This window comes from Flavobacterium sp. N502540, assembly GCF_025947365.1.
Taxonomy (GTDB): Bacteria; Bacteroidota; Bacteroidia; order Flavobacteriales; family Flavobacteriaceae; genus Flavobacterium.
On sequence record NZ_CP110012.1, the window covers coordinates 922,742 to 980,412 of the forward strand.

57 protein-coding genes (2 of these 57 running past the window's edge) are annotated in these 57,671 nt (G+C 32.3%); 1 reads left to right on the forward strand and 56 read right to left on the reverse strand.

Translation table 11 applies throughout. From position 1 onward, the window contains the following. From OLM58_RS04155 to OLM58_RS04400, 50 genes are all read right to left on the reverse strand, one after another. Positions 1–154: the 5' portion of a glycosyltransferase gene (locus OLM58_RS04155; RefSeq protein WP_264531318.1), read on the reverse strand. Its footprint begins 833 nt before the window's first position; the window shows 154 of its 987 coding nt (coding positions 1–154); the start codon lies at positions 152–154; the stop codon falls past the left edge of the window. Between the two features lie 2 nt (positions 155–156). After that, positions 157–804 carry a NeuD/PglB/VioB family sugar acetyltransferase gene (locus OLM58_RS04160; RefSeq protein WP_264531319.1) on the reverse strand — a complete coding sequence of 216 codons (648 nt, stop codon included), beginning with the start codon at positions 802–804 and terminating at the stop codon, positions 157–159. After that, on the reverse strand, positions 798–1,874 hold the full coding sequence (locus OLM58_RS04165; RefSeq protein ID WP_264531320.1) for a DegT/DnrJ/EryC1/StrS family aminotransferase: 1,077 nt from the start codon (positions 1,872–1,874) through the stop codon (positions 798–800). Before OLM58_RS04165 ends, OLM58_RS04160 begins: the two co-directional genes overlap by 7 nt. Further along, positions 1,874–2,644, reverse strand: a complete 771-nt coding sequence (locus OLM58_RS04170) for an FkbM family methyltransferase (RefSeq protein ID WP_264531321.1) — start codon at positions 2,642–2,644, stop codon at positions 1,874–1,876. Before OLM58_RS04170 ends, OLM58_RS04165 begins: the two co-directional genes overlap by 1 nt. A gap of 7 nt (positions 2,645–2,651) precedes the next feature. Then, positions 2,652–3,941: a polysaccharide ABC transporter ATP-binding protein gene (locus tag OLM58_RS04175; protein WP_264531322.1), complete on the reverse strand. Its 1,290-nt coding sequence runs from the start codon at positions 3,939–3,941 to the stop codon at positions 2,652–2,654. A 3-nt stretch (positions 3,942–3,944) separates the two neighbouring features. Continuing rightward, a complete protein-coding gene (locus OLM58_RS04180; RefSeq protein ID WP_264531323.1) occupies positions 3,945–4,808 on the reverse strand; it encodes an ABC transporter permease in 864 nt (287 codons plus the stop codon). A gap of 210 nt (positions 4,809–5,018) precedes the next feature. Further along, complete coding sequence (locus OLM58_RS04185; protein WP_264531324.1) at positions 5,019–6,989, reverse strand: polysaccharide biosynthesis protein; 1,971 nt, start codon at positions 6,987–6,989, stop codon at positions 5,019–5,021. A gap of 85 nt (positions 6,990–7,074) precedes the next feature. Then, positions 7,075–7,959: a glucose-1-phosphate thymidylyltransferase RfbA gene (gene rfbA, locus OLM58_RS04190; protein ID WP_264531325.1), complete on the reverse strand. Its 885-nt coding sequence runs from the start codon at positions 7,957–7,959 to the stop codon at positions 7,075–7,077. Between the two features lie 71 nt (positions 7,960–8,030). Continuing rightward, the gene (rfbD, locus tag OLM58_RS04195; RefSeq protein WP_264531326.1) at positions 8,031–8,876 is read right to left on the reverse strand and encodes a dTDP-4-dehydrorhamnose reductase; all 846 of its coding nucleotides are present in this window, start codon (positions 8,874–8,876) and stop codon (positions 8,031–8,033) included. Next, complete coding sequence (gene rfbC, locus OLM58_RS04200; RefSeq protein WP_264531327.1) at positions 8,876–9,424, reverse strand: dTDP-4-dehydrorhamnose 3,5-epimerase; 549 nt, start codon at positions 9,422–9,424, stop codon at positions 8,876–8,878. The genes rfbD and rfbC overlap by 1 nt, the downstream gene beginning before the upstream one ends. A gap of 25 nt (positions 9,425–9,449) precedes the next feature. Further along, a complete protein-coding gene (locus OLM58_RS04205) occupies positions 9,450–10,592 on the reverse strand; it encodes a DegT/DnrJ/EryC1/StrS family aminotransferase (RefSeq protein ID WP_264531328.1) in 1,143 nt (380 codons plus the stop codon). Continuing rightward, positions 10,585–11,010: an FdtA/QdtA family cupin domain-containing protein gene (locus tag OLM58_RS04210; protein WP_264531329.1), complete on the reverse strand. Its 426-nt coding sequence runs from the start codon at positions 11,008–11,010 to the stop codon at positions 10,585–10,587. Before OLM58_RS04210 ends, OLM58_RS04205 begins: the two co-directional genes overlap by 8 nt. Continuing rightward, a complete protein-coding gene (locus tag OLM58_RS04215; RefSeq protein WP_264531330.1) occupies positions 11,007–11,972 on the reverse strand; it encodes an MraY family glycosyltransferase in 966 nt (321 codons plus the stop codon). The genes OLM58_RS04210 and OLM58_RS04215 overlap by 4 nt, the downstream gene beginning before the upstream one ends. Beyond that, positions 11,972–12,871, reverse strand: coding sequence for an NAD-dependent epimerase/dehydratase family protein (locus OLM58_RS04220; protein ID WP_264531331.1), 900 nt, complete (start codon positions 12,869–12,871; stop codon positions 11,972–11,974). The genes OLM58_RS04215 and OLM58_RS04220 overlap by 1 nt, the downstream gene beginning before the upstream one ends. A 16-nt stretch (positions 12,872–12,887) precedes the next feature. Continuing rightward, complete coding sequence (locus tag OLM58_RS04225) at positions 12,888–14,042, reverse strand: glycosyltransferase (RefSeq protein ID WP_264531332.1); 1,155 nt, start codon at positions 14,040–14,042, stop codon at positions 12,888–12,890. Between the two features lie 20 nt (positions 14,043–14,062). Continuing rightward, complete coding sequence (locus OLM58_RS04230) at positions 14,063–14,932, reverse strand: glycosyltransferase family 2 protein (RefSeq protein WP_264531333.1); 870 nt, start codon at positions 14,930–14,932, stop codon at positions 14,063–14,065. A gap of 7 nt (positions 14,933–14,939) precedes the next feature. Further along, complete coding sequence (locus OLM58_RS04235; RefSeq protein ID WP_264531334.1) at positions 14,940–15,833, reverse strand: glycosyltransferase family 2 protein; 894 nt, start codon at positions 15,831–15,833, stop codon at positions 14,940–14,942. Between the two features lie 29 nt (positions 15,834–15,862). Continuing rightward, entirely contained in the window at positions 15,863–16,984 is a 1,122-nt protein-coding gene (locus tag OLM58_RS04240) for a hypothetical protein (protein ID WP_264531335.1), read from the reverse strand. Between the two features lie 32 nt (positions 16,985–17,016). After that, complete coding sequence (locus OLM58_RS04245) at positions 17,017–18,000, reverse strand: UDP-glucuronic acid decarboxylase family protein (RefSeq protein WP_264531336.1); 984 nt, start codon at positions 17,998–18,000, stop codon at positions 17,017–17,019. Between the two features lie 49 nt (positions 18,001–18,049). Further along, positions 18,050–19,009: a glycosyltransferase gene (locus OLM58_RS04250; protein WP_264531337.1), complete on the reverse strand. Its 960-nt coding sequence runs from the start codon at positions 19,007–19,009 to the stop codon at positions 18,050–18,052. After that, entirely contained in the window at positions 19,002–20,150 is a 1,149-nt protein-coding gene (locus tag OLM58_RS04255) for an NAD-dependent epimerase/dehydratase family protein (protein WP_264531338.1), read from the reverse strand. The genes OLM58_RS04250 and OLM58_RS04255 overlap by 8 nt, the downstream gene beginning before the upstream one ends. Beyond that, complete coding sequence (locus OLM58_RS04260; RefSeq protein ID WP_319802363.1) at positions 20,135–20,710, reverse strand: acyltransferase; 576 nt, start codon at positions 20,708–20,710, stop codon at positions 20,135–20,137. The genes OLM58_RS04255 and OLM58_RS04260 overlap by 16 nt, the downstream gene beginning before the upstream one ends. Continuing rightward, positions 20,700–21,332: a CatB-related O-acetyltransferase gene (locus tag OLM58_RS04265; protein ID WP_264531339.1), complete on the reverse strand. Its 633-nt coding sequence runs from the start codon at positions 21,330–21,332 to the stop codon at positions 20,700–20,702. Before OLM58_RS04265 ends, OLM58_RS04260 begins: the two co-directional genes overlap by 11 nt. A gap of 50 nt (positions 21,333–21,382) precedes the next feature. Further along, positions 21,383–22,552 carry a hypothetical protein gene (locus OLM58_RS04270; RefSeq protein WP_264531340.1) on the reverse strand — a complete coding sequence of 390 codons (1,170 nt, stop codon included), beginning with the start codon at positions 22,550–22,552 and terminating at the stop codon, positions 21,383–21,385. Further along, complete coding sequence (locus OLM58_RS04275) at positions 22,542–24,089, reverse strand: polysaccharide biosynthesis protein (RefSeq protein ID WP_264531341.1); 1,548 nt, start codon at positions 24,087–24,089, stop codon at positions 22,542–22,544. The genes OLM58_RS04270 and OLM58_RS04275 overlap by 11 nt, the downstream gene beginning before the upstream one ends. A 5-nt stretch (positions 24,090–24,094) precedes the next feature. Then, on the reverse strand, positions 24,095–24,649 hold the full coding sequence (locus OLM58_RS04280) for an acyltransferase (RefSeq protein ID WP_264531342.1): 555 nt from the start codon (positions 24,647–24,649) through the stop codon (positions 24,095–24,097). Next, complete coding sequence (locus tag OLM58_RS04285) at positions 24,636–25,415, reverse strand: HisA/HisF-related TIM barrel protein (RefSeq protein ID WP_264531343.1); 780 nt, start codon at positions 25,413–25,415, stop codon at positions 24,636–24,638. Before OLM58_RS04285 ends, OLM58_RS04280 begins: the two co-directional genes overlap by 14 nt. After that, complete coding sequence (hisH, locus tag OLM58_RS04290; protein WP_264531344.1) at positions 25,415–26,026, reverse strand: imidazole glycerol phosphate synthase subunit HisH; 612 nt, start codon at positions 26,024–26,026, stop codon at positions 25,415–25,417. The genes OLM58_RS04285 and hisH overlap by 1 nt, the downstream gene beginning before the upstream one ends. Continuing rightward, positions 26,023–27,168, reverse strand: a complete 1,146-nt coding sequence (locus tag OLM58_RS04295) for an N-acetyl sugar amidotransferase (RefSeq protein ID WP_264531345.1) — start codon at positions 27,166–27,168, stop codon at positions 26,023–26,025. The genes hisH and OLM58_RS04295 overlap by 4 nt, the downstream gene beginning before the upstream one ends. Before the next feature lie 29 nt (positions 27,169–27,197). Next, on the reverse strand, positions 27,198–27,941 hold the full coding sequence (locus OLM58_RS04300; RefSeq protein WP_264531346.1) for an oxidoreductase: 744 nt from the start codon (positions 27,939–27,941) through the stop codon (positions 27,198–27,200). Continuing rightward, the gene (locus tag OLM58_RS04305; protein ID WP_264531347.1) at positions 27,934–28,857 is read right to left on the reverse strand and encodes a Gfo/Idh/MocA family protein; all 924 of its coding nucleotides are present in this window, start codon (positions 28,855–28,857) and stop codon (positions 27,934–27,936) included. The genes OLM58_RS04300 and OLM58_RS04305 overlap by 8 nt, the downstream gene beginning before the upstream one ends. Continuing rightward, the gene (locus tag OLM58_RS04310; protein WP_264531348.1) at positions 28,854–29,576 is read right to left on the reverse strand and encodes an acylneuraminate cytidylyltransferase family protein; all 723 of its coding nucleotides are present in this window, start codon (positions 29,574–29,576) and stop codon (positions 28,854–28,856) included. Before OLM58_RS04310 ends, OLM58_RS04305 begins: the two co-directional genes overlap by 4 nt. A gap of 1 nt (position 29,577) precedes the next feature. Next, positions 29,578–30,624: a nucleotidyltransferase family protein gene (locus OLM58_RS04315; protein WP_264531349.1), complete on the reverse strand. Its 1,047-nt coding sequence runs from the start codon at positions 30,622–30,624 to the stop codon at positions 29,578–29,580. Then, entirely contained in the window at positions 30,621–31,724 is a 1,104-nt protein-coding gene (gene neuC, locus OLM58_RS04320) for a UDP-N-acetylglucosamine 2-epimerase (protein ID WP_264531350.1), read from the reverse strand. The genes OLM58_RS04315 and neuC overlap by 4 nt, the downstream gene beginning before the upstream one ends. Then, positions 31,721–32,743: an N-acetylneuraminate synthase gene (gene neuB / locus OLM58_RS04325; RefSeq protein ID WP_264531351.1), complete on the reverse strand. Its 1,023-nt coding sequence runs from the start codon at positions 32,741–32,743 to the stop codon at positions 31,721–31,723. The genes neuC and neuB overlap by 4 nt, the downstream gene beginning before the upstream one ends. Before the next feature lie 2 nt (positions 32,744–32,745). Continuing rightward, positions 32,746–33,369 carry an acetyltransferase gene (locus OLM58_RS04330; RefSeq protein WP_264531352.1) on the reverse strand — a complete coding sequence of 208 codons (624 nt, stop codon included), beginning with the start codon at positions 33,367–33,369 and terminating at the stop codon, positions 32,746–32,748. After that, entirely contained in the window at positions 33,359–34,501 is a 1,143-nt protein-coding gene (locus OLM58_RS04335) for a LegC family aminotransferase (RefSeq protein WP_264531353.1), read from the reverse strand. The genes OLM58_RS04330 and OLM58_RS04335 overlap by 11 nt, the downstream gene beginning before the upstream one ends. 2 nt (positions 34,502–34,503) lie before the next feature. After that, a complete protein-coding gene (locus OLM58_RS04340; protein ID WP_264531354.1) occupies positions 34,504–35,691 on the reverse strand; it encodes a UDP-N-acetylglucosamine 4,6-dehydratase in 1,188 nt (395 codons plus the stop codon). A gap of 11 nt (positions 35,692–35,702) precedes the next feature. Beyond that, the gene (locus OLM58_RS04345) at positions 35,703–36,776 is read right to left on the reverse strand and encodes a Wzz/FepE/Etk N-terminal domain-containing protein (protein WP_264531355.1); all 1,074 of its coding nucleotides are present in this window, start codon (positions 36,774–36,776) and stop codon (positions 35,703–35,705) included. A gap of 8 nt (positions 36,777–36,784) precedes the next feature. Continuing rightward, positions 36,785–39,304: an SLBB domain-containing protein gene (locus tag OLM58_RS04350; protein WP_264531356.1), complete on the reverse strand. Its 2,520-nt coding sequence runs from the start codon at positions 39,302–39,304 to the stop codon at positions 36,785–36,787. A 49-nt stretch (positions 39,305–39,353) separates the two neighbouring features. After that, a complete protein-coding gene (rfbB, locus tag OLM58_RS04355) occupies positions 39,354–40,400 on the reverse strand; it encodes a dTDP-glucose 4,6-dehydratase (RefSeq protein ID WP_264531357.1) in 1,047 nt (348 codons plus the stop codon). Between the two features lie 12 nt (positions 40,401–40,412). Beyond that, positions 40,413–41,420 (reverse strand): mannose-1-phosphate guanylyltransferase, encoded by a 1,008-nt coding sequence (locus OLM58_RS04360; RefSeq protein ID WP_264531358.1) that lies wholly within the window; start codon positions 41,418–41,420, stop codon positions 40,413–40,415. Between the two features lie 28 nt (positions 41,421–41,448). After that, on the reverse strand, positions 41,449–42,762 hold the full coding sequence (locus OLM58_RS04365; RefSeq protein WP_264531359.1) for a nucleotide sugar dehydrogenase: 1,314 nt from the start codon (positions 42,760–42,762) through the stop codon (positions 41,449–41,451). A gap of 268 nt (positions 42,763–43,030) precedes the next feature. Next, positions 43,031–43,495 (reverse strand): UpxY family transcription antiterminator, encoded by a 465-nt coding sequence (locus OLM58_RS04370; protein ID WP_264531360.1) that lies wholly within the window; start codon positions 43,493–43,495, stop codon positions 43,031–43,033. A gap of 44 nt (positions 43,496–43,539) precedes the next feature. After that, complete coding sequence (locus OLM58_RS04375; RefSeq protein ID WP_264531361.1) at positions 43,540–44,931, reverse strand: UDP-glucose 6-dehydrogenase; 1,392 nt, start codon at positions 44,929–44,931, stop codon at positions 43,540–43,542. Between the two features lie 31 nt (positions 44,932–44,962). Then, positions 44,963–45,946 carry an SDR family oxidoreductase gene (locus tag OLM58_RS04380; RefSeq protein WP_264531362.1) on the reverse strand — a complete coding sequence of 328 codons (984 nt, stop codon included), beginning with the start codon at positions 45,944–45,946 and terminating at the stop codon, positions 44,963–44,965. A 10-nt stretch (positions 45,947–45,956) separates the two neighbouring features. Continuing rightward, entirely contained in the window at positions 45,957–48,398 is a 2,442-nt protein-coding gene (locus OLM58_RS04385; RefSeq protein WP_264531363.1) for a polysaccharide biosynthesis tyrosine autokinase, read from the reverse strand. 15 nt (positions 48,399–48,413) lie between these two features. Next, positions 48,414–49,208 (reverse strand): polysaccharide biosynthesis/export family protein, encoded by a 795-nt coding sequence (locus OLM58_RS04390; protein ID WP_264531364.1) that lies wholly within the window; start codon positions 49,206–49,208, stop codon positions 48,414–48,416. A gap of 70 nt (positions 49,209–49,278) precedes the next feature. Next, positions 49,279–49,899: a recombination mediator RecR gene (gene recR / locus OLM58_RS04395; protein ID WP_264531365.1), complete on the reverse strand. Its 621-nt coding sequence runs from the start codon at positions 49,897–49,899 to the stop codon at positions 49,279–49,281. 85 nt (positions 49,900–49,984) lie between these two features. Further along, the gene (locus tag OLM58_RS04400) at positions 49,985–50,350 is read right to left on the reverse strand and encodes a CoA-binding protein (protein WP_264531366.1); all 366 of its coding nucleotides are present in this window, start codon (positions 50,348–50,350) and stop codon (positions 49,985–49,987) included. Between the two features lie 153 nt (positions 50,351–50,503). Between OLM58_RS04400 and OLM58_RS04405 the strand changes: the two genes are divergently transcribed. Continuing rightward, complete coding sequence (locus tag OLM58_RS04405; RefSeq protein ID WP_173967247.1) at positions 50,504–51,133, forward strand: MarC family protein; 630 nt, start codon at positions 50,504–50,506, stop codon at positions 51,131–51,133. Between the two features lie 77 nt (positions 51,134–51,210). Here OLM58_RS04405 and ctlX read toward each other — a convergent pair whose 3' ends face one another. From ctlX to rplQ, 6 genes are all read right to left on the reverse strand, one after another. Beyond that, positions 51,211–52,146 carry a citrulline utilization hydrolase CtlX gene (ctlX, locus tag OLM58_RS04410; protein WP_264531367.1) on the reverse strand — a complete coding sequence of 312 codons (936 nt, stop codon included), beginning with the start codon at positions 52,144–52,146 and terminating at the stop codon, positions 51,211–51,213. 72 nt (positions 52,147–52,218) lie between these two features. After that, positions 52,219–53,133: a dimethylarginine dimethylaminohydrolase family protein gene (locus OLM58_RS04415; protein WP_264531368.1), complete on the reverse strand. Its 915-nt coding sequence runs from the start codon at positions 53,131–53,133 to the stop codon at positions 52,219–52,221. A 66-nt stretch (positions 53,134–53,199) separates the two neighbouring features. Next, complete coding sequence (locus tag OLM58_RS04420; RefSeq protein ID WP_017495004.1) at positions 53,200–54,477, reverse strand: citrate synthase; 1,278 nt, start codon at positions 54,475–54,477, stop codon at positions 53,200–53,202. Positions 54,478–54,634: 157 nt separating this feature from the next. Continuing rightward, positions 54,635–55,927 (reverse strand): phosphopyruvate hydratase, encoded by a 1,293-nt coding sequence (gene eno, locus OLM58_RS04425; protein ID WP_017495005.1) that lies wholly within the window; start codon positions 55,925–55,927, stop codon positions 54,635–54,637. A gap of 102 nt (positions 55,928–56,029) precedes the next feature. Continuing rightward, positions 56,030–57,148, reverse strand: coding sequence for a glutamine-hydrolyzing carbamoyl-phosphate synthase small subunit (carA, locus tag OLM58_RS04430; protein WP_017495006.1), 1,119 nt, complete (start codon positions 57,146–57,148; stop codon positions 56,030–56,032). 251 nt (positions 57,149–57,399) lie between these two features. Next, positions 57,400–57,671, reverse strand: the 3' portion of a protein-coding gene (gene rplQ / locus OLM58_RS04435) for a 50S ribosomal protein L17 (RefSeq protein WP_202701683.1). Its footprint extends 217 nt past the window's final position; 272 of the gene's 489 nt are visible here — the last part of the coding sequence; its start codon lies beyond the right edge, outside the window; it ends in the stop codon at positions 57,400–57,402.

Below are 57,671 nucleotides of genomic sequence, written 5' to 3' on the forward strand. Positions count from 1 at the left end.
CTAAATCTGTTTTATCAGGGGAACAGTCATTAGCGATAATCAGCTCAACTTCAAAATCACATTCCTGCATTAAAACTCCCTCTATAGCCTGAAGAATAAACTTCTCATGGCCATAAGTAATCATACAAACACTTACTTTTAAATTTCGATTCATTATTAAAATCGCAATTCCTCCAGTTCTTTAATAATTTTACCTGGTATTCCAACAATTAGACAATTATCAGGAACGTCTTTAGTAACAACGGTACCAGCGCCAACAACAACATTTTTACCTATTCTGACTTTAGGCAAAACAGTTGCATTAGTTCCCAAAACAGTATAGTCACCAAGGACACAATTTCCGGATATATTCACTCCTGGGGATAATTCTACAAATTCACCTATAATACAATCATGACCTATTGTACAATTTAAATTAATTAGAGAACCTTTTTTAACAATAACATCAGCTGTGATTACAGTTCCGGTCATGATATTGGCCCCTACTCCAATTTCATTACCAAAATTACCGATAACAGCAAGAGGGCTTATTGTAGAAGTAAAAACACCACCTAGCGCAACAAATTTATCATGAAGCTGTTTTCTTAATACTGGATTACCAATTCCTATTGTAAACCTGTTATCTATCGTCGTAAAATATGTCGTTGCATCGTGAAGAGTTTTTAAAACAGGAAATTTATTAAATAAAAATCCATTTATATCATTATTCGCATCATCATAAAACACCAAGTTATCCGTTTGCTTTAATTGATGCACTACCTCCAGAACTTCTTTCGCAAAACCTTTAGCTCCTATAATTAACATAAACTGGTATTAATAATTGAAACAATTTTTTCTAACTCCGTTAATTGTAGACCAACATACAATGGCAAACACATTATACGAGACGCTACACTTTCAGAAACAGGCATCTTAGCACTATTAACATACTCAATAGTATTTAAAGATGGGTAAAAATATCGTCGTGGAAAAATTTCATTGTCATTTAAGTTTTTTTGAGTCTTAAGTAATTGTCCTTCATTCTCAAAAATTAAGGGATAATAACTATAATTCCAATCTGTATTCTCTCTAATCTTAATAGAATATACTTTAGTAAAATCCAGATTATCGTTATAAAAATGGACTAGATTTTTTCTCTCTCTAATTATTTGATCCATATAAGGAAAAATGGCCAATCCCATAGCAGCCTGCAGTTCCGATATTTTACCATTAATTCCTAAACCATGAAATGCTAATGGTCCATTATGTCCAAAATTATGAGAGTAAAATAATTTATGCCTTAAATCTAAATCATTAGCAAACATAGCTCCACCTTCTCCTGTATGAAATAACTTGGTCGCATGAAAGCTACAAGTACTAATATCTCCATAATTAAAAATAGACTTGTTATTAAACTGCATACCAAAACAATGTGCCGCGTCATAAATAACCTTCAAATTATACTTTTTTGCAATAGATTCGATAGCGATAACATTGCATGGATTACCAAAAACATGAGTCGCTAATATTGCTGTCGTTTTTGATGTAATAGCCTCCTCTATCTTCGTTTCATCAATGGTTAAATATTCTGAATGAATATCTACAAAAACTGGCGTACAACTTTCCCAAACTATTGATGCCGTTGTTGCTACATAACTAAATGGTGTGGTTATAATTTCACCTCTATCTCCTAACAACTTCAACGCAATTTGTAGGGGTACAGTTCCATTGTTAGTAATTATAATATTTGAAACTTCCAGATATTCTTTCAATTTTTCTTCAAGTTCCAACACGAGTTCACCTCTATTGGTTAGCCATTCATTATCCCAAGCGCGCTGAATTTGTTTTGTATATTCTGGTAAGGGAGGTAGAAAAGTTTTGGTTACTGCAATCATTATATGATAATTTGGGAATCGATAAAACCATTCTTATTAACAAATACTAATTCCACGAGCCACAAAACTTGTTTTTCGAAGGGTCGGTTTAAATCAGTAATTTCAAATAACCGATAACCTTTTTCATCCATGAAATTGATTAATGTCAAAAAGCTGTTATCAAATATCTTATTTACTACTCCAGCCTCCACCATAAATATTTCAGTTTTCCCAAAAAAATCACTTGCTCCTTTCAATACTTCGATATCCAAACCTTCTGCATCGATTTTAATAATATCCGGGACAGGAATTTCGCTTTTAGATAGTAACTCATTTAAAGTTACTACCGGAATTTCCAATTGCTCTAATCCTGCTTCTACCGCTTCTTCTTTAGTATATCTGAAAGAACAGCTATCATCCCGATCCAAAATTGTAAAAAGAAAAGATCCACTTTTCGCTCCAGCGCCAACAGGGTAAAACTGAACTTTAGGATTTGTTTCTAAAATATCGCTTACCGATTCTTTAAGCCAGTTTTGTGGCTCAACTAAAGTGTAATATGCATCAGGGAAATATTGTAGGACCTCCCTTGTCCACGTTCCATGATTTGCACCAATATCAACAATATGCTTTGGTTGAAAATTGAACCTCTTTAAATTATTATAAAAATTGGACAATAATAAATTTTTACTATTTATATCAATTTTAGCAGGGTTAACTGCATTTACTCTAGTCAAAGTATAACCTAAACTTCTAAGAAATAATTTAAGTGTGTTTTTTATTTTTCTCTTCATTTAACTTTTAATTATTTTGAATTGTCCATTCAAATTTAGGTTTTATAAATCCTGGTTCTTTACCCATCCATGAGCCAATAGATCGCTCTCCTTCCTGAACAATAAATGACATAATATCTTTTTCAACAAATAGGGTCGTTTTCGAATTCTCTATTATGTAAATGGATAAATAATATGTTCCGATATTTAAAAATCCTTCAGGAAAAGTGCATTTTATATTATTCAAACCACTACTCAATTTCAAATTATTATTTGCGTGAGAAAAAGTAAAAAGTGGTTCGCCCATTTCATTATTTAGAACATAAGTAAGATGTAATTTTTTCGAATTGCCTTTAAGAGAGAATAGTGTATTAATCTCTATTTTTTGATACTCGTCTAAAGGGGTATCTGTGTCTTTACCTAATGAATTTAAACTTATTTCATGTAACGTAAATTCATCTCTATCATATTCTGACGAAAAAGCTTTTTTATTCAAGGATTGAAAATCTTTACTTAAATAATAACTAACCGCATCTTCTACAGCTCCCTGCATTGCTACTTTCCCATTAACTAAAACTAATCCCTTTGTACACAAACTCTTTACTGCCGCCATATTATGACTTACAAATAAAACAGTTCTGCCTTCTCCCTTAGATATATCCTGCATCTTACCGATCGCTTTTTTCTGAAACTCGGCATCTCCAACTGCTAAAACTTCATCAATAACCAATATTTCAGGTTCTAAAAAAGCAGCTACCGCAAAAGCCAATCGAACGGTCATTCCGGAACTGTATCTCTTTACTGGTGTATCAATGTAACGTTCACAACCTGAAAATTCTATAATTTCATCAAGTTTTGAGGTAATTTCCTTTTTGGTCATTCCAAGAATGGCACCATTCAGGAAGATATTTTCTCTACCGGTCATTTCTCCGTTAAAACCTGTACCAACCTCTAATAAAGATGCTATTCGTCCACGATATTTAATACTTCCGGTAGTTGGGGCTGTCACTTTTGAAAGGATTTTTAGCAAAGTAGATTTTCCTGCTCCATTTTTGCCAATAATTCCGAGAACTTCTCCTCGTTCCACTTCAAAATTAATGTCTTGCAGTGCCCAAACATAATCTGAGCTCCCCTTGGTAGAGCGATCATTTGTATCCCCAATTTTTAAATAGGGATTTTCTTTACCTCTTATTTTGTGCCACCAACGATTAATGTCATGACTCAAGGTTCCGGTACCTACTTCTCCTAAACGATATTGTTTAGAAATGTTTTCGGCCTTTAATATTATATCTTTTTCCAATTCTGAATGGTAAATCATTAATTAAACAGTATCTATAAAACTTTTCTCTGTTTTATTAAAAACCAGAAGTCCGATAAAAAATATTGTTATAGTTACAATTAAAGTATAAGTCAATCCCAAAACCGAAATATTACCTACATTCAATAACATGAAACGGGCAGTTTCGATAATATAAGCTAATGGATTATATACAACAAGCCAGCCATAAGCCGGTAATTTATCTTTAATAAGTTCCATAGGATACATTACTGCTGACAAATACATCAATAATTGTATACCAAAACCAATTAAATGACTAAAGTCGCGATATTTTGTTACCATCGCTGAGATAAGCATTCCCAGACCTAATCCTAAAATCCCCATTATGATTATTAAAACAGGAAAAAATAAAACAAGACTGTTTAGACTTAAATCTGCTCCTTGAAAATAGTAGAAAATATAGAATCCAATAAAAATAAAAAATTGTATTCCGAACTTTACAAGATTTGAAATTACAACGGACAGAGGAGTAATGATCCTCGGAAAATATACTTTTCCAAAAATCGCGGCATTAGCCTTAAAAGTGTCTGATGTCCCAGTCAGGCAGGCAGTAAAATAATTCCAAACTGTTATTCCCGCCAGATTAAATAAAAATGGAGGAACAGTTCCTGTCTCAATTCCGGCAACATTATTGAATATTATTGTAAAAGTTACGGAGGTAAACAATGGCTGAATCAGATACCAAAGCGGACCTAAAACAGTTTGTTTATAAACCGTAATTACGTCACGTTTTACGAAAAGAAATAATAAGTCACGATACTGCCAAACTTCTTTTAAGTTTAACGAAAAGAACTTATTTTTAGGTGTTATTTCAAACAACCAATCATTGGGGCTATTGTTGTTCATTTTATTATTTTATCAGGAACAATCTACAACTATATCATTGATAAAGCTATTCCTTAAAATTTATTCATTTTTTTAACTGCAAATAATTACTCCAGTTTTTAATTAATAGGATTTTTATGCGCTAAAAATCATTTTAAAAGCAAAAAAGGTGCTTTCTAAAGAAACACCTTTTATATTATAGAATCAAAACTTAATTCAAACATTGCGAAATTACTTATCCAGAACTTCAAAAGTAGAATTCATACTTTTAAATTCAGGAACAATTTTTTTCATTTTGGCTACAATATCTTCATTATCGTAAAAATCAGCTATTCCAATAAGTTCATCAATCTCGATATGTAAATTCTCATACTCGTCCTGAATTTCCTGTGCGATCATAATTTTATTGTGATACGTTGGTAAAGTTTTAGAAGTATCGTTTAACAACTCTTCATAAAGCTTCTCTCCGGGTCTAAGACCAACAACTTTAATCTTTATTTCTTTATCAGGAATAAAACCGGCAAGCTTAATCATTTTCTTAGCCAAATCGATAATCTTTACAGGTTTACCCATATCGAAAATATAAATCTCTCCTCCGTTCCCCATTGCCCCAGCTTCCAGAACTAACTGGCAAGCTTCCGGAATAGTCATAAAATAGCGAATAATATCCTGATGGGTTATAGTTACGGGACCGCCTTCTGCAATCTGTTTCGTAAACAAAGGAACTACTGATCCATTTGAACCTAAAACGTTTCCGAAACGTGTTGTGATGAATTTAGTATTACTCTCTCCACCATTCTCTCTCTGATTTTTTAAAAATAAAGATTGAACGTATTTTTCAGCAATTCGTTTACTTGCTCCCATCACATTACTAGGATTCACAGCTTTATCTGTCGAAACCATAACAAATTTTTTAACATGGTACTTACAGGATAAGTCTGCTAAATTTTTAGTTCCTTTAATATTCGTATGAATAGCCTGTGCCGGATTTTCTTCCATTAATGGAACATGTTTATATGCCGCAGCGTGAAAAACAACATGGGGATTATAGTTTTTGAAAACTTTTTCCAATGCTTTCTTACTTCTTACATCAGCAATTACGGCAATAATTTTTGATTCGGAACCAAATGTTGCGGTTTCCAAACACAAATTATGAAGCGGCGTTTCGGCATGATCCAAAATAACAACCATTTTAGGATTAAAACCAAGAACCTGTCTAACAATTTCACTTCCTATAGATCCCGCTGCACCAGTAATAAGAACTGTTTTGTCTTTTAACTGTTTTGAGATTGATTTACTGTCCAGAACAATAGGTTTTCTTTCTAATAAATCTTCAATCTGAATATTTTTTACTTTTTGAGAAATCTCTTTTTGATTCTCCCAATCCGAAATCAACGGAACGGTATATACTCTGTAATTAAACTCTAAACACTGGTCTACAATAATTAATTGTTCGTCTTTAGACAAACTTTTATCAGCAATAATAACACCTTCTGCAGCTACGGAACGCATTAAAGCCGGTAATTTTTTCCTTAAAATCAGAATAGGCAGATCCAACATTCGCTTAGATGCATTCTGATTGTTTTTGTCGACAAATCCAACAATTTTAAATCTCGAAGGAGTTTCAAACTTCAACGCATTGGCAACAGAAATTGCATTGGCATCTGTTCCATAAATTACAGTTCGGATTAACTTTGTGGTTGTTTTTTCAGAGAAATACAATTCAAATGTCTGTTTTACGATCACACGATATAAAAACAATCCACAGAATGACAATACCAAATTAATAAAAAGAGCAGTGTTTAAAAATGCTTTATGTCCTGTATATAGTTCAAAAACTAAATTAAAAAACAAGAAAAACACCAAAACTGACATTTGAGAAAACAACAATTTTATAGCATCTATATAAGATGAATGCCTTATAATACCTGAATATGTCCTAAACAACCAAAAGAAAAAAATATTGATACAAATTAGACTCGAGACAAAGAAAGACTGATGGGAAGTAATAATATATCCCAATGCTGTTCCTTCAAACAGCATATAGGTAAAAGTAAACGAGAAGATCAAAACCATTATATCAATGGCAATAATGATCCACCTAGGCAAATAACTTAGGTTATTAATACTAGCTCGCAAGTTTCTTGGTGAGAAAGAATTATGCAATATAGAAGCTATTTTGGTTGATTTATCAGTATCCAATTCTGGTTCCGTTTGATTTTGTAAACTTTGTATAACTTACAAAAGTACAAATTAAAGGTTTTAAACAATCATTCCTTTATATAAATTAGATTTTAACACCTTTTTTCTTTTGTCTTAAGAATTCTAATAAATATGTTCCATATCCTGATTTCACTAAAGGTAATGCAAGTTCCTCTAATTGAGCATCATTAATAAACCCTTGTCGCCAAGCAATTTCTTCAATACAGCCTACTTTTAAACCTTGTCTTTCTTCTAAAACCTGAACAAATTGACCAGCCTGCATCAAACTATTGAAAGTCCCTGTATCTAACCAAGCTGTTCCTCTACTTAAAATACCAACTTTTAATTTTCCTTTTTCAAGATAAACTTTATTCACGTCAGTAATTTCGTATTCACCACGTGCGCTAGGTTCAATATTCTTAGCAATCTCTACAACCGAATTATCATAAAAATATAATCCAGGAACTGCATAATTTGATTTTGGCTCCAAAGGTTTTTCTTCAATAGAAACAGCCTTCTTATTCTCATCAAACTCAACTACTCCATATCTTTCAGGGTCAGAAACATGATAGGCAAAAACAACGCCTCCTTCAGGATCTGCATTATCTTTTAATAACTGCTGCATATTTGTTCCAAAAAAGATATTATCTCCAAGAACTAATGCCACTTTATCGTTTCCAATAAAATCTTCTCCAATTACAAAAGCTTGTGCCAAGCCATTTGGATTAGGCTGTTCTGCATAACTAAATCTGCAACCAATGGCACTTCCGTCACCTAAGAGCTTTTTAAAATTTGGCAAATCATGAGGCGTCGAAATTATCAAAATTTCATTAATTCCAGCCATCATCAATGTTGACAAAGGATAATAGATCATTGGTTTATCGTAAACAGGCATCATCTGCTTGCTCATGGCAAGTGTTAAAGGATGCAAACGGGTTCCGGAGCCTCCTGCTAATATAATTCCTTTCATAAATCTTAATTTTAGATTTTAGATTTTAGATTCTGATTACTCAAAACGCCTAAAATTCTAATGTTAAATTTTTAGACAAACATTTTTTTTAAACTTTCCTTATAATTTGGTACATCTAAATTATAAAGAGTTTTTATTTTTTCTTTATTCAACAATGAAAAACTTGGACGTTTTGCAGGAGTTGGGTAAGATGACGATGGAATCCCTCCTACTTTACAGTTATAAGCACCAAATTCTTTAATACTTAACGCAAATTCGTACCAGCTAATTTCTCCTTCATTTGAATAATTATAAATTCCCGGAATCCATTTTGAAGATTCAAGAATATTTATCATTGCCTGAGCTAAATCTGCAGCATAAGTTGGTGAGCCAACCTGATCATTGACCACGTTAATCTCTTCTCTTTCCTGCATTAAACGCTGCATGGTTTTAACAAAGTTATTTCCAAATTTGCTATAAACCCAAGAAGTTCTAATTACAATTGAATTAGGGCATTCTTTTATGCAATAATATTCTCCGGCTAATTTACTCTCTCCATAAACATTTATCGGATTCGTTTCTGCCTCTTCATTCAAAGCAATAGATGAAGTTCCATCAAATACATAATCAGTAGACACGTGAATTAACTGTGTACTATTCTCCTTTGCATATTTTGCTATTAACTTTACTGCTTCACAGTTTACAGCAAATGCCAACTCTTTTTCATTTTCGGCTTTATCTACTGCTGTATAAGCACCGCAATTAAATATAACATCTGGACTAATTTCATTTAGTTGAGACTGCAATAATTCTAGATTATCTAAAGTCACTTTTGTTCGGTCTGCAAATACCCATTCATATTGAGAATAAGATGTAGATAAAACTAAAAGCTCAGACCCTAATTGTCCTGTTGCACCAGTTACAAGAATCTTTTTCATTAAAATAAACTATTACAATTTTCAATAAAAGGAAGAATTTGATCTTTTTCAGAAACAATGGCTTCTTTTAAATCCATTCCCCAATCAATATTTAAAGAAGGGTCGTCAAATTTAATTCCGCCTTCAGAAGCTTTATTATAAAATTGATCACATTTATACATTACTGACGCTGTTTCGCTGACAACTGAAAATCCGTGAGCAAATCCTTGAGGTACTAATAATTGTTTTTTATTCTCTGCTGACAATAAAATGCTAAACGATTTCCCAAAAGTTGGAGAATCTTTTCTTAAATCTACAGCGACATCAATAATTTCACCTTCCAAAACACGAACCAATTTTGTTTGAGCAAACGGAGGGTTCTGATAATGTAAACCTCTCAAAGTTCCTTTTTTAGAAAAGGACTGATTGTCCTGAACGAACTCAATGTCAATTCCCAAGTCCTCGAATTTAGTTTTACTATAAGATTCAAAAAAGTAACCTCGTTCATCTCCAAAAATGGTCGGTTCTACAATCACTAAATCTTTTATAAACGTTTCCTCTATTTTCATTTTATATTATATACTTTAAACTAAATTAATATTTAAAAAAAGTAGTAATCACTTCCTCAATTCTATTTTTATTTTCATTTGTAAGATTCGATCCTGAAGGCAAACATAATCCTTTTTCAAACAAATCTTCTGCAATTCTACTTCCATAATATGGGTACTTTTCAAAAATAGGCTGTAAATGCATGGGCTTCCAAAGTGGACGGCTTTCAATATTTTCTTTTTCAAAAACCAATCGCAAACTCTCTCTGTCTATATTACTATCTATATCTGGCTCAATCAAAATGGTATTTAACCAATAATTTGATAAATAATCTTCATCATGAACTTCGAAAAGTTCAATATTATCAATTGAGCTAAAGATATTTTTATAAAAGTTATGATTTATAACTTTTGATTCAATATTTGCCTCCAAACTTTTCATTTGCCCTAGACCAATACCAGCACAAATATTACTCATTCTATAATTGTAGCCTATCTTGCTATGCTGATAATGAACCGCTTTGTCTTTTGACTGAGTTGCATAAAAAATGGCTTGTTCTTTTGTCTCTTTGGAATTAGAAATTAATGCCCCTCCGTTTGAAGTAGTAATAATTTTGTTACCATTAAAAGATAAAACTCCAAAACTTCCAAAACTTCCACATTTCTTTCCTTTGTAAGAACTACCAAGGGCTTCAGCACTATCTTCTATAACAGGTATTTCATAACGATCAGCAACAGCATGAACTTCATCAACTTTATAAGGGGTACCATATAAATGTACTGCAATTATAGCCTTTGGCTTCTTTCCTCTTTTTATACGATCATTTATGGCATTTTCTAAACTCTCGGGACAAATATTCCAGGTATCACTTTCACTATCAATAAAAACAGGTTTTGCACCTTGATATAAGATAGGATTAGCTGATGCCGAAAATGTCATGGTCTGGCAAATTACCTCATCATCTGATTTAACTCCTAATAAAATCAATGCCAAATGAATTGCCGACGTCCCTGAGTTTAATGCTGCAACAAACGATTCATTTTTATAATAATTTTCAAGTTTATACTCGAATTCTTCAACATTAGGTCCTCCGGAAGTTATCCAATTTGTCTGTAATGCTTTTTGAATATATTCATTCTCAAAGCCTGTCTGTTGTGATAATGATAAATAAATCCTCTCTTTATCCATCTATTGACCAATAATTCGAAGGATAACGAACATCGTCCTCACTTACACCAGATAGTGGTAAACTGGCAAAAGACATTAGTTTTGAACCTGCTTCTAAGGATTCGATAGCATTTGCGTAACCTGCTGGGATATGAACTATTTTACTATCAGATTCAGAGACAAAAACGGTCTCAATTAATAAATCTTTAGAAGGATTCTCCCAGTTATCAATTTTAATAAAATGAATATTGAAAGATCCATTTAGGCAATAAAAATTTTTAGAATCTAATTTATGTCCTTGCCAGGCACGAATTGGATTTTCAGAGGAATTACTAATGATGTAAAATCTCTCTATACCTACAAAACTAAAATCATTTACATATGAAATAGTTCCGCGATGATCTGAAAAACTACCGCCTTCAATTATCTTTGGAATCATATAGTAGCTTTCAAATTACTTTTACTCAACAAGTAAAATTTCAAAGTATATATCAGAAGTAGTGGTACAATTATAATCACAAATAAAACTACATCTTCTACTTTTTGGTATAAACCAATAACCAAAGCAGAAACTAGTAATTGAGTAACCGCATAAATTGCAGCAACAATTCTATGCTGAACCTTATATTCGTTACTCAAAACCTGATACAAATGCAAACGATGTGCTTCAAATATATTTTGCTTTAAATACAATCTATGCAAAATTGTACAGATAGCATCAACTCCATAAACAGCTAAAAAAAGAAGCCAAATAACTGAACTTGTGCTTAGAATAAGCTTTAATACTAAATAAATTACCCAGAATGCTATTGCAATACTTCCTACATCACCTGCGAAGCATTTTGCTTTCTTTCTATAATTAAAAAATAAAAAAACTAAACTCGCTATTATTGCATATTTTATAAAAGTTGCATCTGTAAAAAGCTGAACCTTCGTATTTACATACAATAGTGCTCCCATTACAGATAAAGTATAAAGTCCGGTTATCCCGTTTATACCATCCATAAAATTATAAGCATTAATTAGCCCTATGGATAAAATATAAGCTATTATGATTCCAAAAGGATGAACAGAACTAAAAAGCCCAATTTCGAGAAAAATTAAAGTTATTGCTAAAAATTGAACAGATATTCTAATTTTATTTGATAAACTCTGAATATCATCCCAAAAGCTAACTAAACTAACCAAGGTAATTCCGACAAAGAAAGAGTAATTATTATTAACATTCTGAACAAAATAAAGCAGAGCAGAAAACCAAAAAATAATCCCACCTCCTCGCAATGTTATTTCTGTATGAGAACTTCTTTGATTAGGCTTGTCAATTATATTAAAACGATCTGCAACTTTGAAATAAAGTAGCATTATGATCATTAAAAGAATTCCCAGAATTGTATATTCCATTATTTACTTATAAAACTTTTTATTGTTTTTTGTAATCCCTGTTCAGCTGAAACAGGAAGTTTCTCAATTCCAATAGCTGATTTAATTTTTTCATTTGAAACCATATAGTTTTCCGTTAATTTCTGAATAGTTTCTGAATTTAAAGGAAAATTAATGATGTCTCCAATTTTAGCAATTCCATTTATAATTGGTTTTGGAATTGAAATCGATCTATTGTTTCTTTTTAAAGTCAAAGATATAATTTTAACCAAATCATTTGTAGATACAACATCATCATCCGCAAAATTGTAAATTCCAGAAGCAATATTTCTATTTTCTAAGATTTCTTTGATCATATAGTTAAGGTTATCAATACCAAGAAACGATCTCTTATTTTCAAAAGCCGCTAAAGGATATGGAATTCCTTTTTTTACCACACTATAAAGTAAATTTAAATTCCCCTTATTTCCCGGACCGTGAATCATACAGGGTCTAATAATAAAGACCCTTTTATTCATTGGAATTTCTTTAGATAAAATATACTCTTCCGCTAGTAACTTAGATTTACCATAGGGTGTTATTGGGTTTCCGACAACCTCTTCATTTAAAACATTAGAAACCTCATCAGCAACAGCTTTTACACTACTGAAATAAATAAAATCTTGAACTTCACTTTGTAGAAAAGCATCAAACAAATCTTTAGTTAAATCTGTATTAATTTTAAAATACTCCGAAGTATCACTAGTTTTTTTAGTATCATGAGCTTTACCTGCCAGATGTATAATTACATCTCCTGCCAAAGATCCCTTCCAAGTCGAATTTCTTAAAGAAATGGAATCTACTTTATGTGAATTTTCACTTAAATAATGAGAAAGGTTTTGTCCAACAAAACCGGAAGCTCCGGTAACAATAATTTTCATTATAACTTAGTATAAATTATTTCAGTAAAGATTTATAAAATTCATTTTGAAATGAATAGATCGCATCAGCAGAAAAATATTTTATAACCCTCTCTCTTGCATTTATCTTTAATTCGTTTAAATATTCTTTGTCCTTATACAGCATAATCATTGCTTCAGAGAATTTATCGGTATCTTTCAACGGAACCAACAAACCTGAATATTTATTTTCAATCGAGTCTGATAAACCAACAATATCAAATCCGATCGATGGAACCTCAAGTGCCGCCGCTTCAATTACAATTGTTCCAAATCCTTCACTGCTACTTGGCAAACATAAAACATCACTAATTGCGAGATATTTTTCATGATTTTTCACAATACCTAAACTTATAATTTTATTAGATATTTGCTTATTCTCTGCTAATAAACCATCCAAATAACCATCTGACTCATCAGGACCTATAAAAAGCAGTTTCACATTTGGTAAATATGCAACTTTTGCAAAACTTTCGATTAACTCTTTTATCCCTTTTACAATCGATTTTCTTGCCAAAAACACATAGACAAAATCATTTTCATCAATTCCTAATTCAGACCGCAGGACATTTTTTTCTTTAACAATATCCAGATCAAATACATCTAAATTAACTCCCGATAAAGACCCTTTTCCTAAATACTGTATAGGAGCCCCTTTAACTAAAAATCCATTTTCAGCCAAAAAATTAGATTGTGATTGACTATCTGTAAGACATATAGTCGCCACTTTAAAAATTAATTTATCAATTAATCTATAAAATTTTCTGGAAAAACCTTTCTTTGTTGCCCATACTTGCCCGGTAAAGGTGTGAATTCTAATAGGAACAAAGGAAAACAACCCGGCTATAGGTGACAATAAACCTGCTTTTGGCATTATTGAATGAATTATTTCAGGTCTTATCCTAATGCAAATAAAAACTAACTTTAGCAACGCTTTAATATCGTAAAAGACAGAAGTCTTTCTTACTATCTCATTATCTATAAACGTTACATATGGATATTGATCTTTGTATCGGCTTACTCCATTTCCAACAATAAACAATTCATAATCATTCTTCGATCTTTCAATAAAATTACCCAAATGCCATGGAACTACCTCGGCTTGCGTAACGACTCTTAATAATTTAATCTTTCGATTAAAATTATTCTTCATATTATAGATATTTTTAGTTTTTATTGTATTAACGAATTTTTTATTTGACTTGTTATTTTCATTAACTCGTTTTTTTCTTCATTTGTAAGTGAATTATTCCTTCTTCTTGTAATATAATCATGAATATTTAAAAATCCAGCTAATTTTATAATGAACGTTTTTAAATATGTTTTCAAAAGTTCTTTCTTAAGCTCCTTTTTTGAAAAAATTTCAGGACCATAGACTTTCAAAATTTCTCTGACAGTTTTAACACTTTGCACATAATTTCGAACATTCACTTTCCCTTCTCTTACAATATACAGGGGCTCTTTTACTCTTTCAAATTTAGAATATTTATAAGTTCTCAGCCACAATTCTCTATCTTCGGCACGAACATATACTTCATCGTATTTATTTTTTATAAACCACTCTTTTTTCCCAATAATACTAGCGTGTAAAAGCATCGCATTGTTGATAATAAATTTTTCATCATATTGAATTGGAACCAGCCCTCTAATTCCCAAAGGCATACCAACTTCATCTATTGAATATGCTCCTGTATCAACCAAATCAACGTCCGGATTTAACAAAAACATCTTCATTTGCTTCTCAATACGTTCGGGATGCATCAAATCATCTCCATCCATTCTGGCAATGTATTCTCCACTCACTAAAGATACCGCTTGATTTAGTCTAAAGACTAAACCCCGATTACTTCCATCATTAACTACCTTAACTCTTTTATCTTTAATACTATTTGCGATTTCTAAACTTTTATCTTTAGAACCGTCATTCAATAATATAAGTTCCCAATTTTGATATGTTTGAATAAATACAGACTTAACTGCATCTAGTAAAGTAGTTTCATTATTATAAAAAGGAATTACTATACTTACTAAAGGTTCGTTCATGAGCATTTTATTTTATTACTTTTTTAATCCCTTTTAGCAGCATATTTATTGATCGCATTTTTATGGGAATTGATCCGTAAGAAAGAGACTTTAATAATGATCCGAAAGCTCTCTTAGGTTCTGAATTATTAACCAATATCCAACCTGTCTGGTAATTTAGAGCTGCTATTATCTTACTCTTAAAATGGGCATTATCACTTTGTTCTATAAATTCCGAGTAAAGTGCCTTAAATCTGTCGATTTGTCTTTGGTCGTGCAGTGTTAAATTATCGTCTCCTATAAAATAAAAGCCTAAAGCTTTTGGAAGATACCTGAAGCGAGCCTTTAATTTGGCAACCCTTATCCATAAATGGTAATCCTCAAGACCAATTATAGCTTTATTAGTGCTAAATCCCTTTGCTTCCAACAGAAATGATTTTCGTATAAATGTAGATGACGTTGGAATTGCATTGAGATTACAAAGTAAATCCTTATAGGGATTTTTTTCTTTTAAAATTCTGGAAGTATTGATTCTAATAACCTTTCCATTTTGAATTACATTTAGATCATGATATAAAAAATCAAATTCATCTAAATTTAATTTAGAAAGAAACTCTAATCTGTTTTCCGTATACCAATCATCAGAATCTAGAAAACAAATCCAATCTGCCTGCGAATTCTCGATTCCGATATTTCTTGGACCTGCAGGTCCTCCAGTATTTTCATTATAAAAATATTTCAAGGATAAATTATCCCGAAAACTTTCTACTATATCTTTTGTATGATCTGTCGAACCATCATCACAAACTAAAACTTCAAAATTTTTATATGTTTGATTTGCAAGAGAATTTAAACATCTTTTTAAATCATCTGCCCTATTGTGCGTGGGGATTACAATTGTAAATAAATACTGACTATCCATTAAGTTTGTTAAATCTTTTTTTTATTAAATTAAATACTTTTTAACATTTCATTATTTTTAAACTTTGTAGACATAAAATATCCCGCCAATAACTGTCCTGGTAAAGAATAAATCGCTCCATAATGAATTGCTCCAATTAAAAAAACCAAAATTGGGATATAATTGTAACGATTAGTTTTAAATATAAAAATGAAAATAGTAACATAAAGTCCTATATATCCTGTACATTCAAATAAATTAAGCCAGGCAAAATCACTCCAAATTACTAAGTCTTTAGCGTCTTCAAATATACGTCCAATGTAAAATTGATTAGGTGCTGATTTCAAAACAGATATAACTTCTTCTATTTGTGTTGCTTTAAAATCATACAAAAATTCGAGATAGAATGCTGAAATTTTATCTAATCCATCAAGAGAGCCTATATCAAGTATAAAAATTATGTAGTATATTAAGAATATTGCACTCAAGGAAAAGATGGCCGATATTTTATTTTTAAACGGACCTATCTTGTAAACCAAGAACATTAATAACAATGCATATCCTGTTCCCGATCCCAAAATAATTACAGTAAAAATACTAAGAAACAAGAGCTTATTTGATTTATCAATATTCTTATCTTTAGAAAATCCAAATACATAAAAAATCAACACCATAACTAAAGTGCTCGTTATGGTTGAACTTGTTCCAATACTATAAGGTCTTTGATAAAAACCTAAAATTTTTGTTTCTGCCAAAAAATCACCTAATCCGTCTTTTGGATAATTTGGCAAATATTGAACTGGTAAAATGGTATTGATTAAAAAAGCTTCTAAAATGATAACGAAGCAAAGTAACCATAATAATTTATCAAGTTTTAATGATGTTTTTATATTATTAAAAAAGAGATAAAAAACATAGAATCCAAAGTAATATCTAAACAGAACTGTACATGCTTTCAAATCAGATTGTTGAGTTTTCAATGAAAACCACAAAACTATTATTGCTAAAAAAAACAAATCCTGAATTTTAAACTTAAAACTCGTTATTTTAAAAAGTAAATAGCCGATAGCCAATATGTATGCCGGTACACTTGTACCTAATAATGGAAGCAAAAATAATGAATATAAAAAATATTCATTCAAATTTTGTTTTGTAAAAATTATATCTCTCAACTTTATTAGTGCCCTAGTATATTTTATTAAAATTAAACTTTAGAAAATTCCTTATTCTTTTTTGTAGCTTCTAACTGCTCTTCAGTAAAATTTTTAAAATATTCGTAGGTAATCTTTAATCCTTCCTGACGAGATACCTTTGGATACCAATTTAAAAGTTCTCTCGCTTTAGTAATATCCGGCTTCCTTTGCTTAGGGTCATCTTGCGGAAGTGGATTGTAAATTATTTGCTGGGAAGTCCCTGTCAACTTTATGATTTCTTCAGCAAAATCACGGATTGTAATTTCGTCAGGATTTCCAATATTCACCGGATATACATAATCAGACATAAGTAATCTATAAATCCCTTCTACTAAATCATCCACATAACAAAACGCTCGCGTTTGCGAACCATCCCCAAAAATAGTAAGGTCTTCACCTCTTAATGCCTGTCCAATAAACGCAGGTAAAACTCTGCCATCGTTAAGCCTCATCCTTGGTCCATATGTATTAAAGATTCGTACAATTCTGGTTTCTATACCATGAAATGTATGATAAGCCATTGTTATTGCTTCTTGAAATCTTTTAGCTTCATCATAAACACTTCTTGGCCCAACGGGATTTACATTACCCCAATAATCTTCTGGCTGTGGATGTATTGTAGGATCCCCATAAACCTCCGAAGTAGAAGCTATTAAAAATCTTGCTTTTTTCTCTTTAGCTAACCCTAATAAATTATGGGTTCCTAGTGATCCCACCTTTAAAGTCTGAATCGGAATTTTCAAATAATCGATTGGGCTAGCCGGGGAAGCAAAATGGAGAATGTAATCTAATTCACCGCTTACATGCACAAACTTAGACACATCATGATTGTAAAACTCAAAATTATTGGAAGAAAATAGATGTTCTATATTCTTTAAATCTCCCGTAATCAGATTATCCATTCCAATGACACTATATCCCTCTGCAATAAAACGATCACATAAATGTGACCCTAAAAAACCTGCCGCTCCAGTAATTAAAATTCTTTTATTCATTAACATTTATATTTTGATTTAAAACCATAAGATTTTATCTTAAGCTTTATTATTTTTTATTCAAATAAACACTGACATGTTTTTTAGCTCCAAGAAATAAATAATAAAGGTTATTCTTTTCTATTTTTTTTATTTCTTCCCGAACCACAGAAAAACATTCATACCAAGTTTTTTTATTCTCTAAATAATATGAAAACCAGACAGCACCAGCTCCCATTTTGAGTTTGTTTATTTGAGATGATGTTAAATTATTTTTTGAAATATGATTGTAAAACATTTTAAATATTTCGATAATCTGTGTCTTCATTTTGACACTACTTCTAATTGTAGTAGCATGTTGTCTAAAATAATTCAGAGGCTCAGATACGTATACGAAATCAGTCACTTCAGTCATGTCTAGCCAAAACTCCCAATCAGCGACCACTAGATAACTCGTAGATAAACCATTCACTTTTAAGAATAATTCCCGCTTGATTAAAGCTGCACTTAAATTAGGAATGACACATGAAAAAGAGAGGAATTCCTTCATCTTTTCACCAGAAACTAAACTTGTTTTATCTACCGCTTTCTTAAAACTTTTTTCTCTTCCAACAAAGTCATCAGAGAAAGAAATTCCTTTTTCATCTACAAGTTTACTCTTTGAAAAAACAACACCGGCAGAAGGATATTCTTTAAATTTTTCAATTAGTGTCTGAATTTGATGGGCTTCTGCAAAATCATCGCATTGTGCAAATAAAATATATTCCCCGTTTGCAAAAGATGCTCCATAATTACTCGCTTTTACATAACTTCCTGAATTTTCTGTTTGAAGTTTAAGATTTATATTGGAATGATGTACATATTCTTTTAAAATCTCTTGACTCCCATCTGTAGAACAGTCATCTACAATTATTATCTCCAGATTTGAATAAGTTTGTTTAACCAGACTATCCAACGCCTGTTTTAGATATTCTTTGTGATTGTAACTGGTAAAAACAATGCTTACCAAAGGCATATTCAAATTATCCATTTAGTAATCCTTTTTCTTTTAATTCTCCTAAAGATCTTTTATAATCTGTAGTATCTTTCGGGATATCATTCTGTTCTAATGCCCAGTCTATAAAACTATGCAGGCCTTCCTTAAAACTCCATTTTGGCTCGAAACCAGTAATCTCATTTATTAGTCTCAGATCGGCAAAATTATGACGGATGTCTCCCTCTCTAAAAGCTCCAGATATTTTTATTTCGGATTTACTTTTTAGGTAAGTAACTATTTCATTTGCAACTTCAATAACATTTATTGGTATACCACTTCCTACATTTAATATATGCTGCCCTTTTTCTTCTAATTTCAAACAGCGAATAGTCGCATCAACAACATCTTGAATATGAACAAAATCTCTACTTTCTAAACCATCTTCAAAGATATTTATATCCTCATCTTGCAAAGCTAAACGAGTGAAAATAGATAAGATCCCCGTATAAGGATTTTTTAAAGACTGACCTGGTCCGTAAACATTTTGATACCTTAATGCATAACCATTTATATTTTTCAATTTTGCTGCCAAAATAATCATTTGCTCCTGAACCTGCTTCGTTATGCCATAAAAAGAGGATGGATGAATTTTAGAAGATTCATCGGTTGCTTCCAAATTCAAATTATTCTTTCCAGAGACCGGACAACAAACTTCGAAACTCTCTTTTACATTTTGAAATGTTCTCGAATTAGGATATACAACTCCATAATCTGGAGAAATATATTTTCCCTCCCCATATATAGAACGAGATGAAGCCACTATAACTGATTGTAAATCATGAGATTCATTTATAATATAATCGCATAAATCTGCGGTAGCTTGTATGTTTACATTCGTATAGTGTGAAACAGCATACATCGATTGTCCTGTACCGGTTTCTGCCGCATAATGAATAACAGCATCCTGTCCTTTTAAAGCGTTGAAAAGTACCGTCCTATCAGAAACATCTCCCACAATTAATCTTACTTTATCCTTCAAATCGGCTGATAATTCATTCTTCTCCCCATGAATCTGCGGAAGAAAATTATCTAAAATTGTAATTTCATATCCGTCATTTATTAAAATTCTAGCAACATTCGAGCCTATAAAACCTGCTCCTCCAGTAATTAAAACTTTTTTTATACTTTTTCCCATTTTTGTAATGTTATATTATATCTTTTTATAATTTTTGCCGGCGATCCCACAGCTACACAATAATCGGGTATGTCTTTGGTAACTACTGAATTTGCTCCTATAACGCAATTTTTACCAATATTAGCTCCTATAATACATACATTTTCACCTATCCATGTCCCATCACCAATTTTTAATTTTGGTAATTGTTTAATACCCTGATTCATGATTGGCAAATTAATATCTTCATATTGATGAAGATTATCAGAAATATAAACTTTATCGGCAGTTAGAACATTTTTTCCTAAAATAATTTCTCCAGTAGCATATATATGATTAAAATGTCCTATTATACTTCCTTCTCCAATTACCAGATTGCATTTTGATTCGGACGTTAGTGGCACAGCCGCTATCCATGTCATTTTCTGAATAATTACATTTTTCTCAATCGAAATATTCTCTCTCCCATCTACTCTCAGTAATCTTTGAATAATGGCTGTAGAAGAGAGAAGCTTATACTTTCTATTATTGAGAAGATAAAAGCCCTTTCTGTATAAATAATTAAACACTCTATTTATCATCTTTTAAATAGGCTTTAAAAATTTCAGTATCCAACATTAAATCGGCATTGTTTTCAAACCATTCCTCCGAGTAGTTCCACCATTCACTCTTTTCGAAAAGTTCGATCGTCTCCCGATCAAATCTATATTTAATATGCTTTGCAGGTACACCTCCAACTATAGAATATGGCTCTACGTCTCTAACGACTACTGCTCCTGACGCGACAATGGCCCCATTCCCAATTTTTACACCATCAAGAACTATTGCCTTTTCTCCAATCCATACATCATTACTAATAAAAACTTTCTTAAAGTTTACTATGTTAACTTTTTTAGCAAAAACTTTAGGTAAAGGTGTTGATTTATCAACTAAAGCCGGATGTGTTGTAACTTTACTGAAATCATGAATACCTGGTGCTATAGATACATTACTTGCGATTGAACAAAATTTTCCAATCTCACAATTAAAAATCCGGCTTCCCATTTGTATATATGAGTAGGAATCAATTTTAGAATTATAAATACGAACATTGTCAAAAACAACGACAAATTTTCCAAAAGTACTTTTTAGAATTTCTGAAGAAGAAGAAAATTTACAGGAAGCATTCCCTGCCATCTGTTTCGACAGTTCTATTCGTTTCAAGATTAGCAAACCGAAATCTAAAATAATTCTTTTAAAAAAAACAATTAATATCATAAATCCTTTTTCAAAAAGTCAATAAATATCTCGCTTGTCGGTTTGTTCTCTGTCTCGGCTGAAGTCTGAAAACTATACTTATAATTTTCGTAATTTTTAATATTAATCTTGTCTATCAAATTAATTTCGTCGATGTCATCTATAAACTGATAATTACATCCTAAATAATTTGCAAAATGCAATACATTTCTATGAACCATTTCGATACCATTTAAAATGTTTTTTGAAGTAATAAAATGTATTTTTTTATTAAATGCAATGGGATAGTTTATCGATGTACTATCATGAGCAATTACAAAAGCTGCATTTTTTGTTAACTCAACTGTTTCATGAAATACAACTTTTCGGCCGTTAAAGAAGTCTTCCGTTTTATATCTAATTGCTTTCGGATGAGCCGCAATTACAACTGGGAGATTAAACTGCTTTTCAACACGATCAAAATAATCGTTTAGTTGTGGATAATAATCTTCTTCTTTGATATTTTTTATATTGAATAAAACAGTATCTGGATGCAATGGAAGATATTCATCTAAAAAAAGGATATAATTATCACTACTAACACTATCTTGATTTTTCAACAATAAATAATTATCGTAATCATCACTATTCACTTTTACTTGCTCAATTCCTTTAAGATAATTAAGATCAATAACACCAATACCTTGCCAACCTAAAGAACCTCCTAAGAAAACAATATCATACTTCTTTATTTTCCCTTCATTAACTAACTTGATAAGTTTTTTAGTCTTAAACCTATTTACTATTGTTGAGAGCCTTATATGCTTTATATTTTGCAAAAAAGATTTAGATGACGCTACTGGAAACATATTACGTCCGAAAACCGATAGCTGGCAATTATACTTTGTTAGAAGTTTATATAGCTTTATTATCCTTCCTTCAAATGTCATTATAGAAATAAAAAGAACCTTAGATAACATAGGTTCTGATTTAATATTTTGTTCTAGTTCTAAATATGAATTAATTTTCTTTGTATTTACAAGATCCGAAGCATCTTCCATAAAAGAGCTACTCTTAAAAAATAGCGCAGTCAGATCCCAATATTCTACTTCCAAACCTGCTTTTTCTACTTCTTCCATATAAAAATCAGTATAGATTTTTTTAGTAAGAGGCATATATCTAATATATATAATTTTATCAAATCTCATTCTTGACAGGTTTTAATAATTTTAATGTTCTATAAAAATAGTTTCTTAATGTTTTAACCGTTAAAATACCAATCCCAAATGATATAAATAATACTAGCGCAATTATTCCAGCATTAATCACCAAATTCAATTTATCTTTATCTGTAACAAAGTAGTTATTAAAAAAATAAAGAGAAAGGGATAAAAAAAGTATTGAAGGTAGGTACGGAACTATTTGCTCTTTGAGGAAACTAAACATCGAAATCTTTAAAAATGATAAAGAATACCACATGTATACAAGTCCACTAATAAAAAAAGCAAAAAATTTAAACAGAGCAAAAGATTTTAATCCCAATAAATCTATTGTAAAATAAATTCCTACCCAATAAATTATTGGCATCAGAAAACTTACAATATACATTTCTTTTAATTTCTCATGAGCCACCATAAGCATTCCTGCCGGATAGCTAATAAACGCTAAAATATTACAGGCAATTAACAACTGAACGATTTGTATCGATTCTTGATATTCTAAACCTACCCATGAAATGACAAATGGCTTTGAAAAGATTACTATTGCAATAATTGGCAATACTACGACTGGAAAAGAAATAGATATAACATGAAGGTAAAATGATCTTAATCCATCTTGTACGTCTGTCCCTATAAAGTGATTAAATCTTGCCGAAAATGGCGAGAAGAAAACTCCTAAAAGCGATCTGAAAAAACTTAGAATTGTCAAACCGATAGCATAAATAGCAACTTCTTTGGCTCCTAAAAGTTTACCTATCGCAAAAGAATCCAATTCATAATATAAAATCCATGAAATTGTTACAATTAAACCCGAAAGAGCCAAATGTTTAGTCTTATAAAATATCACTTTGTTAAATCTTAACTTCTTAAACAATTCTTTAAAATTGTAGTTAAAAATTTTCTTTGCCTTTATCATTGCAAATATTGAACATGACAAATTTACAACTTGAACAAAAAGGAAATACCCCACTATATTATACTTTTCGAAGCCGAAAAAATAAAACACTGAACTAATTTTAATTATATTTCCGATGATATTTATTTTCTGCAAAATGAAATCTTGTAACCTAATTCCAAATATCATTTGCATCATACGCTGCAAAATTATCGTAGGTGAAAATAATGCTAATATAAGAAGTAAGTTACTTGCTGTATCAATTTGATCTTCAGCTTTTATATCTTTGATAAGCAATTGAGGATTAAAACTTAAATATAAAAAACCCGATGAAAGTAAAACTAAAAATACAAATAGTACAAAATGGGTAAATCCAATTATTTCTATCTCTTCATCTATATCTCCACGGGAAAAACTTTCCGCCGCATACTTCATCCCTGCACCTAAAAAACCAAGGTCTGCATAAGACAAAAATATCGAAATTGAAATGCAAACGGTATAAATTCCATATGTAATTTTATCACTACTCAGGAAAGGGACAACAATAAATAAAGACGCAAACCCTAGTACAATCGATAAAATTTGATAAAAATAAATTTTTAAATAATTCTTTGAATATGATTTTTGCATTTCTTTTATCTAGCAATTTCTTTAACTACTCTAGCGGGGCTTCCAACAGCAACAACTCCATCAGGTATAGATTTAGTAACAATTGAGCCTGCTCCAACTACAGAATTTATTCCCACAGTAATTCCTGGTAAAAGAATAGAATTAGCACCAATCCAACATCCATTTTTTAAAACAACTGGTTCATCCGGATAATATCCCTGATCAATAAGTGGGACATCTTTTTGGTCAAATTTGTGATTATTTATATAAATATGAACTCCACATCCCATCATAACATTATCTTCAATAATAATTGAAGTTTCAAGGGTTTCAGATTCTCCAAACAGCATAACTCCAGGACGAATTACCACACGATTTCCAATTTCAATATTAGAACATCCTACAGCATAGGCTCCTGGTCTAAAATCTGCTGTGTCTGAAAAATGTTTAAATTTCTTTTTACACAGAGATAACATTTGCTTTTTATAGTACAATTTCCAATGTGTAAATGGATGATCCGGACCGATTCTATCGGCTCCTAAGTTATACTTAATTTTTTTTACTATATCAATTATCAACATTCCAATTTGCTAAATTTTCTCCAGATTCGATCAATTTTATTCGTGCTTTTGGCAGACCATCACCAATGAAATTAAATAAGTTTGCAGTAGCAACTGCGCTAACATTTTTATATTTTAATCCATCCATAAAGTGAGACTCATTTCCGGCTCCACCAGCAATTATGAGTGGAATTTTAATTTGAGATTCAAACCTTTCAATCGTATCAAAGTCATACCCAAAACCAGTTCCATCGTTTTCAATAGAATTTAGATAAATCTCTCCCACATTAAGTTTTTCTATATAATGTAAGTAATCTTCTAAATCTAGATCTATTTTATTAGATCCGTCATTAATATAGACTTCGAAACTTTCACCATTTTTTTTATAATCAATAGAAGCAACAATACTTTGCGACCCATATCTCTCTACTAATGAATTTACTAAATCTGGATTTGTATACAAAACTGAATTTAGAACTATTTTATCTGCTCCACTGTTAAAAAGCAATTTAGCATCTTCCATTGATCTAATTCCTCCCCCCGCTGCAATTGGAATAAAAACATCATTCACCAAGTTTTCAATAGTCTTAGCAAAATCAATAATTGATTTATTTTCACGAGTTGCATTTAAAACAACTAATTCATCCAAAGAAAAGGCAATATTTTGAAATTTATAGTTTTTTTCGAGCCAATTCAAATTCCCTACTTTTTGCAATCTAAAGTTACGGCTTTGCATAAAAAAGCCATCGCTATAAATTAATGCGAATATTATTCTCTTTCTTAACATTAGAATTTTTCTATAAAATTTTTCAGAAGTCTGAGACCATTTTTTTGGCTAAGTTCGGGGTGAAATTGGACTCCTACTATATTGTTGTATTCAAAACTTGCAATAAAATCTGAATCGTAGTGACAATGCGATTGGCCTATATCATGCTCACTAACCATTTTGTAACTATGGGTAAAATAAAAATCAGATTCAAAAGGTATGCCTTCATATAATTTTGACTTAGAATCTGTTTTTATCTGGTTAAATCCAACATGTGGAACTTTTAAATCTGTATTATCAAACTTTATACAATGCCCATTAACAAACCCCAGTCCTGCTGTAAAACCATCTTCTGTACTTGAAGTACCCAAAAGTTGCATTCCCAAACAAATTCCTATTAAAGGTTTGTTTCCTTTTACAGCAATTTCTTCAAGATTCTTATCTAAATGATTCTCCTTTATCTGTATCATTGCTTTCCTGAATGATCCAACCCCCGGAAGAATAATTTTATCGGCGCTATCAAGTACTTTATAATCTGCGGAAATTACAATATCGTTAACCCCTAAATAGTTTAAAGTACTTACAATAGATTTGATATTTCCCATGCCGTAATCGGCTATCACAATTTTCATATCGTAAAATCTTCTCCTGGAGTAAATTTAGGTGACCAGATACCGTCTATTTTCTCAAATAAATCTTTATTTGCATACTTATCTAAAACAGCATCAAATTCTTCTTTGGTCATTTTATAATAATCTAAAAAGACATCTATTAAATCATGAGGATAAGCATTATCATACATTTTTACAAGGTTTAATGCCTGATCTCTCGTCATAGACCCTCTTCTTATTTCTATACCGGCATCTTGAGTTGCTCTTCCAAAACCAAATTTCAAATACATCAAATACGCATGTAATGTATATAAAGCCTGATCATTTTGCGAAAAATTAGTAAATGTGTCTACACTTCCTTCTTCTTTTTCAATTAATCCACAGTGTTCTTTTGCCACAACATAATTACGATAAGAATCCCAAGCTTCAAAATAGGACCAGTGCGTAAAAGAAAGTCCAATTTGTGAAACTTCTTCGTCAGTAGGAAATTTAAAAAATGCTAAATCAGCTTCAGAAATATCACCATCTGCTCTAATTCTGTCAAAAACTATCTGATGTCCTCCTTCTAAATATATTTTCTTCATATATTCGATATCGTACAATGGGTTATTTTTACTTTCGGTAGAACCACCATATTCAACTTCACCGTCTTCACCATAAAACATCAGTGGTATTTTAAAATTTGCTGCTGTTTTAATACAAGCTGTCATAATAGCAATTAGCCATCCGTAATACGGGAAACCTTTTTCAATAAAACCGTACTTATTAAGCCTGTCTAATACTACCGGATTGGGAGATATATGAATATGATCATACCCCGATTGAATAAAGTTAAAAAGATTTTGATCCCCAATTGGCAGCGATAAAGCTGGACGCACAGTAACAGCTAATGGATTCATACCATACTTATGCTTTAACATATATGCCACATAAGAACCATCTTTTCCACCACTAACTGGAACTATACAATCAAAATTTCCATTAGTAGATTTATATTTTGTAATTAATTCATCCAGTTGCTTTTGTCTATGCGACCAATCGATTTGTTTTTTCTCTTCCATCCATTGACAAGCATTACACCAACCTCTATGATCAAATGTAATTCTAGGTCTCGTTGACATGTTTAAACAATTCTTACACCACGTTATTCTATTTTCACTCATTACTATTACTTTTTATACTTTGATTTATATTAAATGGCTGTCCAGCCTCCATCGACAATTAAATTCTGTCCCGTGATATATTGCGAATCATCAGAAAGTAAAAAGGCTACTGTTGGAGCAATATCTTCTGGTGTTCCTAATCTTCTCATCGGAACTTTTTTACAATAATTATTTACAAAAACTTCATTTTGGTTATCAAAAATTCCTCCTGGAGAAACAGTATTAACTCTAACTTGCTGTGGTCCAAAATAAGAAGCTACATATCTTGTAAAATTTACTAATGCGCCCTTTATTGCAGAATAGGCCGCTGGCATTGTCATTGTTGTTCCTTCGTAAACATTAAAATCTGCACCTACAACTCCATAAATAGAAGCCATATTGATTATGCTCCCCATTTTTTGTTTGGCCATTGATGAGGCTACTTTTTGTGTTAAATAGAAATAGCTATTTAATTGCCAATCCACATTTTGTTTCCACGATTCAAAAAGGATATCTTCAAATTTATTCCCCCAATCTTTTGTTCTGGGATAAGCATTATTTACAAGCCCATCAATCTTTTTATATTTTTCTAAAACTATTTCTAGTGCACTGTCGATCGAAGCAGTATCAGTTATATCGCAATAAACATTTGATAAATCTTCATTAGTATCATGATTAATTTCAAAATTAATACAAAAAGCCCCTTCAGAAATTAAACGATTAACAATCGCCTTACCTAACAGACCATTGCCTCCTGTAATTATAATTATCTTATTTTTTAATCTGTTATTCATCTTTTAATACAATTTTTAATATTTCTACAGATTCTCTCAAAGAATTCATAGGTATTACATTTTCATTTAAGCAATTGATAAAATAATCTAATTGATCAACGTAAGTGTTTTTAATTTCAAAGTTTGGAGCTTCAAAAACACATATTTTATCATCATTTAAAATGCGGCTATTAATTAAATCAACTTCTAAAATCTCATTATCAAAAACAATTTCAATTACTCTCTTTGATTTTTTTCTGTAATAATTTAATATAACGCTAGCTGTAAAAGTATCATACTCTAGTATATAGTTAGCATAATCGATCGCATCAATATTTAGGCTTGACACATTTCTAAGAGTCGAGCTACTGTTTTTAGGTAATCCAAATAGCCAACTGACATAATCTAATTCATGGAACAAATCTAAATGTACTCCACCTCCCATAGAGGCATTAGCACTATAAATTTTTCTAAAATCTACATTAGGTCGCCAATCTGGTAAATATGAACCACAATAAACATTAACTTCATTAATCTTTAAACTTTCATTAATTAACTTATTTTTCAGAAATGTAATACACGGATGAAATCTTAAATTACAAGCTACATAAGTAGTCAGTTTTCTATTCTCTATTAAATTAATTAATTGCGCTACATTTTCTAACGTATGTACAGCCGGCTTCTCAATAAATAAGGGAATATTAAGTTTTGCCAACTTTTCTATAAATTGAAAATGCAAATTAGTTGGATTTGAAATAATTGCAAAATTAAAAGAAAAACTTAAATCTTCGAGATCATAAATATTTTCAATTCCTTCTTCAGCTTTTGAACTTATATCTGATCTTAGTGCATAAATAGACGCACCTATTTTTAAACTTTTTAAAACGGTAATGTGTTTTCTAGCAATTGATCCTAAACCGACAATCAATATCTTCATAACTCAAAATCAAGTTTGTTAGTTTGAAGAAGATACTCCATAAATAAAAAATCTATTGGATGATCTAAATCAAAACATATATGATCCATTTCATATATCAACGATTTATCTGTAATTGCACTCTTTGACCCAGATTCGAAAAAAGATCTTCTGTACCAATAAAATGAAGCATTTAGTTCAAATACTTTTGGGGCAGATTGACGTGTCATTACACTTCCGTCCGGATTTGTTTTCACTAATGAATAAAACCCATCTGCATTTTTTTCAACCATGTTAAAATAAGGACTTCGAGCGGCGGGATTAACTGAGAATAAGTTTAATGCTTCAGTATTTACAAGCATTACATCTAATGAATTTGTTATATCGCTTAACGTCCGTAATGGAGACGTTACATCTAAATCTAAAACAAAATCATACTTCTCTTCAATTAGGGATTCCTCATAAAGCAACAAATCTTTAATTGTGTCAATTTTTCCCGCTGTATCTGTGGCCAGATCATCTGGTCTTTTATATTCTGTAAAAATGCCAAATGACTCTGCAGTCATTTTAATCGCCTCATCATCAGTAGATAAAGCTACTTTTACGTCAAACTTTTCTCCTATTTTCTTTGTTAAATCAATAGAATAACCTATCAAAGATTTACCATTAATATTTTTTATATTTTTACCTGGTATTCCTTTAGAGCCACCTCTAGCACAAATAGTTATTAATATTTTCATTCTAAAATTTTATATTATGAATATCTATATGAGCTTTCTCAAAATCTTCATGTTTACCAACATCTAGCCAATAACCTGAAAATGGAAATGAAATTACTTTTAGATTATTTTTAATCAATTCTTCCATAAGATCGGTAGCATTAAAAAAGGTTTCTTTTGGAATGAATTTTAACATCTCTTTTTTCATCAAATAAATACCTCCGTTAGAATAATACGTATAAATAGGTTTTTCTTTGAAGCTTTTTACAGCTCCATCCTTTGTTTCTAATACCGCATAAGGAACGTTCACCTGATAAGGAATTGTTAATACTGCCAAATCTGCATTTTGCTTAATAAACTCAAGAAAAAATTGTTCATAATCAATATTAGTAAGCAGATCAGAATTCGTTACCAAAATATAATCATGCTCAAAGTTTTTTATCTGAGAGACTGCACCAATAGTACCTAAAGGTTCATTTTCCCAAACGTATTCTATTTTAATGTTCTTATTTTCACCTTTCCCAAAATGATTTTCTATTTGCTCACCTAAATACTTTACTGAGACCCAAAAATCATCAATCCCAAATAAAGCCAAACGATCTAAATTATGTTCCATAATTGCTTTATCGCCTACTTTAAGAAGTGGTTTCGGAACGGTATCTGTTAATGGTTGTAATCTTTGCCCTCTTCCACCAGCCATGATTACTGCATCAATAGGCAAATATGATCTGATTTTTCTAAAATTTATAACATTTACAACTTTACGACTTTCATCAACAACGGGAACTATTCGAAAGTCACCTTCACGGTATTCAATGATTTTAACAAGATTATTCTCGCCTTTAATTATATATCTTGGATTATCTTGAATAATTTCATCAACAATACAATCTATTGTAAACCCTTTTAGTAAACCACGTCTAACATCTCCATCCGTCAATGCGCCGATTAACTTGTCCTCACTATCCACTACAAAAAGTATAGCATCTTGCGATAACTCATTGAACTGGATCAGAGCTTGTTTTATTTTACTTCCTGCAAGAATTAAATGGTCTTTGTAAACTCTCATAAAAATTCTTTAATGATTTTAATTATCTTATCTACTGCATCTGATTTAAAATAAATATTCTCGCCCTTATAAGAATCTAAATCTATAGCTTTATGAACTGAAGAAACGATTGCTTTTTCTTCAAAATCACAATTTATAATATTACTGCTTTGCGCTCTACCTTTTTGTCTATCTCCAACATTAACAACATACTTATTAAATGAAGCCGCTTCTAATATTCCACTTGAGGTATTACCTAATAATACTTTCGCATAATACATTGCTGAAAAATAATTTGCTTTTCCAAAATTTTCAATCAACAAAATTCTATCAGACGCTTCTTCTTTTAACTTTTCAATTGCTTCTCTATAAATTGATCCCTGAGTATCTGCATTAGGCATTGTAATTACAATGAATTTATTCTTTGAAATTTCTTTTAAAGCATTTTTCATCTCCTGAGCATATTTAACATTATCTCTCGTCGACATCGTTTCAGGATGAAATGTTACCAGAATAAAATCGTTATCTTTTATATCAAACTTCTCAAAAAAGATTTTTCTGTTAATAGGATCAAAGTTTTCTATATTATTTAAGCTCAATGAGCCTGTAGTAAATATATTTTCTGAACAATCTATCAGACTTTGAACTCTTTGACTGAATACATCTGTAGCAGTAAAATGAAGAATTGATGCTAACGAAATTTGATGACGATAAATATTGTCGATTGCACCTAAAGTAGTTTCACCTCCATGCACATGTGCAAATTTAACTCCAAAAGGGATACCTGCCTGTACTGCAGCACTCATTTCAAAACGATCACCTAAACAAAATACTAAGTCATAGTTATGATTCTCCCAAAAATCTGCAAATTTCAAAACTGTTAAACCATAAGATGAAGCAATAGCTTCTTGGTCATCGTTTGAAATTAAAGATGATATTGTATGTATACAGCTGTATCCGTCTTTCTCAATATCTTTCAAAGTATATCCGTGATTTCTGGATAAGTGAGTTCCAAAAGCAATGATGTCCATTTCAAAAAATGGATCGTTCTTAATTTTATGTAGTAAAGGAAGATATATCCCGTAATCAGCTCTTGAACTTGTTAAAACTCCTATTTTCATTGAATATCCGAAAGTAAAAGTTTATCAAACTTGGTTTTATCCACAACTAATTTCTTTCCAATAATATCCTCCCAATCCATCGGAGAAATTCCATCTCCAGGCCTTAATGCGATAAGATCATCATCAGTTAGAACATGCTCTTTTGGTAAATTTTTATTTAAATGAATACTTTTTCTTGCTATAGCAATATTCACTGTTTCGCTTTCACTAGGAACTTTTTCTCCATTCCCGCTAATAGCTAATTCAATATTACGAATCGTTCTAACCATTTCCTTCAATTCATATGGTTCTAACGAAGCGACATGATCTGGCCCTGGCAAAGTTCTATCTAATGTGAAATGTTTTTCTATTATTTGTGCTCCTAAAGCTACTGCCGCAATTGGAACTTCTATACCTAAAGTATGATCTGAATATCCAACATTAACCCCAAATTTATCTTTTATAGACAACATTGCTTTAAGATTAACATCCTTCATTGGAGTTGGATATTGTGTATTGCAATGCAAAATTGAAACCATTTCTTTCTTAAGTCCAAATTTAATCAGAACATTTAAGGCTTCTTCAATTTCATCTTGAGAACACATACCTGTCGACATAATAACAGGTTTACCACATAAAGCTACTGCTTTTAAATAAGGATAATTCGTTATTTCTCCACTAGGAATTTTAAAAAATGAAAGCCCTAAATCATTTAAATAGTTTACTCCGTCCACATCAAATGCAGTCGAGAAAAAATTAATATTCCTTTCTGAACAATAGGACATTAATTCTAAATGATCTTCATGACTTAACTCTAAGTTTTTCAGCATTGCATACTGAGAGTCATCACCATCATTAATATTAACACTTTGATACTCTGCTTTTTTAGCAGATTTACTCACTAAACTGTCAGCTTTAAAAGTTTGAAATTTCACATAATCAACTCCTGCATCAACGGCAACATCGATTAACTTTTTTGCTATTTGAATATCGCCATTATGGTTTACTCCAGCTTCAGCTATAATAATTACTTTACTCATATCTAAATTATTCTACCCGGATTCCCAACAACTTTTTTTCCGTCTGGTATATTTGTTATTATAACAGATCCAGCTCCAATAACAACATCATGACCAATAGTAATCCCCTGTTTTACAACAGCATTAGCACCAACAAAACTTCTTTCACCGATATTTACATTTCCTGCCAAAACTGCCCCCGGACCAATATGTACAGCATCTTGTAAAACACATTCATGTTCAATTATACATCCTGTATTTAAAATTACATTTTTTCCAACTTTTGCAAGTGAATTAACTGATACATTTTTATTGATAAAAGTACCATCACTTATTGTAGCATTTTTAGAAATGTGAGCTGTTTTGTGTATAATTGTTTGAAGTACTTTTCCTCTTTCTTCAATAAGTTTAGCGATTCTATGTCTTAGTACATTATCTCCAATTGCGAGTACAAAAGGAATTTCTTTAGACCATCCAATAAAATCAATTTCATTTTCGAAGCCTAAATAAACTAAATCGAAAGGATTAAAACTGGCTTCTTCTTTATCTGAATAACCGACAATCTTATAATCATTGTCTAAAACAGTTTCAGCAACCACATAAGCATGGCCCGAATATCCAACAAGAATTATCGATTTATCTAACACTACTAGGAATATTTACAATTCTCTCTTCTAAAAACTCTGCATTAATTTGTCTATCTCTTTGACAGTCTACGTACATAGGCAAACGATACATTAACTGCCATATTGGTCTAGTCATTACAGAATTTTCATTTGTGCTTTTCAAAAATAAATCTCTTTCAATTTTATTTTCCAATTCAACGCACATCAACCAATAATTAGCTTCCGTATTGGGAGTTTCTGTTCTAAATTTTATTCCATTTGAAGCAAAAAAAGATTTATATTCAGTTGCTAATCTTCTTTTATTCGTCAAAAAATCATCCAGTTGCTCCAATTGAGCACAAGCTAGAGCCGCATTTAGATTTGGCATTCTAAAATTATACCCCATTTCATCATGAACATATTCATATAGATGTGGAATTTTTGCCGTAGTCGTCAAGTATTTACCTTTTTCACCTAATTCTGAATCATTCGTAACAATAGCACCACCACCTCCACAGGTTACAATTTTATTTCCATTAAATGAAAAAGCACTCAGTTTTCCGAAACTTCCTGTTGGTTTTCCTTTATATTTACTTCCTAATGATTCTGCTGCATCTTCAAGCACCGGAATCTTCCAAGAATTACAAATTTCTATCAATTCATCTAGATGAACGGGAAAACCAAAAGTGTGCATCGGTAAACAAGCACTAATCCTTTTTCCTGTTTTTTTATTATAACAGCCATCTTCTCTTAAATCTCCAAATTCTTGCAGAAAAAGTGCTACAGCATCTGGCGATAATCCCATAGTATCTAAATCAACATCTAAAAAAACAGGTGTAGCATTTTGATATGCTATAGCATTGGCGGTAGCAACGAAAGTTAAAGCCTGCGTGAGTACCTCATCACCAGCTTTTACACCTATTAAACGCAAACTAACTTGAATTGCAGCTGTACCATTTACAACAGCAACTGCTTTCTTTGTTCCAGTAATATTTTGCATCATCATCTCAAACTGGTCAACATATGCACCAACTGATGACACAAAAGTAGAATCTATTGTTTCTAACAAATATTTCTTTTCGTTACCTCCAAAATGCGGAACATGTAGAGGTATAAAGTTTTCTGTATTATATTGCTCTTTTATAAAAGATATCGTTTCATTAATAGCCTTCATAACTACATTTTTGCGTCTAAATATTTACCCGTCTCTTTATGTCCAAAATTTGGAATCATATAATGAAATAATTCAACTATTTCTTGTTTATTCCATAACCTATCGGATTTCATTTTACCTATTTTTTCTGAAAATTTTTCCAATTTACTTTTATCAAAATTGGCTTCATTTTTTATGACACCCAAATTTTCGAATCTTTCCATATCTAAAACTTCATTTTTAGTAAAGAATTCTTCAAAATCTTTCTCTCCTGTAGTATCACTTGCAGTAAATAGACATGGCCATTTTTTTTCCTTAATTAAACGATCTGCATTATCTCTTGCTTCTTGTTCAGTTTTACACGGATAAGCTTCGTAGCCTAATTCCGACAAATATTTCACTGCAATATCCGCAAATGAAATTAAATGCAAACTTTCGCTTAACTTAGGAAAAAAAACATCTCTATTCTCACCAAAAATACAAGACATTAAACATAATTCCCCAGATTCTTTTGGTGTGACAAAATATCTTTTAATATCATTTGGAGCAACTATCGGTTGCTTTTTTATAATTCGTTGATTAAAACCATGAAGTAAAGAGCCATCTGAAAAAGCAACATTTGCAAAACGAGCAGTTGAAATCTTAATTTGTTCACTTTTACGCATTAAATACATTTCCATTATTCTCTTAGAAGCCCCCATCATATTAACGGGATTTGCAGCTTTATCAGTTGAGACACAGAAATACTTTTTAGTTCCATTTTCGATTGATTGTTGCAACGTTTTTTCAGTATTAAAAACATTAACATCTATCATACGCATCAAAGTAAAAGGGTCTTTTTCGCTTCTAACATGTTTTAATGCTGAAAGATTCAAAACATAATTATATTGACCATCAGACTTAATAAATGCATCATATTCAATTGATCCAATATCTAATGCAAATGTTTGAAAATCTCCATCAATATAACCATGGGAACTTCTCAAATCACGTACTAATTCGACCATATTGTTTTCACTTATATCAACAACATGCAACTTGAGAGGATTCCTTTTAAAGATTTCTTTAGTAACAGCCTGACCAATAGACCCCGCACCTCCTATAACTAAAAAAGATGAATTTTGTATTATCTCTTGTAACTGATTTTCGTAAGTTAAAATATCATTATGAAATATTTCTTCTTCCCTTCCAATTAATCCTGTAATATTCATTATTTATTGATTTAACTATTTAGACCTTTAAATATTCTTTTAAATATTAAATACAAAACAAACAAAAAAGCGCCCAAAAAACCACCAAAGAGAATTCCTTTAGCTTTACCAAATCGATCCTTTTTTAATGGCAAAATAGGTTTATCAATTACTTGAATCAATGGAGTTTCTTTTCGTAAAGTAACCTTTGCTAATTCAGCTTGTTTCACTAATTCTGTCAATATTGCCGTATTAGCCTGAACATCTACCTGTCGACGGGCAGATGGAGCTCGTCGTACATTAAGGGCCGGATTTAAATTAAAAGTATTATCATTTGCAACTGCGACACCAGTAATAGCACCGTTTAGTTCACCTCGAATTGAATCAACCTGTCGTTTTAAGATCATCATATTCATTCTGGCTTTTTTACTTTTTGTTTCAACATAAAAGTTTCCAACTTCCGCTGCCAAAGCTTCACAAAAAAATTTAGCGAATAATTCGTTCTCAGAAGAAACATCAATATTTGTAATTGCTGTTTTTTTATCTTTTTGTCCTACAAATAAACTTGATGCTGATAATCCCTCATAAATTTTACCCATTATGCTATCTTGCACACGACTAAAATCTTTACGGTTTGCATTTGGTAAAAACTCTAACTTAGAAAACTTAGGATTTTCATTCCAAGCCTCTCTCCATTTATTATTTTGGATATACAGTTCCGCCAGAGAGATTACTTTGTTTTTATATGTAACCGGAGAAAGCAACGTTTTTTCAATCATAGAACGAGATTTAAGCAATTCATTCAAATTAGATCCTGTAAATATTCCACCTCCGCCACCGCCTAAATCTAATCCTAATGAACCAGCTAACCCTAGTGCACTACCTAAACCTCCTCCACCAGGCTTATCATCTTCAAGAGCAAAAGATAATGTCGCTGTATAAACTGGTTTTTTAATAATAGAATATGTTACTCCTAAAACTGCTCCCAGAAGTCCACCAATTAAAATTACTTTCCATTTAGAAAGTAAAAAGCTACACCATTCCTTTGCTTTCCCAATTAACTCATTTAACGATACTTCGTCGTTTTCAACAGGTATATTATTCATTAAGTAAACTATTTAAATGCTGTCACAATTAACAATGCTAAACTCGCAAATGCAGTTCCAAGACCTGCCCATTCTCCTGCGCTCATTTTCTTTTTCTCAGGTCTTTCCGGAACAACTATTTGAGAATCGGGAGTGACTTTTGGATAAGATCTAAAAAACAAAAATGACCCTGTCACTGCAGCTTTTCCATTTGGATAAATAATATAAGCTTTTTTCTTCCATCCTTTGCTATCGACACCTCCAACAGAATTTATATAATACCTAAATCCTTTACCGCTCCTGTAAGGAATTTCCGAGGTAAGCAATACATTCCCTGTAACCTTCACGCCTTCATTATAAACAGCAACTTCTATCTCGTCTCCCGGAAATAACGTTACGTTTGAGTAATGATTTTTATCTTTTACAATCTTTTCCCAGTTTACAGGAATAGTTGCAAATTTTAATTCGTCTCTAAGTTTTTTTGATAATTTAGAGCTAAGCGTATCCTTTTGTTTTAAATTTAAACCATCCTGTTTCGCTTTTAAAGCTTCCTCTTCCGCAGTTAGTTTTTTATCTAAATTAAGATTTACAGTTTCTAATTGTTCAATTTGCTCCTGTTTTATAGGTCTTTTAATTTTCATACCATCCAAGTTAGCTATGGATGTCAAACCGCCTGCTCTCATGACAACATTATAAACGGTTTCTTTTTTGTTAGCCAATACGTACTTACCAGGATACGTAACAGCTCCACTTACCTTAACCATTTCAGGCTTTTCATAAACCGCCATCTTTCTTATGTTGATAACATCAAAAGGTTTTAACACAAAATTCTTGATCTGCTCGTTATTATCAGCGGTAATTTCAAGCTCAACCAATTCAATTTTTTTTGGGTCAGCATCGTCGATAACATCAGATTTTACCATTCGGGCTATTTCAACTCTTTTTGATGCTGATCCAGTCAAACCTCCAACTTGTACTACAAGATCATTTAACGTTAAATTTTCAAAATATTCGTACTCTCCCGGTTTTTTAACTTCCCCGTCAATTGTTACTTTATACTCTTCTCTGAATTCCAAAACAGAATATACGGTTACAATATCTTCTCTTTTTAGTTCGATATCAGCATTTAAATCTCCGGATAAAGCAGCACTTAGATCGACATTAACAATTTCAGTTGTTAAATCGGTCTTTAAACGAATAATTCGTGCTCTTTTGGTATAAGCATCTTCCTTAAGTCCTTCCGCTCTGGTAATAAGATCTGAAATTCGCATTCCTTCATTATAAGAGTAATAGTCTGGTCTGAAAACAGCTCCTTCAATTTTAATACGATTTTCGAATCGGTTCAAGATCTTTGTCACCTTGAACACATCTCCTGATTGCGGAACATACGAGCCATATTCACTTTCGTTGATATCATGAACTTTGAACTCTTTCCCTGTTTTTTGAAGTACATTTACTGAAGCAGTATAAGCAAACTCATTGAATCCTGATGCAAAATTTAAAAGATCGGAAAATTTTTCTCCTTTTCTCATCTCGAAAATACCTGGTCGTTTCACCTCTCCCTCGACTACCACCCTTTGGGTATAAGCAGGAATTCTAATAACATCATTATCCTTTAAACTTACGTTATCAGATTGATCCCCTTTTACCAGAAACTTGTAAATATCAACATTTTTATAAACTTTGTTATTTCGAATCAATTCAATATTTCTATAACTGCCATTCTTGCCCGGACCTCCTGCTAAATGAAGTGCGTTATATACAGAGGCCAGAGAGGAAATAGAATAATTGCCCGGTTGCTTCCCTCCAACAATTGTTACTTTAATTGTTCTAATATCACCTAAACTAACACTAACCTGAGATTGTCCCGATCGAACCGTAGTATAAACTCTTGCGATCGCAGCTTTTATTCTTTGTGTAGCAGCTTCGATTGTCATTCCGGATACTGCTATTTGTCCAACATTTTCAATTGCAACTTTACCTTCAAAATTAACCGGAACGGTATCGTCAAACTGTTGAATACCATAAATACTAACTTCTAACTTATCCCCTGGCCCTAAAATGTAATTTACAGGTGTCGCCATTTTCAAATCCGGTTCAAAATTTAAAGTAGGTTTATCAAATAATTCAGATCCAAAAATCAAAGCATTTAATGAATCTTTAATTTTTTCATTCTTAATTTTTTCTTGTTTTCTTCCAAACTCAGAATCCTTATCAAACTCATTTAACTTATCGTCTTTCTTTTTATCCTTATCTTTCGAGTTCTTATCTTTGTCTTTACCGTTTTTTTTCTCGTATTCCGTTACACGTGTCCTTAATTTATCGAACTCACTCTGCGTCATCCCTTTTGACAAAGCCATAGACTGAACATCGTTGATGGTAGCATTATTACTTTTTAACTGAGTAACAATCTTACCTATTTCGTCATCAGATAAATAATCCACTTTTACAGTACTTAAATCTTTGGACTTTATGATATCCTGAGCGTTTGCATTAAAAGACGCTAACAAAATAAAAAACAAAGAAAGAACGTATATTATCTTTTTCATATTTGAGTTAAAATTTAACCTTAGGTTTGGTTGAAACAAAGTATTTATTTTATGAGTATTGTTTATGGTAATAATCTTTATAAGAACCGGAAGTCACATTCTGTAACCATTCTTCATTATTCAGATACCAATTAATTGTTTTTTCTAAGCCTTCTTCGAAAGTTACTGATGGTTTCCATCCCAATTCTTTATTAATTTTTGAAGCATCTATCGCATAACGCAAATCATGTCCGGGTCTGTCTTTCACATAAGTAATTAATTCTTGTGAAGTCCCTTCTGATCTACCCAGCTTCTGGTCCATAATCTGGCATAATAATTTAACCAGATCTATATTTTTCCACTCATTAAAACCTCCAATATTATAAGTTTCATGATTTTTACCTTCGTGAAAAACTAAATCGATAGCAATAGCATGGTCTTCCACAAATAACCAATCACGTGTATAATTACCATCACCATATACTGGTAAAGCTTTATTATTGATAATATTATTTATAAAAAGAGGAATTAATTTTTCAGGAAAATGATAGGATCCATAATTGTTGGAGCAATTCGTCAAAACATAAGGCAAACCATAAGTTTCTCCATACGCTCTTACAAAGTGATCAGAACTTGCTTTTGAAGCAGAATATGGGGAATTAGGATCGTAAGAAGTTGTTTCTGTAAAAAGTCCTTCAGCTCCAAGTGAGCCGTAAACCTCGTCTGTGCTGATATGATAAAAACGTTTTCCTTCGAAATTCCCTTTCCATTGATTCTTCGCCGCGTTTAATAAATTCATTGTCCCTATCACATTAGTTTTAACGAAAGCTAAGGGATCTTCAATAGAACGATCGACATGAGATTCTGCAGCTAAATGCAAAACACCGTCAAAATTATGTTCTGAAAAAAGTTCGTTTATAAAAGTTTCATCTACAATATCTCCTTTTACAAATGTATAATTAGACTTATCCTCAATATCTTTAATATTTTCAAGATTTCCGGCATAAGTCAATGCATCTAAATTAAAAATCTGATACTCAGGGTATTTATTTACAAAACGTCTTACTACGTGTGAACCAATAAAACCGGCACCGCCAGTTACAAGAATTTTCTTCATTTTACTTTCCGATTAATTTAATAATTCTGAATTTTGCCTTTCTAATTCACAATACAAATCTTTAACATCTTGCGAATTCTCTTTTTGCAAGATCAAATTTGCAGTATTGGTATATACAAAAATGGTATTTCTTAATCCTAAAAATGCAGTATACTTTTCGGTACCAATGATCATGTTCCCATTATCATCGATAGAATGTCCTCTTGACACTAAATAATCATAAACAGATTCAAACGAACCTAAATCCGACCATGAAAATGCAGCAGGAACTACTTTTATTTTCTTACTGCGTTCCATAACAGCATAATCGATACTTATGGATGGGATTTCTAAAGACAAATCTAAATCTAAAAACCCCTCTTTATTAGCTTCCCAAACAGCTTTAGATTTATCAAAAACGTCTGGTTGAAATTGTTTCAATTCTTCTAAAAGAACTCCAGCTTTAAAACAAAACATACCACTATTCCATAGAAAATTACCTCTAGCTATGAAATTTTTAGCGGTTGTTTCGTTGGGTTTTTCACGAAATGAAACTACTTTATCGCCTTTTGATTCAATGTAACCGTATCCTGTTTCTGGTTTAGTTGGAATAATCCCAAAAGTTACTATAAAACCTTCTTTAGCCTTTACAATAGCTTCATCTATCGCTTTATTGTAATCTTCCATCTTTTCAATAATATGATCCGATGGGGTTACAATTAAAATATCATCAGGATCACAAGCAAATGCAGCAAATGCAATTGCCGCAGCAGTATTTCGAGGAGTCGCTTCAACAATATTAACATACTCTCTTTTAGACTTATCCATTACTTTGGCACTAAGAGAATGATTGTCTACATTGCCAACAACCATTACTTTATCTGCTAAATGATTATTGCGATCGACTGTCAATTCAAATAAAGACTTTCCTTCAAACATTTCCAAATATTGCTTTGGTTGACTTTTTCTGGATAACGGCCAAAGTCTGCTGCCAATACCTCCGGTCAAAATAACATGTATGATTGAATTATTTACTTCCATTTTCTTTAAAATAAAAAAAGTCTTTTTACTATAGCCTGTTATCAGCTAAAGTACCTAAGACTCCTTTTACATCGTATAATAAACTATTTTCTTTCTGTAACTCTGAAAAATCCAGTTTTAAAAATTCAGCATGTGCTACTCCTAGTACAACTGCATCAAATTTTTCTTTTGGTACAGAATTAATAGTTTGTAATTTGTATTCTTTTTTAACTTCCTCTATACTGGCTAAAGGGTCATATAATGTAACTGCTATTCCATATTCTTTTAACGCTTTAATTACATCGACAATCTTTGTATTTCTAACATCCGGGCAGTTTTCCTTGAAAGTAATTCCAAGCATTAACAGATTAGCTCCATTAACAGAAATTCCTTTTTTTATCATCAGTTTTACCACCTGAGCCGCCACATATTCCCCCATACTGTCATTTAAACGACGTCCTGCCAAAATTATTTCAGGATGATATCCAAATTCTTGAGCTCTCTGTGCCAGATAGTAAGGATCTACACCAATGCAGTGTCCTCCAACTAATCCGGGTTTGAAGGGTAAAAAATTCCATTTTGTGGAAGCTGCTGCCAATACTTCTTGAGTGTCAATATCCATAAGATTGAATATCTTGGCTAACTCGTTTACAAAGGCAATATTAATATCTCGTTGTGAATTCTCTATCACTTTAGCCGCCTCCGCAACTTTTATTGAAGGTGCCAAATGTGTTCCGGCGGTAATTACAGATTTATAAAGAGCATCTACTTTTTGACCAATCTCTGCAGTAGACCCTGAGGTCACCTTTAGAATTTTCTCAACAGTATGTTCTTTATCACCAGGGTTTATTCTTTCAGGCGAATAACCCGCAAAAAAGTCTTCGTTAAATTTTAATCCCGAAACCTTTTCTAAAACCGGCACACACTCTTCCTCCGTTACACCGGGATATACAGTTGATTCGTAAATAACAATATCCCCCCTTTTTAATACTTTACCAACTGTTTCACTTGATTTGTATAAAGGAGTCAAATCAGGACGATTATTTTTATCTACCGGAGTAGGAACTGTTATCACGAAATAATTACAATCTGCAATATCTTCTATAGAAGTTGTGCAATATAACCCTTGTTTGTCATCAGAATTATTGATCAAAACCTTTTGTAAAGTTTCGTCATCTATTTCCAATGTAGTATCTGTACCTGATTTTAGAGAAGCAACTCGCCCTTCATTGATATCAAAACCAACAACGGCAAATTTTGTAGCAAATAATCTGGCCAAAGGTAAACCAACATAACCTAAGCCAATAACGGCTATCTTTATGTTTTCATCCAATTTGTATTCTTTTCTATCCACTTCAGTCATTTCAATTCACGGCTCCGCCCTTCTGAGTCACAAATTTTTGCCCCAGACACCCTACATTTATTTTCGGCAAATATAGTATATTAAGTCAAGTTAATCAATACGGTTTCTCGTAATACTAAAAAAAACGGACTATTAAAAAAAACGTAACCCAATAACCCTCTATCAATCAGCACACCAAAAACCACATTATAAAAAAACAGAGGAATAAAATCTCAAATTAAAGAATTTCACCCTCTGTTTTAACTGAAATAGTTAAACTATAACTAATTTATTTGTATTTTATTTTAAGCACACATCCCAAAGATTCTAAAACCAATATATAATGTGTATTTGATACTTCCTGAACTATCGCTTCCTGATTACTAAAAGCTCCAGCTTCTATTTTAATTCGATCTCCAGCCTGAATTGAAGTCACTGATATATCGCTTATATTTGGAGCTCTCAGACTTGCTTTTATACTATTAATTTCTTCATCGCGAACTATAGCCGGCTTGCCCAACCAAAACAAATAACGCACCACCCCAGCTATCTGGAAAACTGAATTCCGATCGATATCCTTCAATTGAACGAATACGTACGAATTAAAAAGGGGAACTTCGACTTTCTTCTTTCTATCCGACCATTCTTTAACCTGAGTAATTAATGGACAATAACATTCAATACCCATTTGAATCAGTCTATCTGCAACTTTCTTCTCCCATTTCGGTTTCGTATAAACAACATACCAATTCATAATTTTCCTTTTTCTATTGAATTTTAATTCAATACCTTTTTCAATCAGGAACCAATCCCATTATAAATAAAACCAATTGATTCCAGTTTTTCCGCATCCAAGATATTTCTACCGTCAAAAAGAAAGGCTGGCTTATGCATTGAGTCGTATATTCTTTGCCAATCATAAGTGGCAAACTCATCCCATTCTGTTAAAACAGCAATTGCGTGAGCATCTTTACAAGCCTCATATGCATTATCAAACGTTACAACCCTGTCTTTATTCTCCTCAATTGATCTTGTTTCCAAATAGTTTAAATCACTCTGTATTTTGTTACCAGAAACTTTAGGGTCATAAACAGCAATTTTTGCCTGCTCATTAATCAAATCATCAGCTACATAAATTGCCGCAGACTCTCTCGTATCATTGGTATCTTTTTTGAAAGCCCATCCAAGAAAAGTAATTTTTTTATCGGCAACAGTATTGTATAAAGTCTGAACAATCTTACTAGAAAATCTTTTCTTCTGATGATCGTTCATTATAATTACCTGTTCCCAATAATCTGCTACTTCATTTAATCCGTAAGATTTTGCAATATACACTAAATTAAGAATGTCTTTTTGAAAGCAAGATCCTCCAAAACCAACCGATGCTTTTAAGAACTTTGGCCCAATTCTGCTATCCATCCCAATGGCGCGAGCAACCTCATTCACATCAGCACCTGTTTTTTCACACAATTCGGACATTGCATTTATAGATGAGATACGCTGTGCCAGGAACGCATTTGCTGTTAATTTAGATAATTCTGACGACCATACATTAGTGGTCAAAATCTTTTCTTTGTCTACCCAATTTGCATAAACATCAACCAATGCTTTAATTGCTTCTTCGCCTTCCGACGTTGTATCTCCACCAATTAAAATTCTATCCGGGTTCAACAAATCAGTAACCGCAGTCCCTTCGGCTAGGAATTCAGGATTCGATAGAATTTGAAACTGCACTCCATTTCCTGTATTATCTAAAATGCTTTTAATAGCTTCAGCTGTACGCACTGGCAAAGTTGATTTCTCAACAACAATTTTATTCTGTTTGGCTACTTTTGCGATTTGTCTGGCACATAATTCAATATACTTTAAATCTGCAGCCATACCTTTTCCTTTACCATAGGTTTTGGTTGGTGTATTTACTGAAATAAAAATCACCTGAGCCTCATCGATTGCTTTTTCAACTTCTGTCGAAAAAAACAAATTCCTTCCTCTGGCCTCCGCTACTATTTCTGAAAGTCCTGGCTCATAAATCGGAATATTATCTATATCTGGATCATTCCAGTCTGTAATTCTTTGTTCGTTCAAATCGACAACAGTCACTTGAATATGTGGACATTTTTGCGCAATTACTGCCATTGTCGGACCTCCAACATAACCCGCACCAATGCAACAAATCTTTGTAATTTTCATCTATTTCTATTATTTTATTATTATCTTAATTTTACTTCAAATTCTTCCAATACCAGCTCACAGCTTCCTTCAATCCTTCCTGTAAAGAATATTTCGGATCGTATCCTAACATCTTCCTTGCTTTATCAATACTTGCTAATGAATGTGGAATATCTCCTGCACGATTTGCGCCATAAATCACTTCTACATTAGAAATTTCAGAATCAAACGTTGCTAAATACTCTTTCAAATATCGAACTAAATCGTTTAATGTGTTTCGATCTCCAAAAGCGGTATTATAAACTGTATTTATAGCTTCCGGATTTTGACTCGTCATGGCCAATTCATTCATCTGAATTACATTGTCTATATAAGTAAAGTCCCGGGAATAATTACCGTCACCATTAATTACAGGACTTTCGTATTTCATTAACTGCATAACAAACTTTGGAATTACAGCAGCATAAGCTCCATTAGGATCCTGTTTTCTACCAAAAACATTAAAATATCGCAATCCGATAGTCTCTAATCCATAAGTTTTACTAAAAATCTCAGCATAGAGTTCATTTACATATTTTGTGATGGCATATGGGGACAAAGGCTTTCCTATTACATCCTCAACTTTCGGCAATCCCTGAGAATCTCCATAAGTTGATGAACTTGCTGCATATATAAATCTTTTAACTTTGGTATCACGAGAAGCGGTTAACATATTTAGGAAACCGGAAACATTCACATCGTTTGTTGTGATCGGATCATTAATAGATCTTGGAACAGAACCCAAAGCCGCCTGATGCAAAACATAGTCAGCACCTTCAACAGCTGAAGCACAATCGGCAAAATTTCGAATATCTCCTTCAATTAATCTAAAATCAGGATTTGAAATAAAATCTTTCAGATTATGACGATGACCTGTCGAAAAATTATCCAGACAAACCACTTTATGACCAAGTCCCAAAAAATATTCCGATAAATTTGATCCTATAAATCCAGCTCCACCTGTAATCAAAATTGTATGTTGCGTTGATATACTCATTTGCTTCCAATTATTTTTTATTGAATTTACTCAAAATATTCTTCCAAACACTACGCTTTTCCTCTTCATCATGATAACCGTTTGCATAAGCACCGTAACCGTATCCATAAGCGGCTCCATATTTTGCCTTATTCTCATAACCATTTAATACAATGCTGGCATTACTCAACTCTCCTCTTTTTACTCGGGTGTTTAATAATGTAATCATATCCTTTTTGGTATAATTCTGCCTTACGATGTAAAGAGTTACATCTGCAAATTGTGCAAGTTCTAACGCATCCGAAACTAACCCAACCGGAGGTGTATCCAGAATAATATAATCATACTTCTGTTTCAGCTCTAAGATCATCTCTCTCATCGCATCACTCAAAATTAGCTCTGAAGGATTTGGTGGAATTGGCCCCGAAAGTATAACATCTAGATTTGGAACTTCTGTATGGTGTGTAATCTCTTCCAAGCTGTTTTGCTTTATGAGGTAGTTAACAACACCTATTTGATTTTTCAAACTGAACTCATCTGCCAATCTCGGTTTTCTTAAATCCAAACCTAGAATTACCGTTTTCTTTTCGCTTAAAGCGAATACTGTAGCAATATTTATGGAACAAAATGTCTTTCCTTCACCACTTATTGACGATGTAATCATTAGAGTTTTCGAACCGCTCACCTGCTGTTTCTTATATAAAAACTGCAAAGAGGAACGAATAGCTCTAAATGCTTCTGATAATGCCGATTTTGGTTTGTCAAATACCGCCAAACTCAACAAATCTTTATTTACTCCAATGATACCAATTAACGGTATTTGCGTCAATTTGCTAATATCTTCGGTATTCTGGATCGAATTATTAACAAAGAAAATTCCAAAAACAAACAGTAGAGGAATTAACACCCCTAAAAATAAGGCCAGTACATAATTCACTGAAGTTTTAGGACCAATTAATCCCCCTCCGATATCTTTTGCAGGATCAATAAAATGAATATCTGATAAGTTCGATGCTTTCACGATTTCAGCCTCATTCCTTTTTTTTAGAAATTCAGTATAAATATTATCACTTAAGTCATATTTTCTCTGAATTTTCAGCAGCTCCTGCTGTTCTTCCGGTAGTTTTTTTACGGTACTTTCTGCCTGACCGATTTTAGCATTTACCATAGCCAAATCTGTTAATAACAATGCTTTTGCAGAAGTTATATTTTCCAACAAAACATTTTTAACAGCTTGCATTTGGTTGTCAAAATCTTTAAAAATCTTATCGCTTTTTACAGCATAAGACATTTCTGATCTTTGCGCAGAAAGTGCGATAAGTTTTGAAACATGCAAAACAACATTCGGATCTTCAATACCTGCAACTGTAGGCGCGGGTAATCTTGAATAATCTGTACTATTATTTAAATACGATTTTAATGAATTGTAATAGGCTATTTTTCTTGTTACCTGATCTTTTTCAACATCAAAATCCATTATTTTATCTGAAACTTTAGCACCACCACCTTCAATTTCATAAATATTTTTATCCTTTCTGAAAGATTTCAACTCATTGCCTGTTTGCTTCAATTGCATTTCCATAGCAATAAGGGTACTATCGATAAATCGGATGGTATTTGTCGCAAACTGATTCTTCCCGTCCAGCTGAATTTTGATTAACATTTTTACCGTTGCATTCAAATAATCAACCATCCTGGCTTTATTTGTACCTTGCATCCCCAGAGTCAATATTGACCCTCCTTTTTCATCCGAGTTAATACTTACGCCTCTGTAACGTGATACCGTTCCGTCAAAATCATTAAATCTAACAAAATATTCATTTCCGGTATAAAAGCCCGGGTTATCATTTATCTGTAAATTCCAATTTAAAAATGGAAGCGTGACTTGTTCGCCAGCCTTACATCTTCTCACATATTCTTTAGGCTGAACCGTTGTATTACTATAGCTGTTGTTGGAATACGTAATTAATGAAGCGGAATTACCTTCAAACGGAATTCGAATTTCATATTCAGTTGGACTCAAAAACTTAATACCAATTAATGTATTAGCAAGCTGCCCTTTTGTTTTGTCAATTTTTACGTAAAATGGAACTGCTCCATAAGAATCAATCAAATTATATTTCCCCTGAACAAGATAATCAATATAAAACTCTAATTTATCCACAACTAACTCGTTGTGTGATCTTGATTGAATAACGGTTGAAATTCCATTGACCTGATCTGAAACCCCTCCCCAATTAAAAACCAAACTTGTATTGGAAGTAAAAAAGGGGTTTCGTTCTTCCTTAATTGAAACCATAGTCTGCATTCCGTAAATTTTTTCTTTACGAACATTTACCTGATATGCAATGGCAAAAGCAATTATCAAACTAATCGCAAATAATTTCCAGTAACTGGCTATTTTCAGGAGGAATCCTTTAAAATCAAAATTTGAATGATTTTCAAAAATGGAAAAATCTTTTATATCTAACATCTTTTGAATTTAATTTTAGTTTTTAAGCAACAAATACACCGTTGTAGCCAATGACAAAACGGTAATAATTGTTGTAATAGATTCTATACCTGTCTTTCCGGTCCCCCATGATTTTTGTTTGACCGGTTTTACATAAATATAATCGTTAGGCTGTAAATAATAATAAGGTGATTTCATCACATTAATATCCGTCAAATCTATGTCCTGCATTTGTACACCAGTTGGTGTCTGACGAATTACGGTTACCGATTTTCTATTACCCGTAACTGTGATATCTCCGGCATTTGCGATAGCTTCCATAATATTTACATGTTCCTGAAACAGTGTTTTTGTACCTGTACTTCCCACTTCTCCATTGATGGTATATCTAAAACCAGCTAATTTCACAGTAACAAAAATATTAGCCTCACTTTTAAAATACTCTTCAAGTAATTTCTTTTCGATTCGAACACGCACTTCTTCAAGAGTATATCCGATAACATTAATTTCCCCTAAGATTGGCATTCTGATATTACCATGATCGTCAACCGTAAATCCATTAAAATACAATCCTGACTCTGATTTTCCAGCTCCCGAAGAAGTACCTTCTGTAGTATTAAAAATGGAAACCAACTTTGGGTCAATTGCTTTTATGTCAATACTCAAAACATCATTTACCTGCAATCTGTAAGGCTTAGACTCCACAGCCGCAATATTATTCTGTTCTCCCGAATTATTTTTATCTTGTAAATAAACCAGATCTTTTACAGGAATACAAGAAGTAAATAGTATGCTAATTAATAACAGTAAATAAAAGCCGTTTTTTGTCATTAGTGAAATTTTATCGCAAATATAGACTTTCCTTTAATCTTCAGAAAATCTAAGTGTTATTTGGGTTTATTTAATTGTTTTTGAAAGTTTTTTCGAATGGAACACGATGTAAAATACTTCTCCCAAGGGTAATTTCATCTGCATATTCCAGTTCATCTCCTACCGAAATTCCTCTTGCAATGGTAGAAATTATAACTTCCGATTCGGCAATTTGTTTGTAGATGTAAAAATTAGTAGTATCCCCTTCCATTGTAGAACTGAGCGCAAAGATAATTTCTACGACTTTTCCTGCCTTTACTTTTTCAACCAGACTTGAAATATTCAACTGACTGGGACCGACTCCTTCAATTGGAGAAATTTTCCCTCCCAGTACATGATAAATTCCTTTATACTGACCTGTGTTTTCAATCGCCATAACGTCACGAATATCTTCAACAACACAAATTGTTTGATGATTTCTTGATGAATTAGCACAAATTTCGCAAACTTTGGTATCTGAAATGTTATGACAATTTTGACAAAACTTAATATTCTCACGCATGTTCAATAGAGCCTGAGATAAAAAACCGGTTTGTTCTTTAGGCTGTTTTAACAAATGCAGCACTAATCGCAACGCTGTACGTTTACCAATTCCGGGCAGCTGCGACATTTCACTAACTGCTTTTTCTATTAATTTTGATGAAAATTCCATGACGACAAAAGTAATACATTAATGTTTCTTATCTGATCCGTTTAAAAATGAATTCCTCAATGTTCTGAGGTCAAAAACAAAAAACTTAATACTGATTTGTAGCCAATAAAACTAAAGTACAGGCCACTTCTGCCTTGATATTGTTTAATTCTAACAATTGATAAAATTCCGGATTCTCTGACCCTGGATTAAAAACAACTCTTTTAGGCTGTGCTTCTATAATATAATTGTAATATTCACGCTGACGGGCAGGATTTAAATACAACGTAACAGTATCGATGTTTTTTACCGGAATTGTTTTCGTATGAATCTTCACACCGGCAACTTCGCCTCTGTTCTGACCAATTGCCAATACAGTATGTCCTTTTTCAACCAGCATATTTATAGCTTTAAAAGCATATCGTTCCGGTTTTGTAGTAGCACCAAGAACAAGGGTTTTCTTATTTTTCATTATTTTTAAATATACTGCAAAAGTAATCAAAAAGAATGAGCTTATTTTAGGTTATCGATTTAGAATTAAAAGCAATAAAAAAACAATATCCTTACATGATCTTAGCCTGAAGTTTTAAAAAATGTCTATTTTTACGACACTAACCTAAACTCTATGGATTTATTCATTTATTTATTTGCTGCACTGTTTTCAGTATTAAACCCTATCGGCACCGTACCTATTTTTGTTGGTCTGACACAACATGACTCCCAAAAAGAACGTTCCCGAATTTCGCTTTGGACTGCTATTAATGTTGGAATCATTTTATTGGTTTCTTATTTTATCGGCCAGTATGTTTTAACTTTTTTTGGAATAAGCATTGATGCTTTACGAATTGCGGGTGGAATCGTAATTGTAAATTCCGGTTTTTCTTTACTTTCGGGAAAATTCAATAAAAAACGAGGAATCAATAAAAAAATCGAAACGGATGCACAGCAAAGAAACGACATCGCTTTAACACCTCTGGCGATACCAATGCTCGCAGGACCAGGATCAATGTCTCTATTAATTGCTTTTTATCAGGAACACCACGGAATAAACGAAATTATAATTTCATGCTCAGCTATCCTGGCAATTGCATTTACAATTTTTGCAATCCTTAAAAGTGCTCATTATTTAGCGCGTATACTTGGTGCTTCCGGAATTGTAGCCATTTCCAGAATTGTCGGTTTTATTGTAATTTCAATTGGAATTCAATACATCGTTAGCTCCATCATCAATATTGTAAAAGGAAACCTGATGTAAACACTATCGACATGTTACTAACAAAAAAGGGGATAAAACATACTTTTTATCCCCTTTTTCTATACTTAAAAATCTATTTAACTTCTTGGCAAAAATACTTCAGCCATCATACAGCGGGCACTTCCACCCCCGCAAGCCTCAATAGTATCCAAACTGGAGCTTAAAATTTCCGCATGATTTTCTAATTGTGCAATTTGTTTTGGAGTCAAGCTCTGATGTGCCGATGCACTCATTACAATATATCTCTTATCATTTGTTCCTCGAACTTCCAGCATATTTCCGGCAAAATTATTTACCTGTGCTTCGGTAATTAAAACAACTTCCTTTTTATCTGCTTTTAGATTTTCAAGAACCATTTTACGTTCTTTTTTATCATCGATACTATCTGCACAGATAACAGCGAATGTTTCCCCCAAACACATCATTACATTCGTATGATAAATCAATTTACGTTCTCCGTCAACCGTTTGAAAAGCTTCAAAAATAACCGGAGCATAATCAAAATCTTCACAGAATTCGATAAACAGCTCTTCATCTGCACGAGGAGACAAAGCGCAATATGCTTTTGCATTTGCTCTATCCAAAAGCAAACTTCCGGTTCCTTCTAAAAAATAACCATCTTCTTCTGCCGATGTATAGTCAACTATATTTGAGATTTCAAAACCTTTCTCTTCAAGTGTATCTAAAATATCTTCACGACGCTCCTGACGACGATTCTCCGCAAACATCGGATATAGTGCCACATCTCCATTTTCATGAAATGAAATCCAGTTATTTGGAAAAATACTATCCGGGGTATCGGTTTCTAAAGTATCTTCAATAACAGTGACATCAACTCCAACCGCTCTGAGTTTTTCAACAAAAGTATCGAATTCCTGTTGTGCTTTTGCATTTACCGTACTTGGTAAAAGTCCGTCTAATACTTTTTGGTAATAATTATTAACTGCCGTTTGCTCATTCATTCTGAAAGCTACTGGCCGAATCATTACAATTGCATTTGTAGTTTGTTTCATTTTATATGTTTTTATATTTCAAGTTTCAGGTTTCATGTTAACGGAACGTGAAACCTGAAACTTGAAACTTTTTTAGTCTCTTATTAATGGTAAAGTAGAACATCTCAACAATCCCTCCTGCTTTGCAATTTCTGCGTATGGAATTTCCTCTACAACAAAACCATTAGCACGAAGCCAATTGTTCAGACGGGTAAAATTCTTTTCGGAAACTACTACAGTATCGTCGATCGAAAATACATTTGAAAACATATTATACATCTCATCTCTTTCGATATGAAATAAATTTTCTTTTCCAAAAAGATTCACCAAATACAAATAATCTGCTTCTTCACGGAAACCTCTCTTGTAGATAATTCCTTTATCTTTTCCAACAGGCTGAAAACAGCAATCAAGGTGTAAGGCATTGTCGCGCGCTTCCAATTTAGATTTTACCAAATCGAATTCTTTAACAATTTTATTCGGAAACATTTTTCTTAAATACTCAACACCATGCATATTAGTTCTTGCTGTAATGTAATCTTTATAATCACTTCCTTTATAAGTTCCAACAAACACATGATCATTCCACAACATTACATCACCGCCTTCAATATGTACTTCTTCCGGTGGACGAACTACTTTTAACGGATCCATCTGGTCGATTACGTATTGAATTGCATCCAACTCACGTTCTCTGTCCGGCAGAATGTTTGATTTCACAAAAGTATCATCTATCACAAAACCTATATCACGGGCAAAAATCTGATTGTAATTTTCAATCATTTCCGGACGATACACTTTTACATCATATTTTTGAAAAACAGCATTAAAGGCATCCATTTCGACTATCATATCTTTTTCGATTGGATAGGTCCCGGCTTTAATATGTTCCAATGATTTAGGATCATAAGCTTCCTCTAAAGATGGAGTTGGCCCATTATGAACTGCAGAACCCAAAACTACTGCCCGCAGTCTTGACGTTTCGTTCTTTATATTTAATTGCAACATAACTATATTGTATTTTGAGCAAAGATAAAAAAAGCTTCACAGGTTAAGTGAAGCTTTAATTTTTTTTTATTTGTTTGACTTAAAGTCTCTCAATGGGTGTCCTGTATAAACTTGTCTTGGGCGGCCAATTGGTTCTTTATTCTCACGCATTTCTTTCCATTGCGCAATCCAACCTGGAAGTCTTCCAATAGCAAACATAACCGTAAACATATCTGTTGGTATCCCTAATGCTCTGTAGATAATTCCAGAGTAGAAATCAACATTAGGATATAAATTTCTTGATTTGAAGTATTCGTCTTCAAGAGCTGCTGACTCTAATTTTTTAGCGATTTCTAAAATAGGATCTTCAACACCTAATGTATCTAATACTTCTTTAGCTGCTTTTTTAATGATTTTCGCTCTAGGATCGAAGCTTTTATAAACTCTGTGACCAAATCCCATTAAACGGAATGGATCATTTTTGTCTTTTGCTTTTGCTAAGAATTTATCCGTATCTCCACCATCTTTGTTAATTTCCTCCAACATTTCAAGAACCGCCTGGTTTGCACCTCCGTGTAAAGGTCCCCAAAGCGCAGAAACACCTGCTGAAATAGAAGCAAATAAACCAGCATGAGACGAACCTACCATTCTTACTGTTGAAGTAGAACAATTTTGTTCGTGATCAGCGTGAAGAATAAATAATTTATCTAATGCATCAATCACAATTGGATTTGCAGAGTAAGGTCCTGTAGGCAATTTAAACATTAACTGCATAAAATTCTCTACATAACCGGTTGTATTGTCGTAATAATTCAACGGATACCCCATAGATTTTCTATAAGTCCATGTTGCAATTACAAGAAATTTACCCATTGTTTTACAAATGGCCTCGTACATCTCTTTTTCATTTTCAACATTTACTGCTTTTGGATTAAATGCCGTTAAGGCACTGGTCAAAGCAGATAAAACGCCCATCGGGTGAGCTGTTTTTGGGAAACCATCAATGATATTTTTCATTTCTTCGTTTACCAAAGTATGCTTTTTAATACCATTTTCAAATTGCTCTAACTCCTTAGCAGTTGGCAATTCTCCAAAAATTAAAAGATAAGATACTTCTAAGAAACTTGCTTTTTCAGCTAAATCTTCAATTGAATATCCTCTGTAACGCAAAATCCCTAATTCTCCATCTAAGAAGGTGATTTCACTCTTACAAGAACCAGAGTTTTTATATCCCGGGTCTAAGGTAATAATACCTGTTAAATCACGTAATTTGTTAATATCGATAGCTGATTCATTTTCACTTCCCGTGATTACCGGAAGTTCAATTTTTTGACCATCTACCTCTAATGTAGCTATTTTTGACATAATATATCGGAAATAAATCTTATAAAATAATAATTTATCAAATCTAATGAATTTAAGACTAATTAAAAAAAGAATCCTGCTATGAATTTGTTAAAACTCCAAAAAAAAAACCATCTGCTGTGGCAGATGGTTTAAATTGAATATATAACTCTTACAATTATTTAATTTTAAAAGCATTTAAGCCAGGAAAATAAGCTGTACTTCCTAATTCTTCCTCGATTCTTAACAATTGATTGTATTTTGCCATACGATCAGAACGTGAAGCTGAACCTGTTTTAATCTGTCCACAGTTTAAAGCAACTGCTAAGTCAGCAATCGTATTATCTTCTGTTTCTCCTGAACGGTGAGACATTACTGAAGTATACCCTGCATTTTTAGCCATGTTCACAGCGGCAATAGTTTCTGTTAAAGTACCAATTTGGTTTACTTTTACTAAAATTGAATTAGCGATCCCTTTTTCAATTCCTGTAGACAAACGAGCTACGTTAGTTACAAACAAATCATCACCTACTAACTGAACTTTATCTCCAATTTTATCTGTTAAGTATTTCCATCCATTCCAGTCGTCTTCATACATACCATCTTCGATAGAGATAATTGGATATTTAGCAGCCAATTCAGCTAAATAATCCGCTTGCTCTTCTGAAGTTCTGATTTTTCCGGTTTCTCCTTCAAATTTAGTGTAATCGTATTTTCCGTTTACATAAAACTCAGAAGCCGCACAATCAAGCGCAATCATAATTTCGTCACCGAAAGAATATCCAGCCTTTTCAACTGCCAATTTGATAGTATCCAAAGCATCTTCAGTACCTCCGGCCAAGTTTGGCGCAAAACCTCCCTCATCACCTACAGCGGTACTTAAACCTCTATCGTGCAACACTTTTTTCAAGCTATGGAAGATTTCAGTTCCCATTTGCATGGCATGTGTAAAAGAAGTCGCTTTTACAGGGAAAATCATAAACTCCTGAAATGCGATAGGCGCATCAGAGTGTGAACCTCCGTTGATGATGTTCATCATTGGCACTGGTAAAGTGTTAGCAGAAACTCCACCAACGTATCTGTATAATGGCAATCCTAATTCATTAGCAGCAGCTTTCGCAGCAGCCAAAGAAACTCCTAAAATAGCATTAGCTCCTAATTTAGATTTGTTCGGAGTACCATCTAAATCAATCATTAACTGGTCGATTGTATTTTGTTCAAAAACAGAAGTACCAACTAATTCTTCAGCAATAACAGTATTTACATTGTTCACTGCATTTAAAACTCCTTTTCCAAGATAAGCTTTACCTCCGTCACGTAATTCAACAGCTTCATGCTCTCCCGTTGATGCGCCAGATGGAACAGCTGCTCTACCTAAAACACCATTTTCAGTTACTACATCAACTTCAATAGTAGGATTACCTCTCGAATCAAGAATTTGTCTTGCGTGAACTTTAATTATAATACTCATTATTTTTATTTTTTTATTAATAAATTATATTTTTTTTTCGAAATTATAAAAATATTTAATAGTAAAAACGTATTCTAACCAATAAACGTCTTTATTTATTAACTACATCGTTTTAGCAGCAGCTTCTTTTATATTCTCGACAAACTGATCGAATAAATAAGATGAATCGTGAGGTCCCGGACTTGCTTCAGGATGGTATTGCACTGAAAAACAATTCTTATTCTTCATACGCATACCTGCAACCGTTTCATCATTTAAATGCAAATGTGTAATCTCCAATTCAGGATGATTATCCAACTGCTCTTTGTTTACAGCAAATCCATGATTCTGAGAAGTTATTTCACCTTTACCTGTAATTAAGTTTTTTACCGGGTGATTAATTCCACGATGACCATTAAACATCTTATACGTTTGAACTCCATTTGCCAAAGCAATTACCTGATGTCCTAAACAAATTCCAAACAGCGGTTTATCATTTGCTAAAATTTCTTTTGCCACTTCAATAGCTCCAAAAAGCGGGTCCGGATCACCGGGACCGTTAGACAAAAAGTATCCATCCGGATTAAATTCTGCTAAATCTTTGTAAGTTGAGTTATATGGATAAACTTTGATGTAACAATCTCTTTTAGCTAAATTTCTTAAGATATTCTTTTTTATACCAAGATCTAAAGCTGATATTTTGTAGGTAGCATTTTCATCACCAAAAAAATAAGGCTCAGTAGTTGAAACTTTTGATGCCAACTCCAAACCTTCCATATTAGGCACATTTGCCAATTCTTTTTTCAAATCTTCAATCGAAGTACCATCTGTACAAATAACAGCATTCATCGCTCCATTGTCACGAATATAACTTACAAGAGCTCTGGTATCAACATCCGAAATACAAATTAAGTTTTGTTTCGTAAAATAATCTTCCAGGCTTCCTGAAGCATCTTCTCTGGAATAATTAAAGCTAAAATTTTTACAAACCAAACCAGCTATTTTGATGCTCTCCGATTCAACCTCAGAGTCATTAACACCATAATTTCCAATATGAGTATTAGTCGCAACCATTATTTGACCAAAATAAGAAGGATCTGTAAAAATCTCCTGGTATCCGGTCATTCCCGTATTAAAACAAACTTCACCAAAAGTCTTACCGCTAATTCCGATAGATTTTCCATGAAAAATAGTCCCATCACTAAGTAATAAAATGGCGCTTTGTCGTGTTGTGTATTTCATTCTTTAATTTGTATTGTTTTTTTTAATTGTTTCATGAAATCCCCAATAGGTTTTTCAATTGTAATTAGATATTTTGCAAATTTACTTCTTTAAAAGAGTGCCTCCAAGATTTTTTAAAACTTTCCTCTATAAAAATAAAACCTATAAAGTCAGATAAGTTAAATTTTAATTTCACTCCAAAAAAATCAAAAAAAAAGGATAAACTAAAAATTAGTTTATCCTTGATTTCTATAGAATCATTACTTTCATAATTATTCAGAAGCTTCAGTAGTCGTTTCTGCTTCAGCTGCTGGAGCTTCAGGAGTACCTTCTGCTTTTTTAGCTTTACCACCACGACGGCTTTTTGCTTTTTTAACTTCTTTTTTACCTCCATTGTAAAGTTCATTGAAATCTACAAGTTCGATCATTGCCATATCAGCATTATCTCCCAAACGATTTCCAACTTTAATGATACGAGTGTATCCTCCTGGACGGTCACCAACTTTAGCAGCTACGTCTCTGAACAAGTCAGTTACCGCATATT

Bases quoted from the DNA above. Each gene is read 5' to 3' on its own strand.
- OLM58_RS04160 (WP_264531319.1), bottom strand. From the start codon at position 804: ATGTTAATTATAGGAGCTAAAGGTTTTGCGAAAGAAGTTCTGGAGGTA.
- OLM58_RS04165 (WP_264531320.1), bottom strand. From the start codon at position 1,874: ATGATTGCAGTAACCAAAACTTTTCTACCTCCCTTACCAGAATATACA.
- OLM58_RS04170 (WP_264531321.1), bottom strand. From the start codon at position 2,644: ATGAAGAGAAAAATAAAAAACACACTTAAATTATTTCTTAGAAGTTTA.
- OLM58_RS04175 (WP_264531322.1), bottom strand. From the start codon at position 3,941: ATGATTTACCATTCAGAATTGGAAAAAGATATAATATTAAAGGCCGAA.
- OLM58_RS04180 (WP_264531323.1), bottom strand. From the start codon at position 4,808: ATGAACAACAATAGCCCCAATGATTGGTTGTTTGAAATAACACCTAAA.
- rfbA (WP_264531325.1), bottom strand. From the start codon at position 7,959: ATGAAAGGAATTATATTAGCAGGAGGCTCCGGAACCCGTTTGCATCCT.
- rfbD (WP_264531326.1), bottom strand. From the start codon at position 8,876: ATGAAAAAGATTCTTGTAACTGGTGCAACAGGACAATTAGGGTCTGAG.
- rfbC (WP_264531327.1), bottom strand. From the start codon at position 9,424: ATGAAAATAGAGGAAACGTTTATAAAAGATTTAGTGATTGTAGAACCG.
- OLM58_RS04205 (WP_264531328.1), bottom strand. From the start codon at position 10,592: ATGGATAAAGAGAGGATTTATTTATCATTATCACAACAGACAGGCTTT.
- OLM58_RS04210 (WP_264531329.1), bottom strand. From the start codon at position 11,010: ATGATTCCAAAGATAATTGAAGGCGGTAGTTTTTCAGATCATCGCGGA.
- OLM58_RS04215 (WP_264531330.1), bottom strand. From the start codon at position 11,972: ATGGAATATACAATTCTGGGAATTCTTTTAATGATCATAATGCTACTT.
- OLM58_RS04220 (WP_264531331.1), bottom strand. From the start codon at position 12,871: ATGAAAATTATTGTTACCGGAGCTTCCGGTTTTGTTGGACAAAACCTT.
- OLM58_RS04225 (WP_264531332.1), bottom strand. From the start codon at position 14,042: ATGAAGAATAATTTTAATCGAAAGATTAAATTATTAAGAGTCGTTACG.
- OLM58_RS04230 (WP_264531333.1), bottom strand. From the start codon at position 14,932: ATGAACGAACCTTTAGTAAGTATAGTAATTCCTTTTTATAATAATGAA.
- OLM58_RS04235 (WP_264531334.1), bottom strand. From the start codon at position 15,833: ATGGATAGTCAGTATTTATTTACAATTGTAATCCCCACGCACAATAGG.
- OLM58_RS04245 (WP_264531336.1), bottom strand. From the start codon at position 18,000: ATGAATAAAAGAATTTTAATTACTGGAGCGGCAGGTTTTTTAGGGTCA.
- OLM58_RS04250 (WP_264531337.1), bottom strand. From the start codon at position 19,009: ATGGATAATTTGAATATGCCTTTGGTAAGCATTGTTTTTACCAGTTAC.
- OLM58_RS04255 (WP_264531338.1), bottom strand. From the start codon at position 20,150: ATGGGAAAAAGTATAAAAAAAGTTTTAATTACTGGAGGAGCAGGTTTT.
- OLM58_RS04260 (WP_319802363.1), bottom strand. From the start codon at position 20,710: ATGATAAATAGAGTGTTTAATTATTTATACAGAAAGGGCTTTTATCTT.
- OLM58_RS04270 (WP_264531340.1), bottom strand. From the start codon at position 22,552: ATGAGATTTGATAAAATTATATATATTAGATATATGCCTCTTACTAAA.
- OLM58_RS04275 (WP_264531341.1), bottom strand. From the start codon at position 24,089: ATGCAAAAATCATATTCAAAGAATTATTTAAAAATTTATTTTTATCAA.
- OLM58_RS04280 (WP_264531342.1), bottom strand. From the start codon at position 24,649: ATGTTGATAATTGATATAGTAAAAAAAATTAAGTATAACTTAGGAGCC.
- OLM58_RS04285 (WP_264531343.1), bottom strand. From the start codon at position 25,415: ATGTTAAGAAAGAGAATAATATTCGCATTAATTTATAGCGATGGCTTT.
- hisH (WP_264531344.1), bottom strand. From the start codon at position 26,026: ATGAAAATTGTGATAGCCGATTACGGCATGGGAAATATCAAATCTATT.
- OLM58_RS04295 (WP_264531345.1), bottom strand. From the start codon at position 27,168: ATGAGTGAAAATAGAATAACGTGGTGTAAGAATTGTTTAAACATGTCA.
- OLM58_RS04300 (WP_264531346.1), bottom strand. From the start codon at position 27,941: ATGAATAACAGATTAAAAAATAAGATAATTATAATTACAGGAGGCAAT.
- OLM58_RS04305 (WP_264531347.1), bottom strand. From the start codon at position 28,857: ATGAAGATATTGATTGTCGGTTTAGGATCAATTGCTAGAAAACACATT.
- OLM58_RS04310 (WP_264531348.1), bottom strand. From the start codon at position 29,576: ATGAAAATATTAATAACTATTTGTGCTAGAGGTGGCTCTAAAGGAATA.
- OLM58_RS04315 (WP_264531349.1), bottom strand. From the start codon at position 30,624: ATGAGAGTTTACAAAGACCATTTAATTCTTGCAGGAAGTAAAATAAAA.
- neuC (WP_264531350.1), bottom strand. From the start codon at position 31,724: ATGAAAATAGGAGTTTTAACAAGTTCAAGAGCTGATTACGGGATATAT.
- neuB (WP_264531351.1), bottom strand. From the start codon at position 32,743: ATGAGTAAAGTAATTATTATAGCTGAAGCTGGAGTAAACCATAATGGC.
- OLM58_RS04335 (WP_264531353.1), bottom strand. From the start codon at position 34,501: ATGAAGGCTATTAATGAAACGATATCTTTTATAAAAGAGCAATATAAT.
- OLM58_RS04340 (WP_264531354.1), bottom strand. From the start codon at position 35,691: ATGAATATTACAGGATTAATTGGAAGGGAAGAAGAAATATTTCATAAT.
- OLM58_RS04345 (WP_264531355.1), bottom strand. From the start codon at position 36,776: ATGAATAATATACCTGTTGAAAACGACGAAGTATCGTTAAATGAGTTA.
- OLM58_RS04350 (WP_264531356.1), bottom strand. From the start codon at position 39,304: ATGAAAAAGATAATATACGTTCTTTCTTTGTTTTTTATTTTGTTAGCG.
- rfbB (WP_264531357.1), bottom strand. From the start codon at position 40,400: ATGAAGAAAATTCTTGTAACTGGCGGTGCCGGTTTTATTGGTTCACAC.
- OLM58_RS04360 (WP_264531358.1), bottom strand. From the start codon at position 41,420: ATGGAAGTAAATAATTCAATCATACATGTTATTTTGACCGGAGGTATT.
- OLM58_RS04365 (WP_264531359.1), bottom strand. From the start codon at position 42,762: ATGACTGAAGTGGATAGAAAAGAATACAAATTGGATGAAAACATAAAG.
- OLM58_RS04370 (WP_264531360.1), bottom strand. From the start codon at position 43,495: ATGAATTGGTATGTTGTTTATACGAAACCGAAATGGGAGAAGAAAGTT.
- OLM58_RS04375 (WP_264531361.1), bottom strand. From the start codon at position 44,931: ATGAAAATTACAAAGATTTGTTGCATTGGTGCGGGTTATGTTGGAGGT.
- OLM58_RS04380 (WP_264531362.1), bottom strand. From the start codon at position 45,946: ATGAGTATATCAACGCAACATACAATTTTGATTACAGGTGGAGCTGGA.
- OLM58_RS04385 (WP_264531363.1), bottom strand. From the start codon at position 48,398: ATGTTAGATATAAAAGATTTTTCCATTTTTGAAAATCATTCAAATTTT.
- OLM58_RS04390 (WP_264531364.1), bottom strand. From the start codon at position 49,208: ATGACAAAAAACGGCTTTTATTTACTGTTATTAATTAGCATACTATTT.
- recR (WP_264531365.1), bottom strand. From the start codon at position 49,899: ATGGAATTTTCATCAAAATTAATAGAAAAAGCAGTTAGTGAAATGTCG.
- OLM58_RS04400 (WP_264531366.1), bottom strand. From the start codon at position 50,350: ATGAAAAATAAGAAAACCCTTGTTCTTGGTGCTACTACAAAACCGGAA.
- OLM58_RS04405 (WP_173967247.1), top strand. From the start codon at position 50,504: ATGGATTTATTCATTTATTTATTTGCTGCACTGTTTTCAGTATTAAAC.
- ctlX (WP_264531367.1), bottom strand. From the start codon at position 52,146: ATGAAACAAACTACAAATGCAATTGTAATGATTCGGCCAGTAGCTTTC.
- OLM58_RS04415 (WP_264531368.1), bottom strand. From the start codon at position 53,133: ATGTTGCAATTAAATATAAAGAACGAAACGTCAAGACTGCGGGCAGTA.
- OLM58_RS04420 (WP_017495004.1), bottom strand. From the start codon at position 54,477: ATGTCAAAAATAGCTACATTAGAGGTAGATGGTCAAAAAATTGAACTT.
- eno (WP_017495005.1), bottom strand. From the start codon at position 55,927: ATGAGTATTATAATTAAAGTTCACGCAAGACAAATTCTTGATTCGAGA.
- carA (WP_017495006.1), bottom strand. From the start codon at position 57,148: ATGAAATACACAACACGACAAAGCGCCATTTTATTACTTAGTGATGGG.